Source organism: Brachybacterium sp. AOP25-B2-12 (assembly GCF_052378625.1).
GTDB lineage: Bacteria > Actinomycetota > Actinomycetes > Actinomycetales > Dermabacteraceae > Brachybacterium.
The window spans coordinates 53,744-109,455 of record NZ_JBQSXW010000007.1 but is presented as its reverse complement, the minus strand read 5'-3'; the positions used below and the strand labels follow the sequence as shown (position 1 = coordinate 109,455).

The following is a 55,712-nucleotide window of genomic DNA, read 5'->3' as shown; positions in this document are numbered from 1 at the left end:
GCCCCTCGCGCAGGGCGTTGCGGGAGACGCCGAGATCCAGGGCGAGCGCACGTTCGGGCGGCAGGGCTCGACCGGGGGGCAGGGCACCGGAGACGATGAGCCGCTCGAGATGGCGCGCGATGTCGTCGGCCACGTGCGGGCTGGAACGGGGGAGGGGACCCAGCACGGGATGTGCGGCATCGGCCATGTGCGTCCTCCACCTCTCTGACGGGGACCGGGGTCCCGGCCGCGCGCGGCCACAGTCTCCCACGGCCGCCTCGACGGCAGGGGTCCCGGGCGGCGCGCACCCCGGGGTCGGCCCGAGTTCGGTAACGAACGGGTGACGACGGGCCCTCGGGGGTGACGGCGCGCCCCTGGTCGACCACTTTTGGTCCTACCGCTTCGGCCACACCTCGGTGGACGGCGGCATCCCGACTGGAGGATCCCCATGAACCCCATGAAGAAGGCCTGGAAGAATCCCGCGCTGCTCATCGGAGCGGCTGCGATCCTCGGCATCGCCTTCGGACTCGTCGTCGGCCCGTGGGCGGCCAACCTCAAGTTCGTCGGCGACCTGTTCATCCGTCTCATCCAGATGGCGATCGTCCCGCTCGTGATGGCGTCGGTCATCGTCGCGACGGGGTCGATGACCGGATCGGGCATGGGGCGCATGGCCCTGCGCACCTTCCGCTGGATGATCGGCTTCTCCGCCGTCGCGGCGCTGCTGGGCTGGGTCATCAGCATCCTCGTGCGCCCCGGCGCAGGCATCGACTTCAGCGGCACCGTCGACCCGGCGCTCGAGGCCTCCGCACAGGAGGCGCAGGGATGGCAGGAGACGCTGCTGAACTTCGTCTCGACCAACATCTTCGAGGCCATGTCGACGGCCACGATGGTCCCGATCATCGTGTTCTCGCTGCTGTTCGGCGTCGTGCTGAACGCCTACATCCAGCGCAGCGGCAACCGCATGGTGCTGGACCTGTTCGACCAGATCCAGCAGGTCGTGCTCACGATGATCCGCCTGGTCATGGTCATCGCGCCCATCGGCGTGTTCTGCCTGCTGGGCAACCTCTCGGGCACCGTCGGCTTCGCGGTCGTCGTCGGCGCCGTGAAGTACCTGGGCGCCACGCTCCTGGGCGTGCTGATCCTGCTGGCGCTGTTCGTGGTCGTCACGGCGCTGCGCACGGGCCTGTCGCCCCTGCGGCTCCCGGGCAAGCTCGGGGACCAGACGATGATCGCCGTGACCACCACCAGCTCGGCCGTGACCTTCCCGACGGTCCTGCGCACCGCGGTCGAGAAGCTGGGCGTGAGCCCCCGGGTCGCGAACTTCACCCTGTCGGTGGGCCTGACCATGGGGTCCTACGGCGCGGTGCTCAACTACATGATCGTCATCATGTTCCTCGCCCAGACCGGCGGGGTGCAGCTGGATCCCGGCACGATCGTCCTCGGCATGGCGCTGGCGATCCTGCTCAACATGGGCACCATCACCGTGCCCGGCGGGTTCCCCGTCGTGGCGATGTTCCTGGCCACGTCGTTGGGCCTGCCGTTCGCGGCCGTGGGCCTGCTGATCGCCGTCGACTGGTTCGCGGGGATCTTCCGCACCTTCCTCAACGTCAACGGCGACTCCTTCGTCTCGATGCTCGTGGCCAACGCCTCCGACGAGATCGACCGCGACGTGTACGAGGGCGGCGCGGTGGCCGCGAGCGGACCCGTGGACCTCGGGGCGCTCACCGCCCGGTTCGAGAAGGCCGACGCGCTCGACTGACCTCGCACCGCGCCTCAGCGCACCGCGCCGCACTGCACCGCACCGCACCGCACGCCCGTCGGGGCGGTCACGATGGTTCACACGGCCTTGCCGTCCCTCGTGACCGCCCTCACGATGTGCCCATGTCACAGGATCAGACGCACACCGAGACCTCCCCGCACTTCGAGACGCTCGCCATCCACGCGGGCCAGACCCCGGATCCGGCCACCGGCGCGCGTGCCCTGCCGATCGACCAGACCACGAGCTTCGTCTTCGAGAACACGAAGGTCGCCGCGGACCGCTTCGGCCTCGCGGAGCTGGGCCCCATCTACACCCGGATCACCAACCCCACCCAGGCCGTGGTGGAGGATCGCATCGCGGCGCTCGAGGGCGGCGCGGCAGGGCTGCTCCTGTCCTCGGGCCAGAGCGCCACGACCCTCGCGATCCTCAACGTCGCCGGCGCCGGCGATTCCATCGTCGTGTCCCCGAGCCTGTACGGCGGCACCTTCAACCTGTTCCGGCACACGCTGCCGAGGCTCGGCATCGAGGCCCGCTTCGTCGAGGACCCCGACGACCTCGACTCCTGGCGCGCCGCGATCGCCCCGAACACCACGGCGATCTACGCCGAGACGATCCCCAACCCCCGCCAGGACATCCTGCGGGTGCGGGAGGTCGCCGACGTCGCGCACGAGGCCGGGATCCCGCTGATCGTCGACAACACGGTCGCGACCCCGTACCTGCTGCGACCCATCGAGCACGGCGCCGACGTCGTCGTCCACTCCGCGACGAAGTTCCTGGGCGGGCACGGCACCACCATCGCCGGCGTGATCGTGGACGCGGGCACCTTCGACTACTCGGCAGATCCCGAGAGGTTCCCCGGCTTCAACGAGCCCGACGAGAGCTACCACGGCCTCGTCTACTCCCAGCTCGCGCCGGACCTGCCGCCGTACGCCATCAAGGCCCGCGTGCAGCTGCTGCGCGACCTCGGTCCCGCGATCGCCCCGCACAGCGCCTTCCTCATCGCCCAGGGCCTGGAGACCCTGCCGCTGCGCGTCGAGCGCCACGTCGAGAACGCACAGCGTGTCGCCGAGTACCTGGCCGCCCACCCGCAGGTCGAATCGGTCGCCTACGCGGGTCTGGAGGGCTCGCCGTACCACGACCGCGCCCAGCAGTACCTGCCGCGCGGCGCGGGCTCGGTGCTCGGGTTCGTCGTGCCCGGCGGTGCCGAGACGGGACGTCGTTTCGTCGACGCCCTCGAGCTGCACTCGCTCGTGGCCAACATCGGCGACGTGCGCTCGCTCGTGATCCACCCGGCCACGACCACCCACGCCCAGCTCACCGCGGCCGAGCAGCGCGCCGCGGGCGTCGAGCCCGGCTTCGTGCGGCTGTCGGTGGGCCTCGAGCACATCGACGACATCCTCGCCGACCTCGACCGCGGCTTCGCGGCGCTCGCGAGCGGCGACGCCGGCGAGATCGCACCGAGCACGGCGGGCACAGCGAGCACCGCGGGCACGGAGAGCACCGGGCAGGACGCCTGAGCGACCGGTCGGACCTGAGCGGCAGGGGCCCGGTGGGCCGATACGCTGGAACGACCATGAGCTCTGCGACGCTGACCCCCTGGCCCCTGCCCCTCTGGACCCCCCGCGCCGTCGTCTTCGACTGCGACGGGCTGCTCGTCGACACCGAGGCCGAATGGATCCGCACCCAGGACCACTACCTCGCCTCCCACGGGGCCTCGATCGACGCCGCGACGCGACGCCGCATCACCGGCCGCAGCGCCGAGGTGGTCGTGACCACCATCGCCGCCGCGGTCGACCGCGATCCCCTGACCGTCGCCGACGAGCTCGTGGCGCTGCACCGCGCCGACATGGACGAGGGGCTGCGCCTCATGCCGGGCGCCCAGCGCACCGTGCGTGCGATCGCCGCCAAGGTGCCGGTGGCCGTCGCCTCCAACTCCCCGCGAGATCTCCTGGACCTCAAGCTCGAGGGCATGGAGCTGGCCTCCGTGCTCGACGCGAGCGTGGCCATCGAGGACGTCGCCGAGCCCAAGCCCGCCCCGGACATGTACGCCCACGCGGCGCGGCTGCTCGGCGCGGACCCCTCCGACGCCCTGGCCTTCGAGGACTCCGAGACCGGTGCCGAGGCGGCGCGTGCCGCGGGGCTCACCCTGATCGGCATCCCCTCCCTGCCCGGGCAGGAGCCCGCCGCGGACCTCCTGCTCACCTCGCTGGAGGACCCGGACCTCCACGCCTGGATCGACACCTGGGAGGTCCGTCGATGAGCCGCTGGACCGAGGCGTTCGGCGACTGGACCCCGCGAGCCGTCGTCTTCGACTGCGACGGCCTGATCCTGGACACCGAGACGGTGTGGAACGAGACCCAGGCCGAAATCCTGCGGCGCCACGAGGCGACGCTCACCGCCGAGCAGGACGCCGTGCTCATCGGCGCCACCCTCGAGGTCGCTGCCGAGACGATCGCCGCAGCCGCCGGCGCCCCTTACGACGCCGTGCTCGCGGAGACCCGCGAGCTGTTCGTGCAGAACCTGGGCGAGGACCTGCGTCCGATGCCCGGCGCCGTCGAGGTGGTGCGCGCCGCCGCCGCCCGGGTCCCCATCGCCTGTGCCTCGAACTCCTGGGCCTCGGCGCTGGAGGACAAGCTCACCCGCGCGGGGATCGTGGACCTCTTCACGGTGCTCGAGTCCACCGACACGGTGGCGCGCAGCAAGCCGTTCCCGGACATGTACGCCCAGGGCGCCGCGGCGCTCGGCGCCCTGCCCCAGGACGCCCTGGCGTTCGAGGACTCCGCGACGGGGGCGCGCGCCGCCGTCTCGGCGGGGCTGCGCCTGGTGGGCGTCCCCTCCCACGGCACGCACCTGGAGGGCACGGCCATCGAGGTGCCGACGCTCGCGGACCCCGAGCTGCTCGCGTGGATCGGCACCTGGCCGCGGCGGACGCTCGCCTGAGCGCCTGAGCGCCTGAGCGCCTGAGCGCCTGAGCGCCTGAGCGCCTGAGCGCCTGAGGGCCCGTGGGCCAGGTGCGGCCCGGGGGCGCGGGATGCCCCGGCGGGTGCGGGGCACGGCCGCGCCCCCGATGTCGGAGCGTCCCGGTGTCGCCGTGGGTCCGGCACAGCGTCGACACAGCGGGCAGGGCCCCGGCACCTGGCAGACTGGAACCCATGACCACGACTTCCGATGGCCCCCGTCCGCACGCGAGCGCTCTGCGCGGCCGAGGCTGGCTGAACACCGGCGGGGCGGACCTCACCCTCGAGGACCTCCGCGGCAAGATCGTCGTCCTGGACTTCTGGACCTTCTGCTGCGTCAACTGCCTGCACGTCCTGGACGAGCTGCGCCCCGTCGAGCAGGCCTGGGCCGATGAGCTCGTCGTCGTCGGCGTCCACTCGCCCAAGTTCGAGTTCGAGAAGGACGCGGACGCGCTCGCCGCCAACGTCGCCCGCTACGAGGTCGAGCACCCCGTGATCGACGACCCCGAGCTGCAGACGTGGAGCGAGTACGCGGTGCGGGCCTGGCCCACGCTCGTCGTCCTGGACACCTACGGCCGGATCGCCGGCTCGATGTCGGGGGAGGGGCACGCCGACAACCTCGACGCCCTGATCTCCCGCCTCGTCGCCGAGGCCGAGGCCGACGGCTCGCTGCGCCGGGGGCCCGCCCCCACCGTGATCGCCGAGCGCGTCCCCCAGCCGCTGCGCTTCCCCTCGAAGATCGCCCAGCTCGACGACGGCCGCGTCATCGTCTCGGACACCGGCCAGCACCGCCTGGTCGTCTTCGGCTCCGACGGGGCCCACACCGACGAGGTCATCGGCGCCGGGGTGCGGGGCGATGCCGACGGCGAGGGGCCGGAAGCCACCTTCGCCGAGCCCAACGGCATCGTCGTGCTGCCCCAGGACGTCGCCGAGGAGGTCGGCTACGACCTCGTCGTCGCCGACACCGCCAACAACGTCCTGCGCGGCGTCGCACTCGGCCACGACCGGTTCCTGCGCGGCCGGTCCGCGACCACCGTCTCGACGGTCGCGGGCACGGGACGCCAGTGGATGCAGGGCGAGCCGCTGCCCACGGGTGAGGGCGATCCGCGCACCTTCTCCCTGTCGACCCCGTGGGACCTCACGTGGTCCCCCGAGCTGGGAACCGTCGTGATCACGATGGCCGGCATCCACCAGATGTGGACCTTCGACCCCCGCACGGGGGCGCTCGCCGTCCTCGCGGGCACCACCCACGAGGGCCTCGTCGACGGCGCGCTCGTGCGCTCCTGGTGGGCCCAGCCCTCCGGCGTGGACCGCCTGCCCGACGGCGGGGTCGTCGTCGCGGACTCCGAGACCTCCGCCGTCCGGGTGATCGACCCCGAGGCGCTGACCGTGGGCACGCTCGTGGGCGAGGGCCTGTTCGACTTCGGGCACGTCGACGGCGCCTTCGAGGGCGCCCGGTTCCAGCACCCGCTGGGCGTCACCGCGCTGCCCGAGGGCCGGATCGCCGTGGCCGACACCTACAACGGCGCGATCCGCCTCGTGGATCCCGCCGAACGCACCGTGGTCACCGTCGCGACCGACCTCTCCGAGCCCTCGGACGCGCTGTTCATGGGGCCGATCGACGGGATCGACCAGCTGCTCGTCGTCGAGTCCGGCGCACACCGCCTGACCTGGGTGCCGCTGGCCCGTGCCGCAGAGCAGGTGATCGACGAGGGCGCCCAGCAGTCCGAGCGCCCCGTGACGGAGATCGCCGCGGGCACCCTGGGGGTGCGGGTGCTGTTCACGCCGCCACCCGGCCACAAGCTCGACAACTCCCTGGGTCCCTCGACGCAGGTCTCCATCTCCACGACGCCCAGCGGCATGCTCGCCTCCGGAGGCGGCACGGGGACCGACCTGGACCGCACGGTCACCTTCGACCCGGCGTACACCGAGGGCGTGCTGCACGTCAGCGCGCGCGCCGCCTCCTGCGATGATGACCCGAGCGTCGAGTTCCCGGCGTGCCACATGCATCAGCAGGACTGGGGGGTCCCGATCCGCATCGCCGATGGCGGCGCGTCCTCGTTGGACCTCTCGCTGCTCGGCTGAGCCGCGCTCGGCCCGCCCCACCTGTCACACTCGCACCGCATCATCCGGGCCGTCGTGCCCACCACCACCCGCCCGAGGGACCCCGAGGGCACGAGGAGAACCGCGTGGACTTCATCACCGACTACCCCCTGGGCGACGACATCGCCTGGACCCTGCTCGCGCTCGTCCTGGTGGGCGTCGTGGCGATCGTGCTGGGGGTCGTCGTCCCCGGGCGCCTCGGTCGCACGGCGCCGGTGACGGCGTCCGCGGACGTCGACGACGCCGACGACGAGGGGACCCCGGTGGACCCGGGGCTGGGTGCGCGCCTGGGAGCCCTGCTGTCGGGCTCGACCGCGACCGCCCTCGTGATCGGCATCCCCGCCCTCCTGCTCCTGCTCCTCGTGCCGGGCTCGCTCGACTCCCGACTGCTGAGCTCCGGGATGATGCTCGCCGGCCTCCTCGCCGGCGTCGCCGTCACCTGGCGCACCACCGGCATGCTCGTGCCCGCCCTCGCGCTCGGAGGCGTCGCGCGCCGCCGGGCCGTCGGCCGGGTGGGTGCGCTGATGACGGCCACCTCGATCTCCGTCGCGGCCGTGCCCGTCGGGATCGCGGTCTGGTTCCTGCGGGACGACGCGGGCCGCGCGCTGCTCGGCTTCGCCGCCGGCGCGGCGCTGTTCGCCCTGTCCACCCGCGTCTCGGGTGCCTTCGCCGACGTCACCGCGGATTCCTCGGCCCTCCTCGCCGGGGCCGACGAGAACGAGCTGGACCGCGCGGGCGCCGACAACCCCGGCGCCGTGCACGTCCGCTTCGCCTCGCTGTTCCGCCGCGGCCCGGCCCGCGCGGCCGACATCATGGCCGCGACCTCGGCGCTCCTCGCGCTGGGCCTGTGGATCGGCGTCACGACCTTCACCGTCGAGGGCATGATCGTGCCGCTGCTGGGCGTGGGCATCGCGATCCTCGCCGCGCTCCTCGTGGCGGTCCTGCCTCAGGCACGCACCGTCGACCGCGAGCGGGAGGGCCTGCGCCTGGGCGCGCTCATCCCCTCCGTGCTCGGCGTGGGCGCCTTCGTCGCCGCCGTGCTCGTGTGGCTCCCCGAGCAGTACAAGGCCCTGCGCTTCGGCAAGGTCGGCCTCGACACCTTCACCGATCCCGCCCTGACCGGTGGTCAGGCGGTCAAGCGCAGCGAGCTGGAGCCGCAGATCGAGCAGACCCTCGGCCAGCTCAAGGAGGCCATCCCGCAGCTCAGCGGGGGCGCGGACGGCCGGTCGATCCTGGACACCGTCGGGATCTACGGCGTCCATCCCGGCTTCGTGACCGTCATCGCGATCGCCACCGGCGCGATCCTGGCCCTGCTGGCCCAGGCCCTCGTCTCCTTCGCCGCCGATCGCCGCGGCGGGGCCGTCCTCTCGGCGGCCCGCACCGCCCGCACCGGCGGCCCCCTCGGCGTCCTCACGAGCCTGGGCACCGCGGGTCGCACCACCGCGATCCTCGCGCTGCTGGTCGCGCTGGCCTTCGCGGTGCTCGGCATCACCGGCGCCGGGATCCTCCAGCTCGTGTTCCTGCTCGCGGTCTTCGCGGGCGTCGGCGCCCTCGTCATCGTCGCCGGTCACGCGGCCTTCCACACCGCCCCGCTGCTCGGGGACGTCGACGGCGCCGACCAGGGGCTGCGCGACGCGTCCCGCGGAGCCGATGTCACCAGCGGGGCGGGCCTGCAGGTGGTCACCACCTTCGCGGCCGCCGCGACCCTGGCTCCCGTGGCCAACGCGGTCTTCGCCGCGGGCAACGCCACGACGCTGTGGGAGGACCGTGCGCTCACCGACACCTCCGCGTCCTCGCTGCTCGTGGTCGCGGGTCTCGTCCTGGGCGTCGTCACGGTCCTCGCGGTGGGCGCCAACCTGTTCGAGGGCCTGCGGCGCCTCGGTGCCGCCGCGGTCGTGGACACCCGTGCCGCCCTCCTCGACGGGGGATCCGGGGCCGTCGCGCTCGGCGAGCTCGACCTGGACACCCGTCGCGCCGCCGTCGCGCCCCTGCTGGTGGCCGTGTTCATGCCCGTCGTCGTCGGCTTCGGCCTCGGGGCCGCGGCGGTGCCCGCCTACGTGGCCGGCGCCCTCGTCGCAGGCCTGATCGCCGGTGTCTGGGCCACGCTCGTGGACTCCTCGCAGCGGGGCGCCCTCGACGTCATCGAGACCGGCCGCTACGGCGGGCGCGGCTCGTGGGCGCACTCGGCGGCCCTGTCGGGCGCGACGCTGGGCACCGGACTGCGGGCGGCCTTCGGGCAGCTCGCCCTGCCCGTCGCACTCGTGACGTCGCTGTCCTCGGCGCTGCTGATCGGATCGTTCATCGACCTCTCGACGGGCGACGTCACGTACCACCTGCGCTGGCTGATCGCGGTCGCCGCGATCATCGTGGTCGGCGGGGCCCTCGTGCTCGCGACCGTGACGGTCCCCGAGCCCGACCTCGAGGACATCTCCGATCTCGACGAGCCGCTGTTCGCACGCGGCTCCACGGACCGCGAGGACGATCTCCTCTCCGAGGGCTGGGACGCGTTCACGGACGAGGACGAGGCCGATCGCGAGGAGGTCATCGTGACCTCCCGGCGCACCCGCGGCCGCAAGGGCGCCGCGAAGGCGTCCACGGACGACGAGGACGCCGCCGCACCGCGAGCGAAGCGGACCGCGAAGTCCGCCCTGACGAAGCGGTCCACACCGGACGAGGACATCGACGAGGACCCCTCCGGCGGCCTCGGGGACGACGCGGCCGACGACGGCGACACCTCGACGGATCCGGCCGACCCCGCCGAGTCCGACGACGCGTCCGCCGCCCCGGGGGCGACGTCGTCGACGGGCACCCGTCGCACCCGCAAGCGCACCCGGCGCGGGGGCGCTCGCCGCACCCGCTGATCGCACCCGGCCCCGTGCGGTGCACGGACGACGACGGGCCGGTCCCGGCAGCTGCCGGGACCGGCCCGTCGTCGATCGCGGACGGTGCGCGCGTCCGGAGGCATCGGCCCCCGGGCTCCGCGTGCTCGCCTCAGGCGGGGTCCGCTCCCAGACCCCGCACGACGAAGGCGACGAGCGCGTCGGTCTCGTGCTCGGCCATGACGCTGCGCCCGATGAGCAGCGAGTTGACGATCCGCACCGTCGCGGACACGTCGAGGTCCGCTGCCAGTTCGCCGCTCTCGACGCCGCGCACGAGGATCCCCCGCAGGACGTCCTCGATCATCACCACGTGCTCCCGCATGCGGCGGGCGGTCTCCGGAGCGAGCCCCCCGGCGCCGCCGCGGCTGGTGGGCATGTGGAAGGCGCCGCGCAGGCTCACCTGGGTGCGCACGTACAGCTCGACGGCCTCGACGGTGGTGGCCGCACCGGCGATCCCGCGGCGCAGACGGTCGAGGTAGCTCGCCGTCTCGTGCATCGCGAACTCCACGAGCAGGGTGTCGCGGTCGGGGAAGTGGTTGTACATCGCGGTGCGCCCGACCCCCGCCGCCGTGGCGATGCGGGAGAAGGTGAGGTCCTCGAAGTCCTCGGCCTCCATGAGGTCGCCGAGCGCGTCGAAGATGCGGGCGCGCGTGCGCTCGCGGTGCTCCTCGAGCGATCCACCGATGATCTTGGGCATGAGGTGCATTGTCGCACCGCTCGTACACTGGCGGGATGATCGACATCGACGTCGCCACCCGCCTGCGCGATCAGGGCCTGGAGTGGCAGCCCGCGGACGGGGACCATTTCGTCATCGACATCGAGCCGATGCGCTCCGAGGTCTTCATGCTCTCCTCGATGGTCGTCGAGCGCGGCCGGGGACGGCGCGGCGAGCAGCTGTTCCGCTTCAACGGCACCACGGAATGGGCGCTCGACTCGATCGAGCAGCACGAGGCCGTGTGGATCCCGCGGGAGGACCAGCTGCGCGAGGCGCTGGGGGAGCGCTTCGTCGCCCCGCACCGGGCGACCACGCCGACGACCGGCGCGACCGAGGCCGGAGAGGGTGTGGAGGGCGCCCCGGACGCCGGCGAGCACCGGGTGCACGTGGTCTCCGTCGAGGTCGACGGCACCGTGCGCGAGATCCGCGCCCCCACGGCGGAGGACGCCTACGCCGGAGCCCTGCTGGTGGTCCTGACCGGGAGCTGACCCCCGCCCGTCACCTCTTGGCGCGCAGCGCCTCGGTGGCCGGACGCTCCGGCACCACGGGGTGGGCCCCCGTGTAGCCCTCGCGCTCGCGCGCCACCTCGAGGATCCGCCGTCGCGCGGCGAACCAGCCGATCACCAGCGCCGGGATCAGCACGACGAGCGAGGCCAGGACCCACCGCCCGGTCTCGGAGAAGCCCATCGTCACGAGCACGAAGGCCAGGAACGTGAGCGTCAGGTACGAGGTGAACGGCGCGCCGAACAACCGGAAGGACGGCCGCACGGCCTTGCCCTCGCGGTCCCAGCGCTGCAGCTTGATCTGGCAGAGCATGATCGTGGCCCAGCCGCCGATGATCCCGAGCGCCGAGATCTCCAGGACGATCTCGAAGGCCTGGGAGGGCCAGAGGGCGTTGACGCCCACGCCGCACAGCGTGATGAGCGCGGTCAGCAGGATCCCGCCGTAGGGGACGCCGTTGCGGCTCATCACCGCTGTGAAGCGCGGCGCCGAGCCGTTGACGGACATGGCCCGCAGGATCCGGCCGGTCGAGTAGAGCCCCGCGTTCAGGCTCGACAGCGCCGCCGTGAGGACGACGAAGTTCATGACCGAACCGGCGATCGCCCCGGCCTGCGGGGAGCCGATGTGCGAGAAGAAGGTGACGAACGGCGACTGCCCGGCCTGGTAGGTGTCGAAGGGCAGCAGCAGGGACAGCAGCAGGATCGAGCCGACGTAGAACACGGCGATCCGGATGACGACGGTGTTGATGGCCGTGGGCATGACCGCGGCGGGGTTCTGCGTCTCGCCGGCCGCCGTGCCCACCAGCTCGATCGCGGCGTAGGCGAAGACGACGCCGCTGATCGCGAGGACGGGGGCGATCGAGCCCATCGGGAACACGCCGCCGTGATCGGCGATCACCGAGAAGCCGGTCTCGCCGACGTCGGTCGAACCCTGGAAGACGATGAAGCACGTCCCGACGATGAGGAACACGACCAGCGCCGTGACCTTGATGAGCGCGAACCAGAACTCCATCTCGCCGAACAGCTTGACGCTGACGAGGTTCAGCGAGAGCACCACCACGAGCGCCACCAGCGCGATGACCCACTGCGGGATCTGCTGCAGGGGCTCGAAGTACCGCGCCCAGAACTTCACGTACAGCGCGGCGGCGGTGACGTCGACGATCGAGGTCATCGCCCAGTTCAGGAAGTACATCCAGCCGGCGCCGAAGGCGAGCTTCTCGCCGTAGAACTCCCGGGCGTAGGAGACGAAGGAGCCCGAGGACGGCCGGTGCAGGACCAGCTCCCCGAGCGCCCGGAGGATGAGGAAGGCGAAGAACCCGCACACGGCGTACACGAGGATCAGCGCGGGGCCGCTCGAGGCGAGCCGTCCACCTGCTCCCATGAACAGGCCGGTGCCGATCGCGCCGCCGATCGCGATCATCTGGATCTGCCGGGGACGGAGAGTCTTGTGATACCCGGCGTCCTCGCTCGAGAAGTCCTGGGCGGCGTGCGTGCGGTCGGCGGTGAGCTCCCGGGGGCTCTCGAGGGCTCTCGAGGGCATCGGCGGGATCGGTGCGGGGCAGGGGAGGGATCGTGTCGTTCATGAGGAGGCGGCTTTCCCGAGGAGGGGCGAGCAGGGTCCGGTCACCGTAGGAGCCCGGGATGCCCGATATCGCCTCGGAGTGCCGACTCGTCCGAATCGTGATCTTCGACGGGCCCGGGACGCACGCAGGGCCCCGCACCTCGGTGCGGGGCCCTGCGATCGCGGAGCGGGTGACGGGAATCGAACCCGCGCCATCAGCTTGGGAAGCTGAAGTTCTACCATTGAACTACACCCGCGCGTGCATGCCCGTCGCCTCTCGGCCGGGACGTGCGGCGTTCAGTGTAGCCCGGCCGGGGCCGCGACGAAAATCCGTGACGGCGGTCCCGCGACCCCCTCCGGTCCGAGGCGGCGGCCCGCTACGCTGACGGCGTGCTGCTGAGCGATCGAGACATCCGCGCGGAGCTGGACTCCGGCCGCGTCCGCCTGACCCCGTACGACCCGGCGATGGTCCAGCCCGCATCGGTCGACGTGCGCATCGACCGGTTCTTCCGGGTGTTCGACAACCACAAGTACGCGATGATCGACCCCGCCGAGGAGCAGGCCGAGCTCACCCGGGAGATCGCCGTGGACCCGGACGAGAAGTACATGCTGCACCCGGGGGAGTTCGTGCTCGCCTCGACCTACGAGCAGGTCTCCCTGCCCGACGACGTCGCCGCGCGCCTCGAGGGCAAGAGCTCGCTGGGCCGCCTGGGGCTGCTCACGCACTCGACCGCGGGATTCATCGACCCCGGGTTCACGGGGCACATCACCCTGGAGCTGTCCAACGTGGCCACGCTCCCGGTGGCGCTGTGGCCGGGGATGAAGATCGGCCAGCTCTGCTTCTTCCGGCTCTCCTCGCCGGCGCAGACCCCCTACGGCACGGGCGCCAACAACAACCGCTACCTGGGCCAGCGCGGCCCCACGGCCTCGCGCTCGTACCTGAACTTCCACCGCACCCGCATCGAGGTCGATCCCGAGGGGGACGCGGCGCTCTGAGCGCCGCCGACCTCTCGATCAGGACGCCGCGCGGGCGTCCTCCGTGCCGTCCGCGGGACCAGCGGGTCTGCCAGCCGCCCCCAGACGGATCGGGATGAACGCCAGCAGCCCCAGCGCGAGCACCGCGATGATGCCGAGCATGCCCATCCGGGTGTCGTCGAAGAGCGTCACGCACACCGCGAAGGCCGCCGTCCCCAGGAACCCGAAGGCGCGCCCGGTCATCGCGTAGAGGCCGAAGCTCTCGGTCTCCTGCCCGGGATCCGACAGGCGCGTCAGCAGGTTCCGCGAGGCCGACTGCACCGGCCCCACGAAGAGGCAGATCGCCAGCCCGCACACCCAGAAGACCCCCGCGGGGCTCCAGGCGAGCACGACGATGCCCAGCGCGATGATCCCCGCGCAGCCGATGACGATGACCGCGCGGCTGCCGAAGCGGTCATCGGCCCTGCCGCCCAGGAAGACCCCGAAACCGGCCACGAGGTTCGCGGCGATCCCGAAGACGATCACCTCGGTGGTCGAGAAGCCGTAGGCGTTGGCCGCGAGCACCCCGGCGAGGGAGAAGATCGCGCCGAGGCCGTCGCGGTAGATCGCCGAGGCCACCAGGTAGGCGAGCATGATCGGCTCGTCGCGCACCGCCCGCACGAGGCGTCGTCCGACGTCGAGGTACCCCTGCCAGGGCGTCCACCGCGCGGCGCCCTCGCGCCGCGGCGCGGCGGGCGCGCGCCGCAGCAGCGGCCACGTGCCCACGAGGATCCACACCGCGACGAAGACCGGGATCGCGCGCAGGTGCCAGCCGTCCTCGGCGGGCAGGCCCAGCAGTCCGGTGCCGGGCATGACGAACAGGAACAGGACGAGGACCAGGCAGATGATCGATCCCCAGTACCCCGTGGCCCATGCCGTCCCCGAGATCCGGCCGCGGTCCGCCGGCGTCGAGATCTGCGGCAGCACCGAGTTGGTGAACACCCCCGCCAGCTCGGAGAAGACCACCCCGAGCGCGATGAGGATCGCACCGGCCCACAGGTAGTCCGCATCCAGGCGCACGACGGGCATCACGGCCACGGTGATCACCGCGGCGAGGGTGGTGATGCGCAGCAGCAGGTTGCGACGCCCGCCGGCGTCGGCGAGGTTGCCCAGCAGCGGGGCCAGCAGCGCCACCGCCACGGCCGCCCAGGACTGCGCGGTGGACAGCACCGCCGAGCCGTGGTCGCGGGCGGTCTTGATCGCCGCGTCACCCATCGCCCCCTCGGCCGCTACCGCATTGGTCACGTAGGTCGCGAACACGAAGGTGAGGATCACCGAGGAGAACGCGGACATGCCGCCGTCCCACAGGTTGAAGGCGCGGATCTGACGTCGTCGCACCGGGGAGGGCCCGGAGGAGGCGGTGTGCATGGGGACACTCTAGGGACGGAGCCGCCGTCCAGGGTGACCTCGTAGGATGGACAGGTCCCCGCTGTGCCGCCGGGCCTCGGGATCTCCCGTGGCCTCGCTCCCGGAGTTCTCCGAGTCCTCCCCGGGTGTTCGCGCCGCGGACGGCTCCCGTCCCCCCGACCGCCCCCCGACGTCTGGAGAGCGTGTGATCTGGTTCCTCCTCGCCCACCTGGCTGCTGCCCTCCTGGGGCCGACGCTGGTGCGCGCGTGGGGACGCAACGCCTTCTACGTCCTGGCGCTGGCCCCCGCGGCGACCGCGGCCTGGGTCGCGAGCCACGACCCCACGCAGCTCGCGCACGCGCCCGTGGACCAGTCGATCCCCTGGATCCCGGCGCTCGGCATCGAACTCTCGTTCCGCCTCGACGTGCTGTCGTGGGTGCTGCTGCTCATCGTCTCGGGAGTCGGCGCCCTCGTGCTCGCGTACTGCGCGCGCTACTTCAAGGACACCGAGGTCGGCCTCGGCCGCTTCGCGGGCGTCTTCACCGCCTTCGCGGGGGCGATGACCGGGCTGGTCGCGGCGAACGACGTCATGGTCATGTTCACCTTCTGGGAGCTGACCACGATCTTCTCCTACCTGCTGATCGGCCATTACGTCGAGAAGCAGGCCTCGCGCCGGGCCGCGATGAACGCCCTGATCTCCACCACCGCCGGCGGACTGGCGATGATGGTGGGGCTGCTGATGCTCGCCCACGGCGCCGGGTCGATGCGCCTGAGCACGATCGTGGCCTCCGACCTCTGGCAGCACCCCGATGCCTTCCTCGTCACCGCGATGGTGCTGGTCATCGCGGGCGCGGCGAGCAAGTCCGCGCTCGTGCCCACCCACTTCTGGCTCCCCGGGGCGATGGCCGCCCCCACCCCGGTCTCGGCGTACCTGCACGCCGCCGCGATGGTCAAGGCCGGGATCTACCTGCTGCTGCGGTTCGGGCCGGGCCTCGCCGAGCTCCCGGCGCTCAGCGCCCTCGTGGCGATCCTCGGTGCCGTGACGATGCTCCTGGGCGGATGGCGCGCCCTGCGCCAGACCGACATCAAGCTCCTCCTGGCCTACGGGACCGTCTCCCAGCTCGGCTTCATGGCGGCGATCTCCGCGATCGGCACCCAGGGCGCGGGCCTCGCGGCGCTGGCGCTGCTCATCTCCCACGCGCTGTTCAAGGCGCCGCTGTTCATGGTCGTCGGGATCATCGACAAGAAGTTCGGCACACGGGACCTGCGCCGGCTGCACCGCACGTGGCGCAGCGCGCCCGTCGTCGCCGTGATCGGCATCGTCTCGGCGGCCTCGATGGCGGCCGTCCCGCCGCTGCTGGGCTTCGTCACCAAGGAGGCGGTCTTCACCGCCCTCTGGTACGGCGGCCCCGCCCAGCAGGCGCTCCTGGTGGTGCTCGTCGCGGGCTCCGTGCTGACCGTCGCGTACTCGTGGCGGTTCGTGGCCGGCGCCTTCGGCCCGGGCAGCGACGGCGCCTGCGCCGTGCCGCCGAGCATCCCCGTCGGGTTCTGGCTGCCGCCCGCCCTGATCGGCGTGGGCACGCTCGTCCTGCCCGCCCTCGCAGGGACCCTCGAGGACGTCCTGCACGGCTACTCCGACACGTTGCCCTCCGCGCCCGCCGCGGTCCACCTCGTCGTCGTCCCGCACCTCGGGGTGCCGCTGCTGGCCTCGGTGCTGGCGCTGGGGATCGGCGCGCTCGTGGCCTGGCGCGCGGGCGCCGTCGAGCGCTTCCAGCAGGCCGTCTCCCCGCAGCGCCGCGGCGAGGACTTCGCCTCGTGGTTCGACGCCGAGAAGACGTTCCGGCGGATCATGCGCGGCACCGACCGTCTGGCCGTCGCGGTCACCGGGCTGTTCCAGCGCGGCTCGCTCCCGTACACCCTCGGCACGATGCTCATCGTGCTCATCGCCCTGACGGTGCCCGTGGCCCTGAGCTACGGCCGGATCCCGACGAACATCGTCTGGTTCTTCCACCCCGGGGAGCTGTTCGTGCTGGTCGTCGTCGCGATCGCCGCGATCGGCGCCGCCCGTGCGCGCCGCCGCCTGCGGGCCGTGCTGCTGGTGACCGTGACCGGCTTCGGCGCTGCCCTGCTGTTCCTCATGTGGGGCGCGCCGGACGTCGCGACCACCCAGGTGCTCGTCGAGACCATCCTGACCGTGGTGCTGATCCTCGTCCTGCGCCGCCTGCCGCTGCACTTCTCGCGCCGCCCCCTCAAGGGCGACCAGTGGGTGCGCTGGGCCATCGCCATCGGCACCGCGGCCGTCCTGTGCGGCGTGGCGCTCATCGCCGCCGGCGCCCGGACCGCCGAGCCGCTGGGCCCCGGGCTCATCGAGACCGCGTACACGATCGGCGGCGGGCACAACGTCGTCAACGTGACCCTCGTGGACGCCCGCGTCTGGGACACGATGGGCGAGATCTCGGTGCTGCTGGTGGTCGCCACCGGCGTCGCCTCGCTGATCTTCGTGACGCGCCGCGAGCAGCGGATCCCGCGGGTGCGCGACCTCGAGCACACCCAGCCCATCTGGCGGCGCGGGGCCACCGCCCGGATCCCCCAGAACGTGCTGTCCTTCGACGTGCGCCCCGAGCAGACCGCCGGCAACCGCTGGCGCACGTGGCTCTCCGCGGGCCTGACGCTCGCCCCGGAGCGGCGCCTGGTGATCCTCGAGGTCGTCACCCGCCTGGTGTTCCCGCTGATGATGATGTTCTCCGTGTACCTGCTGATGGCCGGGCACAACCATCCCGGCGGCGGCTTCGCCGGCGGCCTCGTCGCGGGACTCGCCCTGACCCTGCGCTATCTCGCGGGAGGCCGCTACGAGCTGACCGAGGCGGCGCCCGTCCAGGCCGGTCTCGTGCTGGGCGTCGGCATGGCCACCGCGGTGCTCGCGGGGGTGCTGCCCGTGCTGTTCGGCGGCGCGGTGTTCCAGACCGTCACGATCGTCCAGCACCTCCCGATCCTGGGGGAGACCCACTTCCCGTCCGCGATCATCTTCGACATCGGCGTGTACCTCGTCGTGATCGGCGTGGTCCTCGACTTCCTGCGCAGCCTCGGCTCGCAGATCGACCGACAGCAGGAGGCCGATCTCGATGCCCGTTAGCCTCGCCCTGGTCCTGACCGCCGGCGTGCTCATCGCCTGCGGGATCTACCTGTTCCTCGAGCGCACCCTCACCCGCGTCCTGCTCGGGTTCATCCTGGCCGGCAACGGCGTGAACCTGCTGTTCCTCGTGGCCGTGGGCGTGCCCGGCAACCCGCCCTTCGAGGGCGCCGGACCCCCGCAGGACATGAGCGATCCGCTGCCCTTCGCGATGGTGCTCACCGCGATCGTGATCACCCTGGGCATCGGCGCCTTCGTCATCGCCCTGGCCTACCGCGCCTGGCAGCTCTTCGGCCACGACGAGGTGCCCGACGACGTCGAGGACCGCCGCGTGCTGCGCCGCAGCCGCCGACGCCGCACCCCGCGCCGCGAGGCGATCCGGGTCGGCGCCGCCCATGCCGGGCCCGAGGGCGCCGAGCCCGACACCGAGACCGGCGCGCATCCGGTCACCGACGCCGAGACGGGCGCGGTCCCCGCGATCGCCGGGCTCACCGAGGAGCACCGCCACGGGGCTCTGCGCACCGCCCAGGGCGCCGACGGCGGCGGCGACGACGGATCCGAGCACGACGCCCCGACCGGCACCCTCGAGGAGCAGGGGACCGCGCCCCGCGAGCCCCGTGTGGCCGAGGCCGCCGGGTCCCGGGCCGAGGAGCCCTCGGCCCGCGACGAGCACGACGACGACACCGACGAGAGCGAGGACCCGCTGGGTGCCGACCTGTCCTCCGCCGAGGACGCCCCGATGGACCACACGGAATCCGACGAGGACGAGGAGGAGCCCCGATGAGCATCGAGCTCCTGCTGGCCCTGCCGGTGATGCTCCCGCTCGCGGGCGCGGCCGTCACCCTCATCGTGCGGCGCTACACGCGCGTGCAGCTGGGCCTGACCATCGCCACCCTCAGCGCGGTGCTGCTGGTCAGCGCGATCCTCGCGGTCCACGTCGCCGAGCACGGGGCCCTCGTGCTGCAGATCGGCGCCTGGACGCCGCAGCTGGGGATCGTGCTGGTCCTGGACCAGCTCTCGGCACTCATGCTGGTCGTCTCGAGCGTCGTCACGCTCGCCGTGCTCATCTACTCCAGCGCGCAGGCGGTCTCGGAGAACTCCGAGCGCACCCCCGTCGCGATCTACCACCCCACCTACCTCGTGCTCGTCGCGGGCGTGTCCATCGCCTTCCTCGCCGGGGATCTCTTCAACCTCTACGTCGGCTTCGAGGTGCTGCTGTCGGCCTCGTACGTGCTGCTGACGCTCGGCGGATCCGCGAGCCGGATCCGCGCGGCGACCACCTACGTGATCGTCTCCCTGCTGTCCTCGCTGCTGTTCCTGGGCGGGATCGCCGCCGTGTACGCCGCGACCGGCACCGTCAACCTCGCCGAGCTCGCCGTGCGCCTGGACCAGATCGAGCCCGGGCCCCGGCTGGGCCTCGAGCTGATCCTCCTCGTCGCCTTCGCGATCAAGGCCGCGATCTTCCCGCTGTCCGCGTGGCTGCCGGACTCCTACCCGACGGCCCCGGCACCGGTCACCGCGGTCTTCGCGGGACTGCTGACCAAGGTCGGCATCTACGCGATCATCCGCCTGGAGACGCTGCTCTTCCCCGCCTCCCAGCTGACGGACCTGCTGCTGGCGGCCGCGGGGCTCAGCCTCGTGATCGGGATCCTCGGGGCCCTCGCCCAGACCGACCTCAAGCGCGTGCTGTCCTTCACCCTCGTCTCCCACATGGGCTACATGCTGTTCGGCATCGGCCTGTCCACGCGGGTGGCGATGGGCGCGACCATCTACTACGTCGCCCACCACATCACCGTGCAGTCCACGCTCTTCCTCGGCGCCGGCCTCATCGAGCAACGGGGCGGGACCACCAACCTCGCGCGGCTCGGAGGGCTGGCCAAGGTGGCGCCGTGGATCGCGGTGCTCTTCTTCATCCCCGCCATGAACCTGGCCGGGATCCCCCCGCTGTCCGGGTTCATCGGGAAGGTCGGACTCATCGAGGGCGGCATCGCCGTGGGCTCGCCCGCGGCCTGGATCCTCGTGGTCGCCAGCGTCCTGACCAGCCTGCTGACCCTGTATGCGATCGCCAAGATCTGGAACCGCGCCTTCTGGCAGAAGGCCCCCGAGCAGGTGCTGCGCGACGACGAGACCCGCAAGGTGTCGCGGCTCATGCTCGGCGCGACCGGTGCGCTCGTGGCGTTCTCGCTGCTGCTGACCGTGTTCGCGGGCCCGCTGATGTCCTACACCGACGACTCCGCCGTCTCGATCCTGGCCCGCAGCCCGTACGTCGACGCCGTCCTCGGCGACGGCGCCGCCGAGCAGCTGCGCTACCGGATCGACGAGGCCGGCCAGAAGGTGGAGGACGTCGGATGAAGGCCCGTCTGAAGCAGGTACCCGGTCATTGGCTCGAGATCCTCGGCGCGACCGTGTTCTGGTGCCTCCTGTGGGGTGGCTTCGAGCCCTCCGACGTGCTCGGGGGGATCCTCGTGGCCGTGATCGTCGTGGTCCTGTTCCCGTTGCCGCGGGTGGGCCGCGAGCTCGCACTGCGTCCGATCGCCTTCGTCGTGCTGGTGGCGCGCTTCGCCTTCGACGTCGTGGTGTCCTCGACGCAGGTGGCCTGGTTCGCGGTCCGTCCGGCGCCCTCGCCGCCCACGAGCGTGATCGCCGTGCGTCTGCGCTCGCGCTCGGATCTCTTCCTCACCGGCACGGCGATGCTGTGCACCCTCATCCCCGGCAGCGTGGTCGTCGAGGCCCAGCGCTCGACCGGCACCCTGTTCCTGCACGTCATCGGCGCGGGCGACGAGGCCGAGGTCGAGGAGGCGCGGCGCCGGGCCCTCGAGCAGGAGGGGCGCCTGCTGCGCGCCCTCGCCGCCCGGCCCGTGCTCGAGGGGGCGAAGCTGTCATGACCTTCGAGCTCGGGATCCTCGTGGTCGCGGCGATCCTCGCGGTCGCCGCGGTCCCCGTCGTCTACCGCATCATCGTGGGCCCCACCATCCTGGACCGGGCCGTGGCCTCGGACATGCTGGTGGTCATCACCGTGATGTGCTTCGGGCTGTACTCGGCCTTCCACCGCACCACCTACGCCGGCACCGCGATGCTGTCCCTGACCGCGCTGGCGTTCCTGGCCACCGTCGCCGTCGCGCGCTTCGTCTCCCGCGAGGACCCGGGCGCGGGCGGCGCCTCCCGCCCCTCGCGGCAGGAGTCCGAGGGGCACTCGGCCGTGCACGCCGAGGGCCCGGCGGTCGGGGACGACGCCGCGGCCGCGGACGTCCCCGGATCGACCGCCGAGGAGCGGACATCCGGGACCCAGAAGCCCGCCGAGCCCGGAGGTGGCCGTGGAGATCACTGACCTCATCGCCCTGGTCCTCATGGTCCTGGGCGCCCTGCTGACCCTCGTCGCCTCGGTGGGCCTGCAGCGGTTCCCGGACGTGCTGACGCGCATGCACGCCGCCTCCAAGCCGCAGACCTTGGGCCTCGTGCTCATCCTGGCCGGGGTCGCCCTGGCGATCGGCTCCTTCGCCGGCGCGGCGATCATGGTCCTCGTCGTGCTCGCGCAGATGGTCACGGTGCCGGTCTCGAGCACCCTGCTGGCGCGGGCCGCGTTCCGCCGCGGCTTCGTCTCGGGCGGCTCCTACGCCGTCGACGAGCTCTCCCCGCGCCTGGCACGCTCCCTCGACGAGGACGACGACGAGGACGGGTTCATCGACGAGGTGGACATGGGGGCCGACGACCACGGCTTCGGCGCCGAGCACGACCGCTTCCCGACCAACGTCGTCCAGAGCCCGCCCAGCGGGGCCGACCTCTCACAGTTCCCCAACTGGGACGAGCCGGAGACCACGCCGCTGGTCGAGCCCGAGGAGCTCGACATCGACGAGGAGGACCTCGTCGAGGCCGAGGACGTCCCGGATCGCGAGGCCCATGCCCGACGCGAGGCCATCGGGTCCGCGCGCGGCGACGGACCGGACGAGGGATCGGCAGGACCGCAGGGGCACTGAGCGGTCGATGCCTCGGGGACGGTCGACATGCCCGTCCCTGCCGCGAGAGCTGCGGGCCTCAGGAGTGGCAGGTCTCCGGTGCGGAAGGACTCAGGAATCGGCGGTCGTCGAGGCCACCGAGGACACGGCGATCGCCGCGCCCGCCGAGGCGATCGCCATGGCGGTCCGCTGGACCGCGGCGTCGGCGGCCGCGGCGCCCCAATCACCCGCCGCCAGCGCCGTTCCCCGACGGTGCACGGCGCCCGACCAGGGGATCTCACGGTGCAGCACGGGCAGGCTGCCGCTCGCGAAGACGAGCGCCCCGAGCGCCGCGGCGCGGACATCGGGCTCCGCGCCGTCCACGAGGACGGCCCGCAGCTCGTCGACGAGCTCGGCACGACGTGAGGTCTCCCCGAGCCGCAGCGTCGTGCGGGGGATGAGGCCCAGCACCCGGCCGGACTCCCGCACGAGGTGTCCGCGGCCGACGAGGCGGTCCAGGACAGGCTCGCGCAGGCGCGGGCCGACCTCCGCGAGGAAGGTCTGGGTGCCGCGGGGTCTGGCGGCCACGAGTTCCCAGGCGCCCCGGAGCAGGGGATCCTCGGGGCCGAGGTCGCCGACGGCGGCGACGCGCCGCCCCGTGAGCCCGGGCTTCGGGTCCACGGTCACGAGGTCCTGATCGGCGAGATCGGCGAGCACGGCGCCGGCGAGGGAGTAGAACAGGGTGCCCTCGCCCGCGATGGTCCCGGATGCCGGGTCGAACAGCACCAGCAGGAGGTCCTCGGCGAGCGTCGTGCGGGCCAGCGGTGCCGGCGCGTCCCCGCCGGGCGTGGTGGCCGGGCCCGTGCCCGCTTCCGGAGCCGCGTCCGGGTCGGGTGCCGGGGCTGCGTCGTGCTCGGTCATCGTCGGCCTTCCGTGGGAGGTGGGGTTCCGCGGAGCACGCGCCCCCCGGGGTCTCCTCCGAGCATGACGGCTGGGGGGCGCGGCGTCGACCCGACGATCGTCGGGCGGGCCGGTCCGATCGGCTCCCGGAGGCATCGGGGCTCTGATGGTCGGACGCTCGGACGCTCGGACGCTCGGACGCTCGGACGCTCGGGTGCGTGGGTGCGGCGGTGGGGTGGCCGGAGCGGCTCAGAGGCTGTCGTAGTCCGGGAGGCGCGGCACGGTGCCGGTGCGCAGGAGGTGCCGGGAGCGGCGGATGCCCCGCAGATGCGCCCGCAGGGGCGCATGGGAGAACGGCGCCAGACCGATCCGGAGGCACAGGGCGGCACCGATCAGCCGGTCCGCACGTCGGCGCGGGATCCCCAGCAGCAGGAGGTACTCGCGGGCGGAGTGCACGATCACCGGCAGGACGCTCTCGATGTGACGGCGGGTCGAGGCCGAGCGCTCGCCCCGAACGTCCAGGGCGCGCACGCGCGGCAGGAGACCCGAGGCAGCGGTGTATCGCCGCACGAAGTCCGCGTCCTCGTAGCAGAACACGAGCCGCGGATCGAGGCCGCCCACGAGCTCCCAGGCCTCGCGCGAGATCGCGACGAGGTTGAAGGCCTTGTAGAAGGGGGCGGCGCCCCGGGCCGGGGTGTCGCCCGTGCCGCGTGACCGATCCCGTCGCCCGAGGAGTCGTCCGGGCATCTGACGCGCGAGGGTCTCGCCCACGTTCGACACCAGCGAGAGCATGCCCAGGACGGCGCGGACGTCGGGGATCCTGCGCGGGGGCTCGGGGTCGAACAGCACCACGGAGGGTCCGTCCACCGGGGCGTGCCCGGAGAGCGTGTCCCACAGCGCGTCGATGTCCGCCGCACCCACCTGCAGATCGTCGTTGGCGATGACGAGCCACGACCAGTCCGACTCGTCGCGGACCGCCCGCAGGATCGAGGCGGAGAACCCGGGGTTCTCGCCGGTGTCCACGAGGTGCACGTCGACGTCGGAGGTGGCCAGGGACCGCGAGTTGGCCACCACGCGCACGCGGAGGCCGAGGTCCTCGAGCTCCCGGATCCAGGGCAGGGAGGACCGCACCTGCGATGCGCTGATGGACGGGATCACGACGAGGACGTCGTGCGGCACGACGGGCCGTGCGGTTACGGCGATCCCGGGATCGTCGGTCGTTCCACGGGGCTGCACTCCCATCGTCGGGACCCGCGGGCGCGGCGCACCGCGGCCCCGCCGCGCGCGCACGTCGCCGGTGGGTCCGGGTCGTCGTCGGATGGTCCTCCGAGCGACGCCGTGGCGTCGTCGGTCGTGCGGACACGAACGGGAGAATACCGGCACCCGGAACGGCCGTTCTCAGCATCGGCCCCGGTGTCGCCCCAGAAGCAGGCCCGGGTTCCCCGGACCCAGCCTCGCAGGTGCCCCGGCCGTCGGAATCAGCGCCGCGCCGCTCCCCAGGCCCCGTCGAGCAGCGGTACGGACACGGGCACCTCGCGGCGCAGCGCCGGGGCCCTCGCGTCGACGCGCACGGAGACGATGCCCCGGTGCCGCGCGAGGAGGTCGCCGAGCCCCTCGGCGTGGCCGTCCCCGACCAGGGTGAGCGCACGCAGGCTCGCGACCTCGACGAGCGGACGCAGGTCGAGCCCGAACGCCCGTGGCGGAAGATGGATGCGGACCGCGTCGGGCTGCAGGGCGATCAGCGGGTCGGCCACGAACGGACGCCCCGGCACGAACTGGACCCGCGCGCGCAGACCCCAGCCCGCCGGGACCCGCACCGCGCGCGCACCGCCGACCCAGCGGACGCCCCCGACGTCGTCCGGCGCGACGAGCTCGGCGTGCACCGCGCTCGATCGCGGCGGGGTGGCCCGTCGCGGGATCTCCGCCCGCAGCTGCGGGAGGGGATCCGGGGTGGCCTCGGGGGACTCGCGCCACGCGGCCTCGATGCGTGCGGCGAGCACCTCGGGATCGTCGTGCGCCCCGAGCTCGAACCGCCATCGGGGCAGACCCTCGTCGATCCCGAAGATCACCGGCGGGGTGTCCGAGAGCGCGAGATGCCTGATGAGCGCGGCGTCCCGGTGGACGCTGACGGCGATCGCGGGTCGCGCGCCGCGTGCCACGACCGCGTCCCAGAGGGGTCCCACGTCGCTTCCCCCGGGGTGCTGGGGGCTGACCAGCGTGACGAACCGGCCGCCGCGCGCGCACAGGGACAGCAGCTGGTCGGGGGGACGCCATCCTCCCGCCGGAGGACGGGGTGCGCCGACGGCGGGCACCGCGCCCGTGCCCAGAGCCCCGTTGACGCGGATCCCCGGGAGCATCGCCCGGACGGCCTCGGTGCCCATCGGCGCCGAGAGCCGCAGGGACGTCGGCGCGATGCTCCCGATGGCCCGCAGCGCCTCGACCGACAGGGGCTCGGACACGGACACGTGCAGCTCGCGGATCTGCAGGCCGATCAGCGGACCGAAGGTGCGCAGCGCCATCGAACGTCCTGTGAGGGCCACCCTGGTCCAGGGGACTTCCCGGGGCAGCGACCGCATCCAGGCGGTGGGCGGCTCCGGGTCCTGCAGCAGGTCCGCGACGGCCGTGAGAGTGCGCCGCCGGCCCGGGATCGCGGCGATCAGGTCACCGCGGCGAGCACGGCGCTCGGTCCCGTCGGATCCCTGCGCGTCGATGGTGCAGCCGCGCGGCAGGCGGGGGACGGTGAACGAGGGGATGCCGGCGCCCGCCGCCGCGGGCTCACCGGGGCCTGCGGCGGGTGCCGGGTCGCCGACGGCCTCACGGGTCTCGCGGCGTCCCGAGGTCGGTCCGGTCCGCCCCGGGGCGGGAGCCGTGTGCCGGGCGGGGAAGGCGCCCGCGTCCTCGGAGAGCCCGGCGCACACCCGGTCGAGCGTCGTGGCGAGGTCCTCGGCGCCCAGGGGCTGCTCCCACAGCCAGGCGACGGTGCCGTTACGGATCACGAGCGTCGTGGGGTAGGCGCCCACCTCGAACTGCTCGAGCACGGCCACGGCGGCGTCGCCGTCGACGTGGTAGGTGCTCAGGCTCGGGCGGGAACGGGCGTAGGCGTGGACGAGGGGGGTGTACGGGGCGCACGACGGGTTCTTCGCGGTCGAGACGTAGAGGACGACGGGGGCCGTCCGGCTCTCGGCGAGGATTCGGGGGAGGAGGTCGTCGGCGGCCTCGACGAGGGAAGTGGGGAGGGTGGCGGTGTCGGCCATGGCGGGAACCTACCGCCAGTTTCCGACATATGACAACACTTCGGACATGGTGCGTCGTGTGCGGAGCATGGCGATCGCGGTTCCCGTGGCCGCGTGGTCCTGGGGCCACACGGTCCTGGGGTCACGGGGTCTTGTGGTCCCGTGGTCTTCGGTCCCGGGGTCCCGGAGCAGGGCTCAGCGACCGGGCGTGGAGGCGGGCAGGGTGACGCGGACCCGGGTCCCCCGGCCGTGCACGGAGCCGAGCTCCACGTCGCCGCCGTGGCGCACGGCGATGACCCGCACGAGGTTGAGCCCCAGCCCCGTCCCGTCGACGGTGCGGGCGTCCGTCGAGCGCCACAGCTCTTCCCAGACGTGGGGGAGGTCCTCGGCGCGGATCCCCCAGCCGGTGTCGGCGACCTCGAGCTCCACGCGCCCGCGGGCCTCGGATCCCCGGACCTCCACCGCGGAGCCGTCGTCCGCGTACTTCACCGCGTTGACCAGGAGGTTCCGGAGCATGACACGCAGCAGGTCGCCGTCCCCGAGGACCGGTGGGAGGGGCCAGGGGACCGTGGGCAGGACGGTGCGCAGCTCGCGGCGGGCGCCGCGTGCGGCGAGCTCCTCCCGCAGCGCGGCCACCTCCTCCTCGACCAAGGGGCCGAGTTCGACCGGCAGGCGCTCGAGCTCACGGGTCTCGAGCGAGGAGAGCGCGCGCAGCTGCCCGACGAGGTCCCCGACCCGCCGGGCCTGTCCGGCGGCGATCCGGACGTTCCGGGCCGGGACCGGGTCTCCCGCGGCCAGCGCGGAACGGATCGCGGTCACCGGGTTCTTCAGCTCGTGGTCCAGGCGCTGCAGGAACCGCCGGTGCGCGGACCGCTCGCGCGCGGTCGCCACCTCGGCGGCCTCGTCCCGCTCTCGTCGTCGCCGCGCTCGCGCCCGGGGGCGCACCACGGCCACGGCGAGCACCGCCGCGGTGCCCACGGCCCCGACCGTGGCCAGCAGCGTGGGCACGGGGATGGTCAGCAGCACCGATCCCTCGAAGCCCGTCACGGCGAGCACCAGGGCCGCGGTGCCCAGGACCAGCAGGGGTGCCGCGACCGCGGCGGCCCGGGTCGCCGCGCGCACGGTCATGCCCCGCGGACCTGGGGCACGAAGCGATAGCCCAGGCCCTGCACGGTCTCGACGTGCCGGGGTGCCGAGGCGTCGTCGCCGAGCGCGCGGCGCAGCTCCGCGATGCGGTGGTCGACGGCACGCGTGGGGATCGCGAGGTCGAAGCCCCAGACGGTCTCGAGCAGCGATTCCCGGCTGTGCGCCTCCTGCGGCACCAGCATGAGGTGTTCGAGAAGGGCGAAGGCCTTGGGCGTCAGGTCGACGGGGACGCCGTCGAGGTGGACCGTGCGCGCCAGACGGGAGAGGGTGACGCCTCCGCCGGTGAGCTCGGCCATCGCCGCCAGCGGGCGCGCCTGCCCGGCGCTGCGGCGCAGCACGGCACGGATCCGGGCCACGAGCTCGGGCGGCTCGAAGGGCTTGCCCAGATAGTCGTCGGCCCCCTCCTCCAGGGCGGCGGTCCGCTCGAAGGACTCGGCGATCCGCGTCAGCAGGATCACCGGGGTCCACTCCTGGGCGGTGCGCAGGCGGCGCACCAGCTCCCGGCCGTCGAGCAGGGGCATCATCACGTCGGTCACCACGATGTCCGGGCGGCGTGCGGCGTGGGCGGCGAGCGCCCGGGCGCCGTCGGCCGCGACCTCGACCTCGAAACCGCAGCGTTCGAGGAAAGGGGCCAGGGTCGCGGTGATCGCCTCCTCGTCGTCGACGAGGAGGACGCGGGGCCGGTCGCTCGCGGTCATGACGTCATGATGCGGGATGCACGGTGTTGCCCACGCCGCGGTCCGCGACCTGGGGGTTCCCGCCGGCCCACTCGACGACGTTGGCCGCGCCCCCGACGTCGATCCGGCCCGTCGCGACGACCGAGACGACGTTGCCCTGGCCCAGGACCGTGACGGTCTCCGCAGAGTCGATGAGGACCACGGAGGCATCGGCGGAGATCGATACCTCGATGCACGAGTCCGCCACGTGGATCACGGTGCCGGTCTCGGCGACGTCCAGGGTGCCGCCGGGGCACGTCACCGTCGAGGCCGTGTCGGCGTACTCGGCCCACGACGCAGGGGTGGCCCCCTGCGCGGGCTGAGGCGTGGTGATCCCCGCCGAGTCCTGCGGGTCCCGGCGCTCGCCCTGGTTGGGGGGCTGGGTGGCGGTCGATCCCGGCGCGGGATCGCTGTCGGTCCCGTCCGTCGTCGTGGGGCCCGTGCTCGGGGTGCCGGTCGGGCCCGGAGAGGAGCTTCCGGGCCCGGACCCGGTCGGAGTGCTGGAGGTGGACGTGTCCTCGCCGTCGTCGGACGAGCCCTGGTAGCCGATCGCGCATCCGCCCAGGAGCAGCGGTGTCGCCGCCGCGAGGGCCAGGGCGCGCAGCACCGAGGTGCGCGGGCGGGCCGGCGCGGGCGGTGGGGCGGAGGTGGACGTGGCGGTGTGCAGGTGCGGGGCCATGGGAATCTCCTGGGTCAGAAGGTGGGGACGAAGATCTCGACACGACGGTTCTGCTGACGACCCGCGGGGTTGTCGACACCGCCCAGGTCGTTGGGTGCCACCGGCACGGATTCGCCGTAGCCGACGGGCGTCAGGGCGGCGCCGACGCCCCGCTGCTGCAGGGCCGCGACCACGGAGGCCGCCCGGCGCTCGGAGAGGTCCTGGTTGAACTCGTCGCTGCCGATCGCGTCGGTGTGCCCGCCGATCTCCGCCGCGGGCACGGCGAGCTGCGTGAGGGCCGCGGCCAGGGAGTCGAGCACGCCGGCGGCATCGGGGCGGATCGTGTCCAGGCCGAAGTCGAACAGCACCCCGTCCTGCAGCGTGATGGTGGTCCCGCAGGACTCCATCGGCGCGAGCGCCTGCATCGGGGGGAAGCTGCCGACGGTCGGGATCGGGGGGAGAGCCTCGGCCTCGACCCGCGTGCCGTTGACGACGCCCGTGCCGTCTCCGTAGTTGCTGATCTGCAGGCCGCGCGCGGAGTCTGTGTAGGCGCCGGAGCCGTCGCCGTAGTTGGTGATGGAGACGCCGGCGGCGGTGTCGGTGCAGACGCCGGAGCCGTCCCCGTAGTTGCTGTGGTCGATCCCGCCGCCGCTGCGGGAGGCGGAGCCGTCGCCGTAGACGCTCGTGGTGACATCGCCGATCCGGATCATGCCGGAGCCGTCGCCGTAGTTGCGGATCGACACGTCGCCGTTCTCGTAGCTGCCGGAGCCGTCCCCGTACACGGTGACCTCGACGCCGTCGATGGTGAACGTGCCCGAGCCGTCCCCGTAGTTGGTGACGGTGCCCTCGGAGGAGGTGACGGTCCCGGAGCCGTCGCCGTACAGGAGCATGCTGCGGGACCCGTCGGTGCGCTCCGTGCGCTCGCCGCACCCGGCGGGGTGCACCGCGATGCCGGGCGTCGCGGGGATCGCGGTGCGCACCGTGGAGGTGAAAGGGGAGAGCGAGTCGTCCAGGAGGGAGATGTCGGGCAGCTCGAACAGGGGGATCTCGGGGAAGACCCCCACGTCGTAGCCCGGGACCACCGGGACGGCGGGTGCGCTCGGCGTGGCCGGTGCGCTGCTGGACGGGACCGCGGTCGAGGCGGCGGTGGGGGAGGGGGCAGTGGTGGCGGAGGGGGTGCGGACCGATCCGGTGGTGCCGCACGCGGCAAGGGCTCCGGTCCCGGTGACGACCCCGGCGGTCAGGACCGCACGGCGGCTGAAGGTGCTCATGGGGATGAGATTAGGGGAGCCTCGCCGCGAGGTGGTGGCCGTCGTGTCGCAGTGCTGTCGCAGCTCTGCGACATGGGGCTCGCAGGGGGATCGATGCCGCCCGGGATGCACGAAGCCCCCTGGGTGACCAGGGGGCTTCGTTGTGGTGGCTCCGACCGGCGTCGATCCGGTGACCTTTCGATTTTCAGTCGAACGCTCTACCAACTGAGCTACAGAGCCGTGATCGCAGAAGCGATCGAGAGGAGACGCTATCAGGCGCGGGGAGGGTCCCTCCACTCGGGACGGGGCACTGAGAGCGAGACCACGCGAGGGGCGACTCCGGGTCGTCGGGCGATGTCCAGCACCCACGTCGGGCCGATCGCGGCTCCGGGATTCAGGTGTGAATCGGTTGACACCTCAGGGGTCCGATAAGACCGTGGTCACATTCCTCGGCGAGGATTCCCGCGCAACGGGGGCGACGGCATCGTCGCCCGACCTCCTCTTCGCGCCCTCGCGGACGCGGCGAGGTTCCCCCTCCCCTCGACCGGCGCCGTCGCGTCGGCCTCTCCATCACTCCCTCAGAGGTGACCGCATGCCCGACATCCCCACGCCTTCCCGCCGCACTCTGCTCGGAGGTGCGGGCCTCGCAGGGCTCACGGTCGCGGCCGCCGCTGGCGCCACCGGAGCGGCGGCCGCGGGATCCGCTCCGCTGACCGGCGGCTCGCCGCTCCCGGGTCCCGCATCGATGCTCGGCGTGCCCTTCGCCCAGCGCGACACCGTCCGGATCGGGCTGATCGGCCTCGGGCAGCGCGGCGGGTCGATGGCCTCGGGATGGGCGACGATCCCCGGCGCCACCGTCGACGCCGTCTGCGACATCCGCGCCGATCGCGCCACGCGCGTCGCCGACAGCCTCGCCGGGGCGGGCCACGCGCGTCCGCGGGAGTACCGCGGCGACGACACGGCGTTCCAGCGCATGCTCGACGAGGTCGAGCTCGACCTCGTCTACGTCGCCACTCCCTGGGAGTTCCACCACGCCCAGGGCAAGGCCGCCCTGCTGGCCGGTGCCAACGCGATCGTGGAGCTGCCCGTGGCGACCGAGATCGACGAGCTGTGGGACCTGGTCAGGACGGTCGAGGACACCCGCAACCACCTGCTGCTGTCGGAGAACACCTGCTACGGGCGCAACGAGCTGGCGATGGCGCGTGCCTCCCACGCGGGCCTGTTCGGCGACGTCACCAACGGTCACGGCGGCTATCTCCACGATCTGCGGAAGCTGCTGTTCGACGAGAGCGCCTACACGGACCACTGGCGCCGACGCTGGCACACCACCCACAACCGGTCGTTCTACGCTATGCACGGTCTGGGGCCGATCGCCAACGCCCTCGACATCAACCGCGGCGACCGGATCACGACGATCCGCGCCACGGCCACGGCTCCCAAGGCTCTCGCGGACTACCGCGAGCGATTCGTGCCCCGCGGGCACCCGTCCTGGTCCGAGACCTACGTGTGCGGCGACCTCGTCACCTGTCTGCACGACACCGAGAGGGGACGGGTGGTCCGGACCGAGCACGACGTGTCCTCGCCGCGACCCTACAGTCGGATCAACTCCCTCAGCGGCACCCGTGGGCTCTTCGAGGACTACGTCCCGGTCCGGTCGAGCGGTGCGCGGGTCTACGTCGAGCCCGACCACTCGGACGACCAGTGGCGTCCCTTCGACGCGTTCGGCTCCGAGTTCGACCACTGGCTGTGGACGACCGCCGGGGAGGAGGCGGTGGCCAGCGGCGGGCACGGCGGCATCGACTACCTGCTCCAGTGGCGGACCGTGCAGGCGATCCGCCTGGGGCTCGTCCCGGACATCGACGTGTACGACTCCGCGACATGGTGCGCCCCGGTGCCCCTCAGCGAGGAGTCGCTCAGGCAGGGCGGGGCGGTCCTGGAGTTCCCGGACTTCACCCGCGGCCGCTGGCGCGAGCTGCGCCAGGGGATCGATTCGAAGCAGGAAGAGATGCCGTGATGACTCACCTCCGGCCCGCCGGCCCCACCGCAGCCGCATCGCACCGTACGGCCCGGGGAGCTCCGGCGATCGTTCTCCGTCTTTCCGGCGCGATGGCACTGGCCCTCGCGGTCGTCCTGTCGATGGCGGTCCCGGGCCTCGCCGCGACGACCGGGCCCCGTCAGATCTCCGCGCAGGTGTCCCTGCTGGACCTGGACGACCAGGACTCGATCCAGACGTTGTCGGTGACCGTCACCAACTCCTCCCGCGAGCCCATGACCGGCACGAGCATCGCGCTCAAGGGCCCGGCCGGGTGGACGACGAGTCCCGAGCGGATCGCCCTCGATGCGGTGATCGCGCCGGGGGAGGGGGTGACCAGCACGTTCGACGTCCGTGTGCCCACGCTGCGCGCCGGCTTCCGCTCGTACGTCTTCACCGCGGACATCACCTACGGCGGCGGTGACGGGCAGGGAGCGCTCACGGGACAGCGCGTGCTCACCTCGGGCGAGCCCCTGGCGTCGTTCGCCGCCGCGCGCAACAACGTCGGCACCACGACGCTCGCCGAGCGCGCCGCAGGCGACTTCGACGGAGCACGCAACTCGTTCTCCGACGAGGCGCTCGGGCGTGCCGGCGTGATCCGCGGCGGGACGCTGACCGGGGCCGGGGCGACGTTCACCTGGCCCGATCTCGGCCCCACCGAGAAGGACAACGTGCGAGCCGAGGGCCAGGCGTTCGCCTTCTCGGGCACCGGGTCCTCGCTGGCGCTGCTCGTCTCGGGCTCGAGCCAGAGCGCGTCCGGGACGGTCACGGTGTTCTACACCGACGGCACGACCAGCTCGGCGACGGTGACGGTGCCCAACTGGACCGGCACGCCGCCCGCAGGGGTCCAGATCGTCGCCGAGACCTCCGGCCGCAACACCCCGGGCGGCTTCGCCAACCAGCAGTCGACCTACCGGCTGTTCGCCATCGGCATCCCCCTGGATGCGGGCAAGCGGGTCAAGGTGGTCCAGCTGCCCGGGAACGCCGGGATCCACGTCTTCGACGTGCAGGCGGTCCGCTGACAGGAGGGACGTCCGGGTCGAACCCGACGCACGACGAAGGCCCCGGAGCAACTGCTCCGGGGCCTTCGTGAGGGGCGACCCTGACCGGGCTTGAACCGGCGACCTCCGCCGTGACAGGGCGGCACTCTAACCAACTGAGCTACAGGGCCATCTCTCGTGCCGTTCCCGCTCGCGCGTTTCCGACCTCCGAAACTCTACAGGATGTCCGCCGTGCTCCCGACCGGTTCCGCTGTGAGAGACCTCGCACAGGCGCCTGCGGCGTCCATCGGGTCGCGGACGGTCCGGGGCTGGGGGTGGACGCCGGGTCGGCGCGGAGGATCCGGCACGAGGGGGCGGTGCCATGCGTTCCCGCACTGCGGACGGCCCCGCCGCGGGTCACGAGCCGCCGGGTGCCGTCGAGATGCCGACCGATCGCCTCGCGTGGGGGGTGACGGGGACGAGGCGCTTCCAGGACAGGGCGGGTCTCTCGACGAGGCGCCACGACAGGGCTGCCAGAGGGATCGTGCAGGCCAGGCAGGCGAGCCCCGTGACCGCCCACCCCCAGCGGGTGATGCCTGCCAGGACGAGGAGCTGCTGGACGGGGAAGGCATAGATGTACAGGCCGTAGGAGAGGTCCCCGTGGCGGTCCAGGCGCCAGGGTGCGACCGCCCCGGTCCACAGGACCGTGATGGTCAGGGCCGGCACGACGATCAGCCGAGAGAGCTCCCCCGGCAGCACCGTCAGGTGCACCGTCACGAGCAGGACCGCTGCGGCTGCGATCGCGACGACGGGCCCGGGGCGCAGCCGATCGGCCAGCAGGCACAGGAGCATGCCGCACGCGAAGAAGGTCCACAGCCGCAGCCCGTTGCCGGCGATCGTGCCCAGAGGCTCGGGGAGCGCCGTGGTGACCACGTCCGATGGCACGAGGACGTAGGCGGCCACGAGGAGGGCGGTCACCGGGGGCGCGATCCGGGGGAGCCGGCGCCGCACGGGGCCGATCGCGCACAGCGCGGCGATTCCCGCGTAGGCCGCGACCTCGTAGAACAGGGTCCACAGCGAACCGTTCCAGGTGCTGGGCCACGGCACCTGGAGCAGGGTCTCCTCGACGCCCTCCTGGGAGGGCTTGAGGTCCAGGGCGCCGACGACGTACTGCACGGCCGACCCCGCCTGCCAGTGCGCGCCCGGTTCCAGCAGGGCACCCAGGGGTGCCGCCGCGAAGGCGGTGACGAGGATCGCCACGAGGTAGCCGGGATAGATGCGCAGCGCGCGTCGCCACAGGAAGGGCCCGGTGCGCATGCGTCGACCGGAGGCGAGGATCAGGTATCCGGAGATCACGAAGAAGCCGTCGACGGCCAGTCCGTGCAGGCCGGAGTGTGTGAAGGGTCCCCAGGTCAGCGGGGCGAACCCGCCCAGTGGGAAGGCGTGGCCCAGCACGACCAGGGCCGCGAGGAGCACCCGCAGGGTCCCCAGGGCGTTGTCCTCGGTCGAGAGGCGTTCGGCCAGGGTGGGGGCCGGTCCGCGGGGCGGGTCTGCCGCCATCGTGTCTCCTGGGCGCGGGACGCGTGTGCGCCCCTGCGTCGTACCCCCAACGGGATTCGAACCCGTGTCGCCGGCGTGAAAGGCCAGTGTCCTGGGCCGCTAGACGATGGGGGCCCGCCCGGACCTGCCGGGCGATGGAAGCATACCGATCACCCCGCCGGTCGAGCCACCGCGTTCCCGGCGGGTGCGGCGCATCCGACACCCGGGGACGCCCGGCGGGCGGTGCTGCGGATCGGGGAGCGGGGCGCCAGCGGGCGGCGCTGTGCGTCCGAGACCGGAGGGTCCGGCGGATCGCGCGATGCACCCGGATTCGGGGGCGTCCGGCAGACGGCGCGATGCAACCTGGATCGGGGGCGTCCGGCGGATGGCGGGCCCGGATCCCACGCGTCGCCGGTGCGTGGCGCGCCGATCCACCGTGGCCTCAGGCGGGCCTGCTTCGATGGGCCGATGATCCACATGAGCGCGGCGGAGTTCGGTGAGGCCGTCGACGACGCCCTCGACTCCCTGCCCGAGGAGATCGCCCGATCGATCGCCGAGGCCAACGTCGCGATCCTCGTCGAGGAGGAGCCGCCCCCGGGCGAGCACCTGCTCGGCCTGTACGTGGGGATCCCGCTGGATCGCCGCAGCGTCTTCGACGGCTACGCCGAGCCGGATCGGATCTTCGTGTTCCGCGGACCTCTGCAGCGCCTGGCGCTCTCGCGGGCCCACCTGGTCCAGCAGATCCGCGTGACCGTCCTGCACGAGCTGGGCCACCTGTTCGGCATGTCCGAGGAGCGCCTGCACGAGCTCGGCTGGGGCTGAGCCGGCGCCCTGACGGGGCACCGACGCTGGCCAGGACCGGGCCACGGTGCCACGATGTGGTGATGCCCGTACCGCACTGGAGCCTCACGTCCCGCTTCCGATCGCCCTGGACGGCCGCGGCCGTCCACGCCGCGATCGCAGGCGTTCTCTACACCGTCGTCATGACGCTGCTCGACGGCGGCCTCTCCGCGCACCCGCTGATCGGCACCGGGATCTTCGTCGTGTTCTCGGGGATCGCCGCAGGCGGCCGCGTCCGGCGCGGGCGTGACGAGCACGGGGGGCTTCCCAGGGCATAGGTGCTCTGCACGACCGCTCGGGCCACGGTCCCTGACGGCGACCCGTCCTCCGTGGCGGCGCGCCCACCGGGACGAGGACGTGACCCGTCGGACGTGGTTCGGAGAACCTGAACGCGCCCCTCTGGGCCTGTTTCGGCGATCCCGGATGCGGCCGTCGGGACCTGTTTCGGTGACCCTGGACGCGCCCCTCGGGGCATGGCTCGGCGAATCCGGACCCGCCCCTGGGAACCTGGCTCGGCGAATCCGGATGCGCCCGTGAAACGGTGGCCGGCACCCGCCCGCACGGCCGTCAGCCCGACGGGCTGTCGGTCCCCGTCAGCCCGGCCTCATGGGCGATGATCGCGATCTGCACGCGGTTCGAGCAGTCGAGCTTGGCGAAGATCTTCGAGACGTGCGCCTTGACGGTCGCCTCGCTCATGAACAGGCGCGCCCCGATCTGCGCGTTGGACAGGCCCGCGCCGACGGCCGCGAGCACCTCCGTCTCCCGCTCCGTCAGGCTGCCCAGACCGGGGTGCGCCTCGGGCGCGTGACCGGGGTTGGCCTGCGAGAAGTGCGAGAGCATCCGCTTGGTCACCGCGGGGGACAGCGTCGCATCGCCGCGGGCGACGACGTGCACGGCCTCGATGAGCTGCTGGGGTGGGGTGTCCTTGAGCAGGAACCCGCTGGCGCCGGCCTCGAGCGCGGTGAACACGTACTCGTCCATGTCGAACGTCGTCAGCATGATGATCGAGGGCTTCTCCGCGAGGGCCGTCACCGCGCGCGTCGCGGTGATCCCGTCCATCGTCGGCATGCGCACGTCCATCAGCAGCACGTCGGGGCGATGCCGGTGCACGAGCTCGACGGCGCGGGAGCCGTCGTCGGCCTCGCCCACCACGTCGATCGTGGGATCGGCTCCCAGGATCATCGAGAGTCCTGTGCGCACGAGGGAGTCGTCGTCCACGAGGCCCACGCGGATCGTGCCGCCGGGACCTCGTCCCGTCACGTCACCGGGCTCGGCCATGGGATCACCGCCTTCACTGCGAAGCGTCCGTCATCGGTCGGGCCGGAGGTGATCGTCCCCCCGGCATGGGTCACACGGGTCTCGATGCCGGACAGTCCCATGCGGGCACCGGGCAGATCGGTCTCGAAACCCCTGGGGAGCACGTTACTCACCTCGACCACGAGGTCCGCACCGGGCTCGCCGATCAGCGCCACCCGCGCGGCGGTGTGCCGGGCGTGCTTGTGGATGTTGGTCAGGCCCTCCTGGACCACCCGGTACGCGGTGCGCGCCAGCTGGTCGGGCACCTTGTCGTCGACGAAGTCGAAGAGGTCCACCTGCACCCCCGCCTCCTGCGAGGTGGTCACCAGGCGCCGGACGTCGTCCCAGGTGGGCTGGGGCGCCAGCGGCGCGCCCTCCCCGTCGCCCCGCAGCACGCCGAGCACCTCGCGCAGCTCGTTGAGGGCATCGGTGGCGGTGGACCGGATCAGCGCGGCGGACTCGACGACCTTCTCGCGGTCGAGGTTCGGGTTCACCTCGAGGGCGCCCGCCTGCAGGGCCACCAGCGAGATCTTGTGGGCGACGATGTCGTGCATCTCCCGGGCGATCCGGGTGCGCTCGGCCCGGCGGGCCTCCTCCTGGGCGTCGGCGCGCCGCGCCTCGGCCTCCTCGGCGCGGTCCCACAGGCCCTGCAGCAGCAGGTGGCGGGCTCGGACGTACATGCCGAGCACCGCGGTGGTGCCGATCACGAGGGTCACGACGACCGACCACAGCAGCACGTCGGGACGGCCGTCGGCCAGGACCGGGACCAGCGCGCACGCCGCGGCGACGAGCGTCGCCACGATGGTCACCCAGCGGCGCGGGGTACGCACGGCGAGCCCATAGGTGGGGACGAGCAGGCTCACGATGGAGCCGCTGAACGCCGAGCTGAGGAGGATGACCGGCAGCAGCCAGCGCCAGTGCCGGTGGCGCAGCAGCAGCGCGAGGCCGGTGACCAGACCCACCACGCCCTGGGCCACCTGCAGGCCATCGCGGGCGAAGACGAAGGAGAGGGTCGACTCCGCGGCGACGGCGAGGATCAGGACGACTTCCAGCCATACCCGCCTGCTCGGCTCCGCCCGCTGCTCCACGGCGCCAGCCTATCGAGACGGGTCTCGGGCCGAGCGTCGGGTCGGCGGCGCCCGGGCCGCGGGATCCCTGCACGAGGTCGGGCGAGGACGGGTCGCCGGCACCGGGTGGGGAAGGGTGGCAGGGCCGGATACGGGGCGGCGACGGGACCGGGCGCGAGGTGGCGCCGAGCCTCGCGTACACGTACCGGTGCCCTGTGACATCGCGGCCGCACCGGTGCGCTCGTGTTGGCACAGGACGCCGGTGAGTGCACAGCCACGTCCGGCACCCCGTACGAACGTGCTGCTCGGGGTCCGGCGAGCCGAGCGAACGTGCGGCCTGGAAGCTGGGGGCCGAGCCGACGACTCCTCGGCCGACCGGAATGGGCTCGCGGACGTCCCGGGCCAAGGGCATCCCTGTCAGGCGGAAGGCAGCCCCTCGTGTGCACTCACCGGCGTCCCGTGACCTCACCCCTGCACCGGTGCGCTCCTGTTGGCACAGGACGCCGGTGAGTGCACGCCGCGCCGCCGCACGCCACGCCGACGCAAGCAACGAGACGACACGACACGGCCGGGACGGGAAGGAGGGCAACGGCAGGCGGCGAAGAACTGGTCGCCTACCGGCACAGAGGCACAACAGGGCATGAGCGGCGAGGTGCGGCAGGACATCGCCGGGCCTACCGGCGGGCGGGATGACACGGCAGGGCATGAGAGGCGAGGTGCGGCAGGACATCGCCGGGAAGGTCGCCGCGCGCCATGACCCTGCCGGGCACATCAGCGCACACCCCGGGGTTGTCGCGAAGGCGCGCGAACCGGCGCCCGACCACCGGAACCACCCCGGGGCGCACCGGTGACCAGGCGTGTCCGGATCGTCCCGATGCTGCGCACTCCCGTCCATCCAGGCACCACAGCCTCCGCACACGCGCCCGCAACCCGGGCCTGACCCCGCCGCGTCCACCTGCGCCGCCTAGGATGGGCGGCTCAGTCCGGTCGCCCCGTGCGTCACGGTCCCCCGACCTCAGGAGCGTCCATGCGCATGTCCCGACCGTCCCGGAGCCGACCTCCCCGTACGCGGGCCGCACGTATCGCGGTGGTCGTCGCCGCCGTGTCGCTGATCGCCTCGGGGTGCTCCCTGTTCGGCGGCCCGGGCGGCAGCACGGCGGATCCGACGTCGTCGGGGTCCGCCGCATCGGATGGTGGGGCGAGCGCGGGTACCGCATCGGGGGGTGCGCTGCCCAAGATCGGCACGTCCGGAGCCGCGCTCGACGGCGACCCGGCGACCCTGCCCGCCTACGCGCAGTACTACTCCCAGAAGCTCGACTGGAAGGACTGCGGGGACTACCACGGGGCGGACTGCGCGACCCTCACGGTCCCCAGAGTCTGGAACGATCCGGGCCAGGGCGACGTCTCGCTCGCGCTGCTGAAGCTGCCGGCCACCGGCCGCTCCGAGGGCACCCTGTTCATGAACCCCGGCGGCCCCGGGGGCAGCGGCGTGGAGTTCGTCGGGGACGGCGGAGCGATGACCGTGGGCAAGGACGTGCGCGCCAAGTACGACCTCGTGGGCTTCGACCCGCGGGGCGTGGCCGGGTCGGACGGGATCCGCTGCCTGGACGACGCGCAGACCGATCAGTACGTCTCGGCGACGTTCGATCTGAACACGACGCAGGGCCTGGCCGACGGCAAGGAGTGGCTGCAGCGGGTCGCCGACTCCTGCCAGCAGAACTCCGCGGACCTCCTGCCCTACATGGACACCGAGTCCGCGGTGCGCGACCTGGACGTCATGCGCGCGGCGGTCGGCTCCGAGAAGCTCGACTACCTCGGCTTCAGCTACGGCACCTACCTCGGTGCGACCTACGCCGAGCTGTACCCCGAGCGCACCGGCCGCTTCGTGCTCGACGGAGCGCTGGACCCCAAGATCACCGGCGACGAGCTCAGCGCCGGGCAGGCGGCGGGCTTCGAGGACGCCGTCCACCGGTTCTCCCAGTGGTGCATCGACCAGGGCGCGAGCACTTGCCCGCTCAAGGGGGACGCGGACCAGGGCGTCCAGCAGATCCGCGACTTCTTCGCCTCGGTCGACGCGACACCCCTGGGCAGCGGGGATCAGGCCCGCCCGCTCACCGGTGCGATGGCACGCTCCGGGGTGCTGATGGCCATGTACAACGACGAGTCCTGGTCGTTCCTGGCCCGTGCCCTGACGGCAGGCATGAACGGCGACGGCTCGCAGCTGCTCTACATGAACGATCTCGCCAACGACCGCGACGACTCCGGGCACTACAAGGGCAACGGGCTGTTCTCGATCACGGCCGTCAACTGCCTGGACCACCCGGCCGTCGAGGACGAGGCCTGGATGCGGACGGAGTCCGAGCGTCTGGCCGAGGAGTACCCGACCTTCGGCCCCTCGATGGGCTATTCGGGCCTGTCGTGCGGCATCTGGCCGGACGGGCCGGTGCGGAAGCCCGGCCCGATCGCCGCCAAGGGCAGCGGCCTGATCGTCGTGATCGGGACGACGCACGATCCAGCCACCCCGTACGTCTGGGCCCAGTCGCTCGCCGAGCAGCTCGACAACTCGACGCTCATCACCTTCGACGGCGACGGGCACACCGCATACGGCCGGTCGGGTGGGTGCGTCGAGAGCGCGGTGGAGGCGTACCTCGTGGACGGGACGCCGCCTCCTGCGGACCTGAAGTGCACGTGATCAGGCACTCACCCGCGCGTTTTGCGCTCGGGGCGGATGCTCTCGTAGAGTGATCCGGTCCGTCCGGGCCTCGCCCCGGATGAGGGCGCGCCGCCTTAGCTCAGTCGGTAGAGCGATTCACTCGTAATGAATAGGTCGCCGGTTCGATTCCGGCAGGCGGCTCCGCACGAAAACTGCCCCTCACCTCGATGAACGAGGCGAGGGGCGGTTTGGGTTTCACGGCGTGGTGACCGGCATGCACACATCTGGACCTGCATGATCGCCCGGCCTCCTTGGGGAGGCGATCTGATGATTCGTCTGTCGGCCCACCCCCGCACACTCCCGGCATGGACATCGGAGACACCTGGTTCGCCCTGCAGCGTGAGCTCGACCAGCGGACTGCTGCCGCGATCGCGCGCGGGCACCTCACGCCTGCGGACCGTGCTGTGGAGACCCGCTGGGTCGACGGCGCCCGCATCCAGGTGTCCGTCGTCGCGGCGTTCGAGGACCGGCACCTGCAGGACTTCGACGAAGGCTCGCAGGACCACGGGCAGTGGCCTCGTGACTGACGACGAGCTCCGTTTCATCGTCTTCGCCCGCCTCGAGAACGTGGTGTCCACCGAGGTGGTCCGATACCAGGTGTCCGTCAGCGTGGCGACCCCGGTGGTGTTCACGCCGGCACGCCGCGACCCGGACATGGCCGCAGACACGGTACGGCTTGACACCCCGGACGCCCGTCTGGTCCTGGTCCTCGAGGAGTGGCTGGACCGGGAGGTGCGGCTTCAGCAGCACGTCCGCGAGTGGATGCTCGGCCACGTCCAGCTTCGGGGCGCGAAGGTGCAGGACCGGGCCTCGGACCGGGATTGGGTGGGCGAGATGATCCGGGTCGACGGGCGGTGAGGTGCTAGGTTCCGGTCATGACTCAAGTCGGCCACACCATCTTCGACACGTTCATGATCTGGCTGCCGATCTGGCTGCCGTTCACGCTCATCGGGCTGGGCGTGCAGTGGCTGGTGGTGCGATCAGCGACGATCTCGGCACTGCGCCGACACGAGGCAGACCGCGCTCAGAAGGTGGACGAGCGTCCGTAGACGCACGAATGCGCCCCCCACCCTCCCGGAGGGGAGTGGGGCGCTTCGCTGTGCGCTGAGAGGCGCGGGCCCGGCGGTCGTCGGGGTGCGGTCGGGCCTCAGCGTGAGCAGGCCGAGAACGTGGGAGTGATCCGCCAGTCGTCGTTGTTCCCTCGGGTCGCCGGAAGGACCGTGAAAACGATCTGCAGGGTCATCGCTCCCGTGACCGTCGGGGTCACCGAGCCCGACTGAGTCGTGGTCTCGTTGACAGCTTCCTGGCTGCCGAAGTTCGAAGTGGCGCTCCCGAAGGGCGTGCACTGCTCTGGCGGTGCGACGATGACGCGGCTCCCACTGCCCGCCTTGTTGCTCGTTGCTGACAGCAGATTCGTGGTCTTGCCCCCGTTGGTCGCGGTCACGTCGAGGTTGGTCGTGACGTGCCCGCAGTCCGTGACAGTCGAGGTGTTGTACCCCGGCGCGGCCTGCAGGAGGAAGCTCAGTGTGTAGGTGGTGCCCGCGACGACCTGCACTGTTGTCGTGTACGTGACGGTGTGTGTGCCCGTGCTCTGATTGGCGTCGGTGAAGAAAACCAGCCGACCGTTCTCCCACCGTTCATTCGCAGTCAACAGGGTCCCCGACTGAGAGCGTACCCAGGCGCTCCCCGTCGGCATGGCCGGGCACGCAACAGGGGACACCGCAAACGCCGGTACGGCAGCCGACGCGATGACTGAATCGCCCCGGGTTTGTTAGAGGCTCGCAAGGGCCGCGTCGGCGGGTGCCGGTGCGGGGTGGTTGTGATGGTAGGTGTCCTCGAGCTCGACGGGCGGGATCATGCCGATCTCACCGTGCATTCGCCGGTGGTCGAACCAGTCGATGTATTCGGCGGCCGCGATCTCGAGGTCGTCAATGTTCTTCCAGGGTCCGTGGTGGCGGACCAGTTCGGCTGTGCACGGTGCGTGGAAAGCCTCGGCCAGGGCGTCGTCGTACGGGTCGCCGGTGGAGCCGACCGCCGCGATCGTCCCGGCCTCGGCACGGCGCTCGGTGTAGCTGATGGCGACGTCTTGAACGCCCTTGTCGCCGTGGTGCGTGAGACCGGTGACGGCCTGGCCTGCGTGATCGCGGGTCCAGATGCCCATCTCGAGCGCGTCCAGCGTGAGGCCGGTCCACAGCGACGTCGAGAGCTGCCAGCCGACCACGCGGCGGGAGACCACGTCGATGACCGACGCGGCATACCGCCAGCCGGCGAACGTGCGGCAGGAGGGGATGCCTGCGACCCGCAGCTGGTTCGGAGCGGGTGCAGTGACGTCGCGCTCGACCAGGTCAAGATGGGATTCCGGGCCGCGGCGGGGGATCGTGGTGCGCGGGCCTTCGGGCCGGCTGATCCCGCGCAGCCCTGCGACGCGCAGGAGCCGCTCGACCGTGCGGCGCGCGACGACGGCGCCCTCGCGGCGCAGCTGGGCGTGGACCGTCTTCGCCCCGTCGATGCCGACGTTCGCCGAGTGGACCCGGCCGATCTCGGCCAGCAGTTCTTCATCGCGAAGTGATCGCTTCGAGGGCGGACGTGTCGTGAAGGCGTCGTACATGCTCGGCGCGATCTGCGTGCCCGCTGCTGTCAGCATCCGACAGATCGGCTCGACGCCGAACTCGTGTTCGTGCTGGTCGATGTACTCCACGATCACCGCTGTGGGCGGTCGAGCTCCGCCGCGAGAAGAGCCGAGGCCGATCTCAGGATCGAGTTCGCGCGGCGCGGCTCACGCACGTCCTTCTCCAGCTCATGGATTCAGGTCCTCCACCAGACCCGGGGCGATCCAGGCCCCTCGACGGCCGCCCCGACGCGACGCCGGCTCATGCGCGCGGTCGCCTGGGCCATGCCGACGGTGATCGTCGCGACGGCAGCTCCGGCGTTCGCCGCCTCGTCCGTGGTGTGCCCCGTGATGCCTCCAGCATCCGCCGGGACCGCGGCGACCACGGGGTCGGTGACGATGCAGCTCACCTTCGCGGTCTCCCCGAGGTCCAGGGACGCGAACGACGACGTCCTCATCACCGCCCCCGCCTTCACGCGATGCGTGCGCTGACGCTGGTCCGCGACGCGCGTGGGCAAGGCCGGGACCCCAGGTCCGTCGCGATGGATCTGCCGTGCGGCCGCTGGCTCCTCGGCCTGTCGGCAGGTCGAGTGCCCCGTCGCGCTGTCGGCGACAACTCGTCCCCGGTTCCTCGTCCCGGCGCGGTCGACCGGACAGGCGGGCTGCGTCTCCCATGCGGCGAGAGGGTCCGACGTTCGCGCGTCCACCTGGTCCGCGAGCGCCCGGAACCCCGCGCCGATCCCCGCCGAGGATCCGAGCAGCACCAGCCAGATGATCGCCCCGTTGACGATGTCGGACGCCTGCGTGGCGCCGCAGACGGTGGGCACCAGCAGGGCGGTGAAGTACCACGCACCGATCAGGGCGACGACGCGCGCCGAGCTGCGCGCCGCGCACGCCGCGAGTGCGATCGGTGCGGCGAACACGCCGAGCCCGGGGTCGACGGCGGACCCGAGGACGGCGATCGTGAGGATCCCGCCCACCACGACCGCGGACGGGGCAGGGCGCAGCAGTGCGGCGCCGCCGGACCCGCTGAGCAGCAGCCAGAGGACGACGCTGAGGGGATCGGGCGAGGCGAGGGCCTCGGGGGCCGAGGCGAGCAGCAGGGCCGTCGCGACGACCACCGCGGAGACGGGCAGGAGCGCCGAGGCGCGGCTCGGGTCGGACTCCCCGGAGTCGGCGGGCGGGCGGCGCATCCGCTCAGGGTAGTCAGCGGTGTGGTTAGCATCGACCTGGAAGCACCCTCCGAGAAGGACCATCCCGAGAGAGGCACCACTCCCATGCCGCGATCCTCCCGACCTCATGACTTGCGGGTTCGTGCACCCCGACGAGCGCACGTCCTCCTCGCACTCGCCGCCACGGCCGCCTTCGGCCTGCTGGGCGCGGCACCGGCCTTCGCCGACGTGTCGCCGCAGGTGCCGGAGCACGTCGCCGTGACCCCGGTCGCCGCGCAGCCCGCGGGCGGTGCCGCCTACATCTGCGACGTCGCACCCCGCCTGCCCTACCTCTGCACGTAGGGGCGCGCCGCAGGAGCGATCCCGGGCAAGCTTTCGCAGCCGGCGCCCGATGGCTCCGACGCAGCTCTCCTGACCCTTTCCTGGACCAAGTCCAGAACAGTGCGCTACGGTAGTCGGCATGATGACACCGCGTCAGGATGCTGCGACCCCGGACCCCGAGGGGTTCGAGGCAGCCCTGCGCGCGGCGGATCTGCGGGTGACTGCACCGCGCCTCGCAGTGCTCGCAGCGGTCGCCGAGAACCCGCACGGCGATGCCGACACCGTGGCCGCCACGGCCCGTGGCCGCCTCGGCGCGGTCTCCAAGCAGGCCGTGTACGACGTGCTCCACGCGCTGACGGCCGCAGGCCTCGTGCGACGCATCTCCCTGGACGAGCGCCGCGCGCGCTTCGAGCTGCATCGTCACGACAACCACCACCACGTGATCTGCCGCGACTGCGGACTCATCGTGGACGTCCCGTGCGCGACCGGCGAGGCGCCCTGCCTGGACGCCCCGGACGATCTCGGCTTCGAGATCGAGCAGGCCGACGTGATCTTCCGCGGCCTCTGCCCCGCCTGCCAGGCCGCCCCGCGAGGCGACCGCGACGCCGACGACCCGACGCCGGCCCCCGCGGGCCCGCGGATCAGCCCCGCGCCCGCGCCGGTCCCGGCCGCCCCCTGAGCCCCGGGCGGCCGATGCCGCCCGTGCACGACCCGCACCACTCGCCCCGACCCGCACGATCCGCCCCGACCACGGTGCCAGCCCCACCAGAGCCACCGCCGCACGACCATCGCCCCACCCAAGCACCGTTCCTACCGCCCCAGAAGGAGCACCTCATGGCACAGCACCAGGACCACGCCTACGCCGGCTTCGAGCCGACCAAGCCCTCCACCACCGAGTCCGGCGCACAGCGCGCATCGGACGCCAACTCCCTGAGCGTGGGCCCCAACGGCCCGCTGCTCCTGCACGACGTCGCCCTCGTCGAGAAGCTCGCCCGCTTCGACCGCGAGCGCGTCCCGGAGCGCAGCCCCCACGCCAAGGGCTCCGGCGCCTTCGGCGAGTTCGTCGTCACCCACGACGTCTCGCAGCACACCAAGGCCGCGTTCCTCCAGCCCGGCACCACCACGCCGATGCTGGCCCGCTTCTCGACCGTCGCCGGTGAGCTGGGCTCGCCCGACACCTGGCGCGACGTGCGCGGCTTCTCGCTGAAGTTCTACACGTCCGAGGGCAACTTCGACATGGTCGGCAACAACACCCCGGTGTTCTTCGTCCGCGACCCCATGAAGTTCCCCGACTTCATCCACTCCCAGAAGCGCCTCCCGGACTCCGGGCTGCGCAGCAACAACATGCAGTGGGACTTCTGGACGCTCTCCCCGGAGTCCGCCCACCAGGTCTCCTACCTCATGGGCGACCGCGGGCTGCCCGCGTCCTGGCGCCACATGAACGGCTACTCGTCGCACACCTACCTCTGGGTCAACGAGGCCGGCGAGAAGTCGTGGGTCAAGTACCACTTCCTCACCGACCAGGGCGTGGAGAACATGTCCAACGAGGAGGCCGGCAAGCTCGCGGGCGAGGACGCGGACTACCACCGTCGCGACCTGTTCGACGCGATCGAGGGCGGCGACTTCCCGTCCTGGACCCTCAAGGTGCAGGTCATGCCGTACGAGGACGCCAAGACGTATCGCGTGAACCCCTTCGACCTCACCAAGGTCTGGTCCCACAGGGACTACCCGCTCATCGAGGTCGGGCGCTTCACGCTGAACCAGAACCCGTCCAACCACTTCGCGCAGATCGAGCAGGCCGCGTTCAGCCCGGCCAACACGGTGCCCGGCACCGGCGTCTCGCCCGACAAGATGCTGCTGGGCCGCGTCTTCTCCTACCCGGACGCCCAGCGCAACCGGGTGGGCGTGAACTACCAGCAGCTGCCCGTCAACGCCCCGCTGGTGCCCACCAACTCCTACGACAAGGAGGGGCACATGCAGTTCCACCACACCGGCAACGCGCCGGTGTACGCGCCCAACTCCTACGGCCGCGCCTACCAGGACGCCCAGGGCCCGGTGGACAACGGCTGGGAGGCCGACGGCGAGCTCGTCCGCGCCGCCTACACGCTCCACCCCGAGGACGACGACTTCGGCCAGGCGCACGCCCTGGTCCGCGAGGTCTTCTCCGAGGAGGAGCGCGAGCGCCTGGTCGAGACGGTCGCCGGGACCCTGATCCCCGCGGTCGAGGAGCCGGTCCTGTCCAACGTCTTCACCTACTGGCGCAACATCGACGCCGAGGTCGGGGACCGCATCGAGAAGGCGTACCGCGCCGCGATCGGCGACCAGGTCCCCGGCGGGGACCCGCAGGACGGGCAGCCGTCCGCGACGCTCGACGAGCAGCGCACGAACGCCGGTCGCTGAGACCGCTGTGAGCCCGCGCGCGCGGCGCGGAGACGTCCTGCGAGCCCGGGCGCACACGGCGCCGAGGCGGCGCGTGAGCCTCAGCGCGCGCGACGCATGAGACGGCTGCGGAGCACGGCCCGTCCCCGGATCGGGGGCGGGCCGTCCGTCTGCCGACGGCGCGAGGTGCGGGCGAGGTCCGCGGCACCGATGAAGCCAGCGTCGTTGCCCAGCTGGGCCACGACGATCCGCGGCGAGGGGCGGTAGCCGCGCCCCGTGAGCGTGTGGTCGAAGGTCCCGCGGGCGGGCTCCATGAGGGCCTCGCCCGCACCGCTGACGCCGCCTCCGACGACGAGCACCGCGGGATCCAGGGCCGCCGCGAGATTGGCCAGGCCGATCCCGAGCCATTCGCCGGTCTCGCGCAGGAGCCCCTGGGCGGCGGCGTCGCCGTCCTCGGCGCATGCCCCGACCACGCGGCCCGTGATCTGCTCGACGTCGCCGCCGGCGGCGTCCAGCAGGCGTCCGGCCAGCGGTGTCCCGCTCGCGGCGAACCCGCGGGCGTCCCGCGCCAGGGCGCTGCCGCCCGCGTACTGCTCCCAGCAGCCGCGGTTGCCGCATTCGCAGCGCCGGCCGCCGGGCACCATCAGCATGTGGCCGAACTCCCCGGCGACCCCGTGGCGGCCGCGTTCGAGGACGCCGTGGCGGACGATCCCGCCGCCGATCCCGGTGCCGAGCGTCACCAGGACCACGGAGCCCTCGCCGCGCGCCGCGCCGAAGCGGTGCTCGGCCCACGCGGCGGCGTTGGCGTCGTTCTCGACCACGACCCGCAGGCGCAGGCGTTCGACCAGCCGGGCGCGCAGGGGCTCGTTGCGCCACGCGAGGTGGGGTGCGAACAGCACCGTCGCGCGGTTCTCGTCGATGAATCCCGCCGCCCCGACGCCGACCGCCCGCACGTGGTGGCGGTGGCGCAGCTCGGTGACGATCTCGACGATCGTCTCCTCGGTCGCCGCGGGGGAGTGCGTCGGGGTGGCGCGGTCCAGGCGCTCGAGGACGCGGCCGTGCACGTCGACGACCCCGGCCTTGACGCGGGTGCCGCCGATGTCGATGCCGATCGCGGCACCGCGGGCCAGCACCGATCGCCGTTCGGGGTCGCGGCGGCGCAGCGCCCCGCGGTCTGTCGAGTAGGGGGACATGTCAGACGACGAGGACCTCGCAGCGCGATGCCAGCAGGAGCTTCTGCGCGGTGGTGCCCAGCAGGTGGCGGGCGAACTCGCGCTCGCGACGGATCCCGATGACCAGGAGCTCGGCCTTCTCGTCCTCGACGACCTTCAGGAGGGCGTCGGCGATGTCGTGCTCGGCGGAGATCTGGCGGACGTCCACGCGGACGGAGGCGCGGTGGGTGCGCTCGTGGGCCTGGTCGATCTGGCCGGGGCCCGCGTGGCGCGGGTCCTCGGCGTCGCCCTCGCGGACCACGTTGACGATGATGAGCGGACCCCCGCGGAGCTCCGCCTCCTCGCGCGCCGCATCGAGCGCGGCGAAGCCGACGCTCGTGGGGATGAAGCCGACCACGACGGTCATGCGGGTCCTCCTGACATCGGATGCGGCCGATCCTACGTGGGACCGCCCGTGCGCAGGACCTGTGAGCGATCCCTGAGGTGGCACGGAGGGTGGACGGGCTCACGATAGCCTCTCGGGACACGGCCGAGGACACCCGACCGCGGCGCGGAGAGATGGCGAGGAGTGATGGCGAGATGACGAGCGAGCCGCTCGGGGACGCCCCCGCGGGCACCGCGGACCCCTTGGCCATGCGCGCCTCCTGGATCGCGGCCCCCGGTGCCCGGAGCGGTGCGTGGCTGCTGCGCCGCGACGTGGACCTCGGCTCCCTGCTGGTCGACGAGGTCACCCGGGACGCGCTGACCCTGCTCTCGGCCGAGCTGGTCGTCGCCACGACCGGGGACGTCACGGTCCAGCTCGGGGACGAGCTGCTGGCCGATGTCCGCTCGGTGGGTCCCGGAGTCGCCACCGGCACCCGCATCGACCTCACAGCGCATCTGCTGGAGCTGCGGCGCTCGCTCGTCGACCACGTGTCGATCGGCCTGCGGCACGTCGAGGACGGCTCGACCACCGGCGGCGCTCCCGCCTCGGTGATCGGGGCGCTCGTGCTGCACGTCGCGTTGCCAGCCGGCAGCTGGACCGACGAGGAGCAGCGCGTCGCCGTCGTCCCGACCGACTCCACGTGGTGGTCCAGCCCCGAGCCCGTCTCCTTCGTGCCGCGCGACGAGCCCGGCCGGCGTCCGCTGGAGGTCCACGAGGTCGCCGACACCTGGACCGACGACGAGGGCGACGAGCTGGACTGGATGCGCTTCGGCGTCATGCACACCGACGACAGCCGCGCCTGGAGCCCTGCCACGGACCTCGGCGGCCACCCCTCCCTCGTGCACCCCGAGATCCTGTATCCGCCGCCACTCGTCGAGGAGGAGCTGGTCGTCGTGCGCGATCACGTCCTGGCCACCGGCGGCGTGCAGTGCTTCGACCTCGGCGGCCCGGTCCGCTCCCGCCCGCTGCTGGCCCTGCCCGAGGGTGCGCGCCGCGCCATCACCCTGTGGTCCGGCCCGACCCCGGGCACGTCGCCGCGCGGCGGGGACGTGCAGGTCACCACCCATGGGAGGGCCACCACCCTCGAGGCGCACGGGACGTCGGCGGGACGCTGGCTGCACGTCCACGGCGCCCCGGATCTCGAGCTCGGGGACTTCGCGCTCCCGGTGCGCCGAGGGGTCCTGCCCCGGCCGATCGCCCTGGACCTGCCGGACGACCTCCTGGTCCAGCTGCTGTCCGACGGCCTGACGACCCTGGGGATGCTCAGCCAGGAGCACTACGTCGGCACCGACGAGGTGCCGCTGCTGGCCGACATCGCGCGCACCGCCCGCACCGCCCTGCTGGTGGGGCACGACACCTGGCGCTCGGGACGTGCGCTCGAGGAATTCGTGGCCACGGCCCACGAGGCGACCGACGGCGCCGAGGGCGTCGTGGTCGACGCCATCGCTCCCGGTGACCTCCACGCCGACCTCGACGAGCACACCTTCGCGCTGCCCGGGTGGGTGCGCGAGCACCGCGACGCGGCCGCCCCGCCCCGCGGCGCCGAGCACGTCGCCCAGGGCGTCCTCGCCCGGATCGTCGCCCGCACCCGGCACGGTGCGACCCCGGCCGACAGGATCTCGACGCTGGCCGCCGCGCTCGACGCCCTGGGGCCGTCAGAGCGCCTGGATGCCGAGCGCGAGGACCACCGCGTGATCGCCCAGGCCCGGGACGCCCTCGTGCGGTGCGGCCGGGAGCGCCTGCGCGTCCGACCCGGTCAGGGCCGCCGCGCCGCGTGGCTCGAGACCCGCGACGACACGGAGACCTCGGCACGGGCGACGGCGCTGGCGCTGCTGTCGGGCCTGGTGCGCCCCGCGGAGCTCGCGGGGACCGTGCACGTCCTGCGCGGCGGCCTCGAGGAGCCCGATGAGCAGGGCCTCGTGCGCGCCGCCCTCGTGCGGGCGGGGGAGGGGCACCTGGTCGTCGCGGGCCACGAGCCCGGCACCGCGGTCCCGCCCGTCGTCACCGGGGAGCTGGTCCGTGCGATCAGCGGGATCCGCATCGAGGGCGACCGGATCCACGTCCACGTGCCGATCCAGCCCCTCGAAACGCTCGACCTCGTGCTCCCGCACCGGCGCGGAGCCATCCACCTCGTGTGGGACGGCACCACCGGGACCGCCGAGTCGCCCGAGGGAACCCACCTCCTCGTCCATCCCGAGGGGGCGTCCGAGCCCATGTGGTACAACAGCGGCACCGCGCCGCTGACCCGCCCCGCGCCCGCCGTCCGGGCGCGCTGACCAGCAGTCCATCGACCTCCAGGAGCTCTTCGCATGCCCAGCGCACTGCACATCGCCGTCGTCGGCGCCGGGACCATGGCACAGGCCGTGCACCTGCCCGTCCTGCGCCGACGATGGGACCGCTTCACGGTCGCCGCGATCGTCGACATCTCGCCGCGCCGGCTGCGCGAGGCGAGCGACGTGTGGGGCGTCGCCGAGGACCGCCGCTACGAGACCGTCCCGGATCTCGTGACGGCCATCCGCGCCAAGGAGGTCCAGGTGGACGCCGTGGTCGTCGCCACCGACGGCCTGCACGTCCAGGACGTCCTGGCGATCGTCCGCCGCGGCATCCCCGTGCTCGTCGAGCCCCCGCTGGGGTTCTCCGAGGCCGAGATCCGCGAGGTCGCGGACTTCGAGCGGATGACCGGACGCCGGCTCGTGATGGTGGCCCACCCCCAGCAGCACGATCCGATGGTCTCCGAGCTCGCCGAGCGGATCCCGCGCCGCGATCTGCGTCTGCTGGACCACGAGGTGCGGATGCCGGCGGCCCAGGCCCTGTTCGGTCAGGCCCATGTGACGGTCTCCGCCTACGACCTGCCGAGCGAGCTGCGGGCCGAGCGCCGCAAGGCCCTGGAGGCCGCCGTCATCGCGGGCACGGGCACGGCCGCCGTCCAGCGGGACCGCGACCTGTACGTCAAGGGGCTCCTGACCGGCGTGTCCCACCAGCTGGCCGTGCTCGAGAAGGCCTACGGGCCGATCGAGCGCATCGAGGCCGTGCGCCAGTGGCCCTCGGGCGTGATCCCCGGTTCCATCGAGGTGCTCGCCCGCTTCGAGGGCGCCGCGGCTGTGCGCCTGGTCTGGCACTACCTGCCGTTCGCTCCCGAGTACACCGAGACGATCACCGCGATCTCCGCCCGGCGACGCCTGCGGATCGACCTGCCCGCGCCCTCCCACGGGGACGAGCGCTCGACCCTGTCCCTGCGCGAGCGGGAGAGCGGCACGGTGCAGGAGAAGGTGGTGCGTTCTGCCACCGGGTCCGCTGAGGCGATGTGGGAGGCCTTCCACGCCTTCGTGGTCGGGGGAGGGGAGGACGTCTTCGGTCCCGAGGACGCCGCCCGTCAGGCCGCTCGGCTGCGCGAGATCCTCGAGGCGATCCTCGTGGCCGACGGGCGCACGCTGGATCCCGAGCCCGAGCCCGAGCCCGAGCCCGAGCCCGAGCCCGAGCCCGAGCCCGAGCCCGAGCCCGGCACAGCGGCCGCACCCGAGCCCGATGCCGAACCGACGACGGACGCGGATGTGGCCGAGGCGGTCGGTCCGTCCGCCGATGCCGGCGACGCCGCGTCGCCGGACGCGGACGCGTCGGAGCGGGCGGAGACGGCATCCGCCTCTGCCGCTGCCGACCCGGACCGGGTCACCAACGCCTGGGTGTCGGTCGAGGACGAGGTCGGCCCCGCGGCGTCTCCCGACGAGCCGGCAGACCGTCCCGCGCCGCGCACCGAGTGACGCACGACGCGCCGCCCGGCCGGGCGGCGCGCGCGACACGCCGAGGGCGACACGCCGGATGAACGAATCCGACGCATCCTGAGGCACGTCGAGGACCCCGCGAGGGCCGCTCCATCCACCGGACGGAGCGGCCCTCGCGGCCTGTCCACAGGGTTGTCCACGGCGCTGACGTGCGGTCGCGCACGAGCGGTGCGCTCCGTCCCCCGTCGTCCACATCGTCACCCACACCCGTTGTGGACAACACTCGTGTAATTCAGTACATCTAGTGGTGGTGTCGTCCGTCGGACACCAGGTGTAGTGTTGGCAGGGTCGAGATGGCACGGACGGATCGCGCCAACGGACCGCACGTCAGGACCGCACGAATGCACCGCACGATCCCTCGCGGGACATGTGGCCGCACCGGGCGCGGACACGGGTCCCGGAACCCTCCCCGGAGGGTTCGGGCGGCCACGGCCCGTCCTCGCTCCTCGACCCCCGCAGACCGCATCATCTCCGGGCGCCGCGAGGCTCCCGCTCCTCCGCTCGTGAAAGGCACCTCTCCCGATGGACATCACCGTGTACTCGAAGCCCCTGTGCGTGCAGTGCGATGCGACCAAGCGCGCCTTGAACAAGGCCGGCATCGCGTACTCCGTCGTCGACATCACCGAGGACGCCGAGGCGCTCGCGACCATCAAGGGCATGGGCTACCTCCAGGCGCCCGTGGTCATCACGGGCGAGGACCACTGGTCGGGCTTCCGTCCCGACAAGATCAAGGCCCTCGTCGGCTCCGCCGCCACGGCCCGCACCCGCGCCGCCGTCTGATCCGCCCCGGCCGCCCTCCGCGGCCACGACCCTCGCCGTCCAGGAGGCTCCGACGTGGGAACCCTCGTCTACTTCTCCTCGGTCTCCGAGAACACGCACCGGTTCATCCAGAAGCTGGAGGCCCCGGCGCACCGCATCCCCCTGCGCAGCTCGGACGACCCCCTCGTCATGGACGAGGAGTTCGTCCTGGTGGTCCCGACCTACGGGGGCGGCAACGGCCACGGGGCCGTGCCCAAGCAGGTCATCCGGTTCCTCAACGACGAACGCAACCGCTCGCGACTGCGCGGTGTGATCAGCGGGGGGAACACCAACTTCGGCGACGCGTACTGCCTGGCGGGGGACATCATCTCCGCCAAGTGCCACGTGCCCCACATGTACAGATTCGAGCTGCTCGGCACCCCCGGTGACGTGCGGCGAGTGAACGAGGGATTGGACGAGTTTTGGCGACGTTGACCGAGCTGCCCGGGCACGAGCACACGAAGGCGCTGGACTACCACGCGCTGAACGCGATGCTGAACCTCTACGGCACCGACGGGAAGATCCAGTTCGACAAGGACCGCCTCGCGGCCCGCGAGTACTTCCTGCAGCACGTGAACCCCAACACGGTGTTCTTCCACTCGCTCGAGGAGAAGCTCGAGTACCTCGTGGAGAAGGGCTACTACGAGGCCGAGGTGCTGGACCAGTACTCCACGTCCTTCGTGAAGTCGCTGTCGGAGCAGGCGTACGCCAAGAAGTTCCGCTTCCCCACCTTCCTGGGCGCCTTCAAGTACTACACGAGCTACACGCTGAAGACCTTCGACGGCAAGCGGTACCTCGAGCGCTTCGAGGACCGCGTCGTGATGGTCGCCCTCACGCTCGCCCAGGGCGACGAGACGATCGCCCGCAACCTCGTCGACGAGATCCTCGACGGGCGCTTCCAGCCCGCGACCCCCACGTTCCTCAACGCAGGCAAGGCCCAGCGCGGCGAGCTCGTCTCGTGCTTCCTGCTGCGCATCGAGGACAACATGGAGTCGATCGGCCGCTCCATCAACTCCGCGCTGCAGCTGTCCAAGCGCGGCGGCGGCGTGGCCCTGCTGCTGAGCAACCTGCGGGAGTACGGCGCCCCGATCAAGCAGATCGAGAACCAGTCCAGCGGCGTCATCCCCGTGATGAAGCTGCTCGAGGACTCCTTCTCCTACGCCAACCAGCTCGGGGCCCGCCAGGGCGCCGGCGCCGTGTACCTCCACGCGCACCACCCCGACATCCTGCGGTTCCTCGACACCAAGCGCGAGAACGCCGACGAGAAGATCCGCATCAAGACGCTGAGCCTGGGCGTCGTGATCCCGGACATCACCTTCGAGCTCGCCAAGAACAACGAGCCGATGTACCTGTTCTCCCCGTACGACGTCGAGCGCGTGTACGGCAAGCCGTTCGCGGACATCAACGTCTCCGAGCTGTACCGCGAGATGGTCGACGACCCGCGGATCGCCAAGAAGAAGATCAAGGCCCGCGACTTCTTCCAGGTCCTCGCCGAGATCCAGTTCGAGTCCGGCTACCCATACATCATGTTCGAGGACACGGTGAACAAGGCCAACCCCATCCCGGGCAAGGTCACCCACTCCAACCTGTGCTCGGAGATCCTGCAGATCGCCACGCCGAGCGAGATGGGCGTGGACCTGTCCTACTCCGAGATGGGCCGGGACATCTCCTGCAACCTGGGCTCGCTGAACATCGCCAAGGCGATGGAGTCCCCGGACTTCGCCCGCACCATCGAGACGTCGATCCGGGCGCTCACGAGCGTCTCGGACCACTCCGACATCGAGTCGGTGCCCACGATCGCCGAGGGCAACCGCAAGTCCCACGCGATCGGCCTGGGGCAGATGAACCTGCACGGGTTCCTGGCCCGCGAGCACATCTACTACGGCTCCGACGAGGGCCTGGACTTCACCAACATGTACTTCTACGCGGTGGTGTACCAGTGCATCCGTGCGTCGATGCAGATCGCCAAGGAGCGGGGGGAGACCTTCGCGAACTTCGAGGCGTCCGACTACGGCACCGGCGTGTACTTCGACAAGTACATCGACGGCACGTGGGAGCCGCGCACCGAGCGGGTGCGCGAGCTGTTCGCGCACTCGACCGTGCACCTGCCCACCCGTGAGGACTGGGTCGAGCTGCGCGATCAGGTCACGCAGCACGGCATGTACAACGCGTACCTGCAGGCGGTGCCGCCCACCGGCTCGATCTCGTACATCAACAACTCCACGAGCTCGATCCACCCCATCGTCTCGAAGATCGAGATCCGCAAGGAGGGCAAGATCGGGCGCGTCTACTACCCGGCGCCCTACATGGACAACGACAACCTGGAGTACTACCAGGACGCGTACGAGATCGGCTACGAGAAGATCGTCGACACGTACGCCGAGGCCACGCAGCACGTGGACCAGGGCCTGTCGCTGACCCTGTTCTTCCCGGACACGGCCACCACGCGCGACATCAACAAGGCGCAGATCTATGCCTGGCGCAAGGGCATCAAGACGCTGTACTACATCCGTCTGCGCCAGATGGCGATCGAGGGCACGGAGGTCGAGGGCTGCGTCAGCTGCATGCTGTGAGCATGTGCTGAGCGCCCCGACCGGGTGCAGAGCGACGGCCCGTTCCGCGGAGTGATCCGCGGGGCGGGCCGTCGTCGTGCGTCCCTGTCATGGTGCCTGGCGCCCGTCGCTCACCGCTCCGCCGGCCCGTCCGGATCCCGCCGGGACCTCGCGAGCACACCGGCGCCGCTCCACAGCGCGCCGTACAGCACGCCGGCGATCGGCCAGATGACCCAGCTCGAGCCCCAGGCGTCGCCGATG

50 protein-coding genes, 5 tRNA genes and 1 other annotated feature (2 of these 56 running past the window's edge) are annotated in these 55,712 nt (G+C 72.3%); of the genes, 31 read left to right on the top strand and 24 right to left on the bottom strand.

Going from position 1 to position 55,712, the window contains the following annotated elements; translation table 11 throughout:
- Window positions 1–187 carry the 5' end (the start) of a FadR/GntR family transcriptional regulator gene (locus ACT3TZ_RS07315; protein ID WP_444582742.1) on the bottom strand. 542 nt of this gene lie to the left of the window's left edge, so the window shows 187 of its 729 coding nt (coding positions 1–187); its start codon is at window positions 185–187; the stop codon falls past the left edge of the window.
- 240 nt (window positions 188–427) lie between these two features.
- Between ACT3TZ_RS07315 and ACT3TZ_RS07310 the strand changes: the two genes are divergently transcribed.
- The 6 genes from ACT3TZ_RS07310 (at window position 428) to ACT3TZ_RS07285 (ending at window position 9,659) form a co-directional block, all read left to right on the top strand.
- Window positions 428–1,738, top strand: a complete 1,311-nt coding sequence (locus ACT3TZ_RS07310) for a dicarboxylate/amino acid:cation symporter (protein ID WP_444582741.1) — start codon at window positions 428–430, stop codon at window positions 1,736–1,738.
- 122 nt (window positions 1,739–1,860) lie between these two features.
- On the top strand, window positions 1,861–3,255 hold the full coding sequence (locus ACT3TZ_RS07305; protein WP_444582740.1) for a bifunctional o-acetylhomoserine/o-acetylserine sulfhydrylase: 1,395 nt from the start codon (window positions 1,861–1,863) through the stop codon (window positions 3,253–3,255).
- A 56-nt stretch (window positions 3,256–3,311) separates the two neighbouring features.
- The gene (locus tag ACT3TZ_RS07300) at window positions 3,312–3,998 is read left to right on the top strand and encodes an HAD family hydrolase (protein WP_444582739.1); all 687 of its coding nucleotides are present in this window, start codon (window positions 3,312–3,314) and stop codon (window positions 3,996–3,998) included.
- Window positions 3,995–4,678, top strand: coding sequence for an HAD family hydrolase (locus tag ACT3TZ_RS07295; protein WP_444582738.1), 684 nt, complete (start codon window positions 3,995–3,997; stop codon window positions 4,676–4,678). The genes ACT3TZ_RS07300 and ACT3TZ_RS07295 overlap by 4 nt, the downstream gene beginning before the upstream one ends.
- A gap of 212 nt (window positions 4,679–4,890) precedes the next feature.
- Window positions 4,891–6,780 carry a thioredoxin-like domain-containing protein gene (locus ACT3TZ_RS07290; RefSeq protein ID WP_444582737.1) on the top strand — a complete coding sequence of 630 codons (1,890 nt, stop codon included), beginning with the start codon at window positions 4,891–4,893 and terminating at the stop codon, window positions 6,778–6,780.
- A 104-nt stretch (window positions 6,781–6,884) separates the two neighbouring features.
- A complete protein-coding gene (locus tag ACT3TZ_RS07285; protein ID WP_444582736.1) occupies window positions 6,885–9,659 on the top strand; it encodes a pyrophosphatase in 2,775 nt (924 codons plus the stop codon).
- Window positions 9,660–9,789: 130 nt separating this feature from the next.
- Here ACT3TZ_RS07285 and ACT3TZ_RS07280 read toward each other — a convergent pair whose 3' ends face one another.
- Complete coding sequence (locus ACT3TZ_RS07280; protein ID WP_444582735.1) at window positions 9,790–10,374, bottom strand: TetR/AcrR family transcriptional regulator; 585 nt, start codon at window positions 10,372–10,374, stop codon at window positions 9,790–9,792.
- A 35-nt stretch (window positions 10,375–10,409) separates the two neighbouring features.
- Here ACT3TZ_RS07280 and ACT3TZ_RS07275 point away from each other — a divergent pair, with 35 nt between their 5' ends.
- Window positions 10,410–10,880, top strand: coding sequence for a hypothetical protein (locus ACT3TZ_RS07275; protein WP_444582734.1), 471 nt, complete (start codon window positions 10,410–10,412; stop codon window positions 10,878–10,880).
- A 10-nt stretch (window positions 10,881–10,890) separates the two neighbouring features.
- Here ACT3TZ_RS07275 and ACT3TZ_RS07270 read toward each other — a convergent pair whose 3' ends face one another.
- Together ACT3TZ_RS07270 and ACT3TZ_RS07265 are read right to left on the bottom strand one after the other, a co-directional pair.
- The gene (locus tag ACT3TZ_RS07270; protein ID WP_444582733.1) at window positions 10,891–12,432 is read right to left on the bottom strand and encodes an amino acid permease; all 1,542 of its coding nucleotides are present in this window, start codon (window positions 12,430–12,432) and stop codon (window positions 10,891–10,893) included.
- Between the two features lie 207 nt (window positions 12,433–12,639).
- A tRNA-Gly gene (locus tag ACT3TZ_RS07265) sits at window positions 12,640–12,710 on the bottom strand.
- Between the two features lie 133 nt (window positions 12,711–12,843).
- Here ACT3TZ_RS07265 and dcd point away from each other — a divergent pair.
- Window positions 12,844–13,449 (top strand): dCTP deaminase, encoded by a 606-nt coding sequence (gene dcd, locus ACT3TZ_RS07260; RefSeq protein WP_444582732.1) that lies wholly within the window; start codon window positions 12,844–12,846, stop codon window positions 13,447–13,449.
- Between the two features lie 18 nt (window positions 13,450–13,467).
- Here dcd and ACT3TZ_RS07255 read toward each other — a convergent pair whose 3' ends face one another.
- The gene (locus tag ACT3TZ_RS07255; protein ID WP_444582731.1) at window positions 13,468–14,835 is read right to left on the bottom strand and encodes an MFS transporter; all 1,368 of its coding nucleotides are present in this window, start codon (window positions 14,833–14,835) and stop codon (window positions 13,468–13,470) included.
- A 184-nt stretch (window positions 14,836–15,019) separates the two neighbouring features.
- Between ACT3TZ_RS07255 and ACT3TZ_RS07250 the strand changes: the two genes are divergently transcribed.
- Genes ACT3TZ_RS07250 through mnhG form a run of 6 tightly spaced genes read left to right on the top strand, consistent with a single transcriptional unit; the run spans window position 15,020 to window position 21,918 of the window.
- A complete protein-coding gene (locus ACT3TZ_RS07250; protein WP_444582730.1) occupies window positions 15,020–17,947 on the top strand; it encodes a Na+/H+ antiporter subunit A in 2,928 nt (975 codons plus the stop codon).
- A complete protein-coding gene (locus ACT3TZ_RS07245) occupies window positions 17,937–18,728 on the top strand; it encodes a Na(+)/H(+) antiporter subunit C (protein WP_444582729.1) in 792 nt (263 codons plus the stop codon). The genes ACT3TZ_RS07250 and ACT3TZ_RS07245 overlap by 11 nt, the downstream gene beginning before the upstream one ends.
- Window positions 18,725–20,296, top strand: coding sequence for a Na+/H+ antiporter subunit D (locus ACT3TZ_RS07240; RefSeq protein ID WP_444582728.1), 1,572 nt, complete (start codon window positions 18,725–18,727; stop codon window positions 20,294–20,296). The genes ACT3TZ_RS07245 and ACT3TZ_RS07240 overlap by 4 nt, the downstream gene beginning before the upstream one ends.
- Window positions 20,293–20,829, top strand: coding sequence for a Na+/H+ antiporter subunit E (locus ACT3TZ_RS07235; protein WP_444582727.1), 537 nt, complete (start codon window positions 20,293–20,295; stop codon window positions 20,827–20,829). Before ACT3TZ_RS07240 ends, ACT3TZ_RS07235 begins: the two co-directional genes overlap by 4 nt.
- The gene (locus ACT3TZ_RS07230; protein ID WP_444582726.1) at window positions 20,826–21,272 is read left to right on the top strand and encodes a monovalent cation/H+ antiporter complex subunit F; all 447 of its coding nucleotides are present in this window, start codon (window positions 20,826–20,828) and stop codon (window positions 21,270–21,272) included. Before ACT3TZ_RS07235 ends, ACT3TZ_RS07230 begins: the two co-directional genes overlap by 4 nt.
- Window positions 21,259–21,918, top strand: coding sequence for a monovalent cation/H(+) antiporter subunit G (gene mnhG, locus ACT3TZ_RS07225; protein WP_444582725.1), 660 nt, complete (start codon window positions 21,259–21,261; stop codon window positions 21,916–21,918). Before ACT3TZ_RS07230 ends, mnhG begins: the two co-directional genes overlap by 14 nt.
- Window positions 21,919–22,008: 90 nt before the next feature.
- Here the strand turns inward: mnhG and ACT3TZ_RS07220 are convergent, their stop codons facing one another.
- From ACT3TZ_RS07220 to ACT3TZ_RS07185, 8 genes are all read right to left on the bottom strand, one after another.
- Window positions 22,009–22,797, bottom strand: coding sequence for a GOLPH3/VPS74 family protein (locus ACT3TZ_RS07220; protein WP_444582724.1), 789 nt, complete (start codon window positions 22,795–22,797; stop codon window positions 22,009–22,011).
- A gap of 228 nt (window positions 22,798–23,025) precedes the next feature.
- Entirely contained in the window at window positions 23,026–23,955 is a 930-nt protein-coding gene (locus ACT3TZ_RS07215) for a glycosyltransferase family 2 protein (RefSeq protein ID WP_444582723.1), read from the bottom strand.
- 299 nt (window positions 23,956–24,254) lie between these two features.
- The gene (locus tag ACT3TZ_RS07210) at window positions 24,255–26,030 is read right to left on the bottom strand and encodes a hypothetical protein (RefSeq protein WP_444582722.1); all 1,776 of its coding nucleotides are present in this window, start codon (window positions 26,028–26,030) and stop codon (window positions 24,255–24,257) included.
- A gap of 174 nt (window positions 26,031–26,204) precedes the next feature.
- A complete protein-coding gene (locus tag ACT3TZ_RS07205; RefSeq protein ID WP_444582721.1) occupies window positions 26,205–27,137 on the bottom strand; it encodes a sensor histidine kinase in 933 nt (310 codons plus the stop codon).
- Window positions 27,134–27,853 carry a response regulator gene (locus ACT3TZ_RS07200; protein ID WP_444582720.1) on the bottom strand — a complete coding sequence of 240 codons (720 nt, stop codon included), beginning with the start codon at window positions 27,851–27,853 and terminating at the stop codon, window positions 27,134–27,136. Before ACT3TZ_RS07200 ends, ACT3TZ_RS07205 begins: the two co-directional genes overlap by 4 nt.
- A gap of 4 nt (window positions 27,854–27,857) precedes the next feature.
- Entirely contained in the window at window positions 27,858–28,550 is a 693-nt protein-coding gene (locus tag ACT3TZ_RS07195; RefSeq protein WP_444582719.1) for a DUF3060 domain-containing protein, read from the bottom strand.
- A gap of 14 nt (window positions 28,551–28,564) precedes the next feature.
- Window positions 28,565–29,800, bottom strand: a complete 1,236-nt coding sequence (locus tag ACT3TZ_RS07190) for an OmpA family protein (RefSeq protein WP_444582718.1) — start codon at window positions 29,798–29,800, stop codon at window positions 28,565–28,567.
- Between the two features lie 143 nt (window positions 29,801–29,943).
- Window positions 29,944–30,019, bottom strand: a tRNA-Phe gene (locus ACT3TZ_RS07185).
- Between the two features lie 352 nt (window positions 30,020–30,371).
- On the opposite strand from ACT3TZ_RS07185, the gene ACT3TZ_RS07180 reads away from it, so the two are divergent.
- Window positions 30,372–31,793 (top strand): Gfo/Idh/MocA family protein, encoded by a 1,422-nt coding sequence (locus ACT3TZ_RS07180; RefSeq protein WP_444582717.1) that lies wholly within the window; start codon window positions 30,372–30,374, stop codon window positions 31,791–31,793.
- Window positions 31,794–31,885: 92 nt separating this feature from the next.
- The gene (locus tag ACT3TZ_RS07175; RefSeq protein WP_444582716.1) at window positions 31,886–32,833 is read left to right on the top strand and encodes an NEW3 domain-containing protein; all 948 of its coding nucleotides are present in this window, start codon (window positions 31,886–31,888) and stop codon (window positions 32,831–32,833) included.
- A 75-nt stretch (window positions 32,834–32,908) separates the two neighbouring features.
- Here ACT3TZ_RS07175 and ACT3TZ_RS07170 read toward each other — a convergent pair.
- The 3 genes from ACT3TZ_RS07170 to ACT3TZ_RS07160 form a co-directional block, all read right to left on the bottom strand.
- Window positions 32,909–32,982, bottom strand: a tRNA-Asp gene (locus ACT3TZ_RS07170).
- A 226-nt stretch (window positions 32,983–33,208) separates the two neighbouring features.
- On the bottom strand, window positions 33,209–34,351 hold the full coding sequence (locus ACT3TZ_RS07165) for an acyltransferase family protein (protein ID WP_444582715.1): 1,143 nt from the start codon (window positions 34,349–34,351) through the stop codon (window positions 33,209–33,211).
- Between the two features lie 41 nt (window positions 34,352–34,392).
- Window positions 34,393–34,465: transfer RNA gene (locus ACT3TZ_RS07160), tRNA-Glu, on the bottom strand.
- 333 nt (window positions 34,466–34,798) lie between these two features.
- On the opposite strand from ACT3TZ_RS07160, the gene ACT3TZ_RS07155 reads away from it, so the two are divergent.
- Together ACT3TZ_RS07155 and ACT3TZ_RS07150 are read left to right on the top strand one after the other, a co-directional pair.
- Window positions 34,799–35,152, top strand: coding sequence for a metallopeptidase family protein (locus ACT3TZ_RS07155; protein ID WP_444582714.1), 354 nt, complete (start codon window positions 34,799–34,801; stop codon window positions 35,150–35,152).
- Between the two features lie 62 nt (window positions 35,153–35,214).
- Window positions 35,215–35,448 carry a hypothetical protein gene (locus ACT3TZ_RS07150; protein WP_444582713.1) on the top strand — a complete coding sequence of 78 codons (234 nt, stop codon included), beginning with the start codon at window positions 35,215–35,217 and terminating at the stop codon, window positions 35,446–35,448.
- Window positions 35,449–35,737: 289 nt separating this feature from the next.
- Here the strand turns inward: ACT3TZ_RS07150 and ACT3TZ_RS07145 are convergent, their stop codons facing one another.
- Window positions 35,738–36,448, bottom strand: a complete 711-nt coding sequence (locus ACT3TZ_RS07145) for a response regulator (protein ID WP_444582712.1) — start codon at window positions 36,446–36,448, stop codon at window positions 35,738–35,740.
- Entirely contained in the window at window positions 36,427–37,554 is a 1,128-nt protein-coding gene (locus tag ACT3TZ_RS07140) for a histidine kinase (RefSeq protein WP_444582711.1), read from the bottom strand. Before ACT3TZ_RS07140 ends, ACT3TZ_RS07145 begins: the two co-directional genes overlap by 22 nt.
- Before the next feature lie 1,012 nt (window positions 37,555–38,566).
- On the opposite strand from ACT3TZ_RS07140, the gene ACT3TZ_RS07135 reads away from it, so the two are divergent.
- From ACT3TZ_RS07135 to ACT3TZ_RS07115, 5 genes are all read left to right on the top strand, one after another.
- Window positions 38,567–40,225: an alpha/beta hydrolase gene (locus ACT3TZ_RS07135; RefSeq protein WP_444582710.1), complete on the top strand. Its 1,659-nt coding sequence runs from the start codon at window positions 38,567–38,569 to the stop codon at window positions 40,223–40,225.
- An 89-nt stretch (window positions 40,226–40,314) separates the two neighbouring features.
- A tRNA-Thr gene (locus tag ACT3TZ_RS07130) sits at window positions 40,315–40,387 on the top strand.
- A gap of 164 nt (window positions 40,388–40,551) precedes the next feature.
- The gene (locus tag ACT3TZ_RS07125) at window positions 40,552–40,773 is read left to right on the top strand and encodes a hypothetical protein (RefSeq protein ID WP_444582709.1); all 222 of its coding nucleotides are present in this window, start codon (window positions 40,552–40,554) and stop codon (window positions 40,771–40,773) included.
- Entirely contained in the window at window positions 40,766–41,104 is a 339-nt protein-coding gene (locus tag ACT3TZ_RS07120) for a hypothetical protein (protein ID WP_444582708.1), read from the top strand. The genes ACT3TZ_RS07125 and ACT3TZ_RS07120 overlap by 8 nt, the downstream gene beginning before the upstream one ends.
- 17 nt (window positions 41,105–41,121) lie before the next feature.
- Complete coding sequence (locus ACT3TZ_RS07115) at window positions 41,122–41,295, top strand: hypothetical protein (RefSeq protein ID WP_444582707.1); 174 nt, start codon at window positions 41,122–41,124, stop codon at window positions 41,293–41,295.
- Window positions 41,296–41,393: 98 nt separating this feature from the next.
- On the opposite strand, the gene ACT3TZ_RS07110 is transcribed toward ACT3TZ_RS07115, so the two are convergent.
- The 3 genes from ACT3TZ_RS07110 to ACT3TZ_RS07100 form a co-directional block, all read right to left on the bottom strand.
- Window positions 41,394–41,897 (bottom strand): hypothetical protein, encoded by a 504-nt coding sequence (locus ACT3TZ_RS07110; protein WP_444582706.1) that lies wholly within the window; start codon window positions 41,895–41,897, stop codon window positions 41,394–41,396.
- A gap of 120 nt (window positions 41,898–42,017) precedes the next feature.
- On the bottom strand, window positions 42,018–42,944 hold the full coding sequence (locus tag ACT3TZ_RS07105) for an IS3 family transposase (RefSeq protein WP_444582705.1): 927 nt from the start codon (window positions 42,942–42,944) through the stop codon (window positions 42,018–42,020).
- Window positions 42,858–42,986, bottom strand: a sequence feature (AL1L pseudoknot). Its footprint overlaps the gene before it by 87 nt.
- A 65-nt stretch (window positions 42,987–43,051) precedes the next feature.
- Window positions 43,052–44,047, bottom strand: coding sequence for a hypothetical protein (locus ACT3TZ_RS07100; RefSeq protein WP_444582704.1), 996 nt, complete (start codon window positions 44,045–44,047; stop codon window positions 43,052–43,054).
- 111 nt (window positions 44,048–44,158) lie between these two features.
- Here ACT3TZ_RS07100 and ACT3TZ_RS07095 point away from each other — a divergent pair, with 111 nt between their 5' ends.
- The 3 genes from ACT3TZ_RS07095 to ACT3TZ_RS07085 all read left to right on the top strand — a co-directional run bounded on the left by ACT3TZ_RS07095 (window position 44,159) and on the right by ACT3TZ_RS07085 (window position 46,747).
- Window positions 44,159–44,368 carry a hypothetical protein gene (locus ACT3TZ_RS07095; RefSeq protein WP_444582703.1) on the top strand — a complete coding sequence of 70 codons (210 nt, stop codon included), beginning with the start codon at window positions 44,159–44,161 and terminating at the stop codon, window positions 44,366–44,368.
- A gap of 118 nt (window positions 44,369–44,486) precedes the next feature.
- Window positions 44,487–45,026 (top strand): Fur family transcriptional regulator, encoded by a 540-nt coding sequence (locus tag ACT3TZ_RS07090; protein ID WP_444582702.1) that lies wholly within the window; start codon window positions 44,487–44,489, stop codon window positions 45,024–45,026.
- Between the two features lie 155 nt (window positions 45,027–45,181).
- Window positions 45,182–46,747, top strand: coding sequence for a catalase (locus ACT3TZ_RS07085; protein WP_444582701.1), 1,566 nt, complete (start codon window positions 45,182–45,184; stop codon window positions 46,745–46,747).
- Window positions 46,748–46,827: 80 nt separating this feature from the next.
- Here the strand turns inward: ACT3TZ_RS07085 and ACT3TZ_RS07080 are convergent, their stop codons facing one another.
- Entirely contained in the window at window positions 46,828–47,919 is a 1,092-nt protein-coding gene (locus ACT3TZ_RS07080; RefSeq protein ID WP_444582700.1) for an ROK family glucokinase, read from the bottom strand.
- Window position 47,920: 1 nt separating this feature from the next.
- Window positions 47,921–48,304: a universal stress protein gene (locus ACT3TZ_RS07075; RefSeq protein ID WP_444582699.1), complete on the bottom strand. Its 384-nt coding sequence runs from the start codon at window positions 48,302–48,304 to the stop codon at window positions 47,921–47,923.
- A 173-nt stretch (window positions 48,305–48,477) separates the two neighbouring features.
- On the opposite strand from ACT3TZ_RS07075, the gene ACT3TZ_RS07070 reads away from it, so the two are divergent.
- From ACT3TZ_RS07070 to nrdE, 5 genes are all read left to right on the top strand, one after another.
- Window positions 48,478–50,598: a hypothetical protein gene (locus tag ACT3TZ_RS07070; protein WP_444582698.1), complete on the top strand. Its 2,121-nt coding sequence runs from the start codon at window positions 48,478–48,480 to the stop codon at window positions 50,596–50,598.
- Between the two features lie 33 nt (window positions 50,599–50,631).
- A complete protein-coding gene (locus tag ACT3TZ_RS07065) occupies window positions 50,632–52,080 on the top strand; it encodes a Gfo/Idh/MocA family oxidoreductase (RefSeq protein ID WP_444582697.1) in 1,449 nt (482 codons plus the stop codon).
- A 543-nt stretch (window positions 52,081–52,623) separates the two neighbouring features.
- Window positions 52,624–52,881 carry a glutaredoxin-like protein NrdH gene (gene nrdH / locus ACT3TZ_RS07060; RefSeq protein WP_444582696.1) on the top strand — a complete coding sequence of 86 codons (258 nt, stop codon included), beginning with the start codon at window positions 52,624–52,626 and terminating at the stop codon, window positions 52,879–52,881.
- A gap of 54 nt (window positions 52,882–52,935) precedes the next feature.
- Window positions 52,936–53,334, top strand: a complete 399-nt coding sequence (gene nrdI / locus ACT3TZ_RS07055) for a class Ib ribonucleoside-diphosphate reductase assembly flavoprotein NrdI (RefSeq protein ID WP_444582695.1) — start codon at window positions 52,936–52,938, stop codon at window positions 53,332–53,334.
- Window positions 53,331–55,472: a class 1b ribonucleoside-diphosphate reductase subunit alpha gene (gene nrdE / locus ACT3TZ_RS07050; protein WP_444582694.1), complete on the top strand. Its 2,142-nt coding sequence runs from the start codon at window positions 53,331–53,333 to the stop codon at window positions 55,470–55,472. The genes nrdI and nrdE overlap by 4 nt, the downstream gene beginning before the upstream one ends.
- Window positions 55,473–55,582: 110 nt before the next feature.
- Here the strand turns inward: nrdE and ACT3TZ_RS07045 are convergent, their stop codons facing one another.
- Window positions 55,583–55,712 carry the final stretch of a permease prefix domain 1-containing protein gene (locus ACT3TZ_RS07045; RefSeq protein ID WP_444582693.1) on the bottom strand. The gene runs 938 nt beyond the window's last position, so the window shows 130 of its 1,068 coding nt (coding positions 939–1,068); its start codon lies off the right edge, out of view; its stop codon occupies window positions 55,583–55,585.

Coding starts and splice junctions, on each gene's coding strand:
- ACT3TZ_RS07245 (WP_444582729.1), top strand. CDS start 17,937: ATGCCCGTTAGCCTCGCCCTGGTCCTGACCGCCGGCGTGCTCATCGCC.
- ACT3TZ_RS07305 (WP_444582740.1), top strand. CDS start 1,861: ATGTCACAGGATCAGACGCACACCGAGACCTCCCCGCACTTCGAGACG.
- ACT3TZ_RS07085 (WP_444582701.1), top strand. CDS start 45,182: ATGGCACAGCACCAGGACCACGCCTACGCCGGCTTCGAGCCGACCAAG.
- ACT3TZ_RS07220 (WP_444582724.1), bottom strand. CDS start 22,797: ATGACCGAGCACGACGCAGCCCCGGCACCCGACCCGGACGCGGCTCCG.
- ACT3TZ_RS07075 (WP_444582699.1), bottom strand. CDS start 48,304: ATGACCGTCGTGGTCGGCTTCATCCCCACGAGCGTCGGCTTCGCCGCG.
- ACT3TZ_RS07190 (WP_444582718.1), bottom strand. CDS start 29,800: ATGAGCACCTTCAGCCGCCGTGCGGTCCTGACCGCCGGGGTCGTCACC.
- ACT3TZ_RS07145 (WP_444582712.1), bottom strand. CDS start 36,448: ATGGCCGAGCCCGGTGACGTGACGGGACGAGGTCCCGGCGGCACGATC.
- ACT3TZ_RS07090 (WP_444582702.1), top strand. CDS start 44,487: ATGATGACACCGCGTCAGGATGCTGCGACCCCGGACCCCGAGGGGTTC.
- ACT3TZ_RS07175 (WP_444582716.1), top strand. CDS start 31,886: ATGGCACTGGCCCTCGCGGTCGTCCTGTCGATGGCGGTCCCGGGCCTC.
- ACT3TZ_RS07180 (WP_444582717.1), top strand. CDS start 30,372: ATGCCCGACATCCCCACGCCTTCCCGCCGCACTCTGCTCGGAGGTGCG.
- ACT3TZ_RS07080 (WP_444582700.1), bottom strand. CDS start 47,919: ATGTCCCCCTACTCGACAGACCGCGGGGCGCTGCGCCGCCGCGACCCC.
- ACT3TZ_RS07150 (WP_444582713.1), top strand. CDS start 35,215: ATGCCCGTACCGCACTGGAGCCTCACGTCCCGCTTCCGATCGCCCTGG.
- ACT3TZ_RS07135 (WP_444582710.1), top strand. CDS start 38,567: ATGTCCCGACCGTCCCGGAGCCGACCTCCCCGTACGCGGGCCGCACGT.
- ACT3TZ_RS07205 (WP_444582721.1), bottom strand. CDS start 27,137: ATGACCGTGCGCGCGGCGACCCGGGCCGCCGCGGTCGCGGCACCCCTG.
- ACT3TZ_RS07200 (WP_444582720.1), bottom strand. CDS start 27,853: ATGACCGCGAGCGACCGGCCCCGCGTCCTCCTCGTCGACGACGAGGAG.
- ACT3TZ_RS07270 (WP_444582733.1), bottom strand. CDS start 12,432: ATGCCCTCGAGAGCCCTCGAGAGCCCCCGGGAGCTCACCGCCGACCGC.
- ACT3TZ_RS07255 (WP_444582731.1), bottom strand. CDS start 14,835: ATGCACACCGCCTCCTCCGGGCCCTCCCCGGTGCGACGACGTCAGATC.
- ACT3TZ_RS07210 (WP_444582722.1), bottom strand. CDS start 26,030: ATGGCCGACACCGCCACCCTCCCCACTTCCCTCGTCGAGGCCGCCGAC.
- nrdH (WP_444582696.1), top strand. CDS start 52,624: ATGGACATCACCGTGTACTCGAAGCCCCTGTGCGTGCAGTGCGATGCG.
- ACT3TZ_RS07115 (WP_444582707.1), top strand. CDS start 41,122: ATGACTCAAGTCGGCCACACCATCTTCGACACGTTCATGATCTGGCTG.
- ACT3TZ_RS07100 (WP_444582704.1), bottom strand. CDS start 44,047: ATGCGCCGCCCGCCCGCCGACTCCGGGGAGTCCGACCCGAGCCGCGCC.
- ACT3TZ_RS07230 (WP_444582726.1), top strand. CDS start 20,826: ATGACCTTCGAGCTCGGGATCCTCGTGGTCGCGGCGATCCTCGCGGTC.
- ACT3TZ_RS07290 (WP_444582737.1), top strand. CDS start 4,891: ATGACCACGACTTCCGATGGCCCCCGTCCGCACGCGAGCGCTCTGCGC.
- ACT3TZ_RS07235 (WP_444582727.1), top strand. CDS start 20,293: ATGAAGGCCCGTCTGAAGCAGGTACCCGGTCATTGGCTCGAGATCCTC.
- ACT3TZ_RS07155 (WP_444582714.1), top strand. CDS start 34,799: ATGATCCACATGAGCGCGGCGGAGTTCGGTGAGGCCGTCGACGACGCC.
- ACT3TZ_RS07240 (WP_444582728.1), top strand. CDS start 18,725: ATGAGCATCGAGCTCCTGCTGGCCCTGCCGGTGATGCTCCCGCTCGCG.
- ACT3TZ_RS07310 (WP_444582741.1), top strand. CDS start 428: ATGAACCCCATGAAGAAGGCCTGGAAGAATCCCGCGCTGCTCATCGGA.
- ACT3TZ_RS07165 (WP_444582715.1), bottom strand. CDS start 34,351: ATGGCGGCAGACCCGCCCCGCGGACCGGCCCCCACCCTGGCCGAACGC.
- ACT3TZ_RS07125 (WP_444582709.1), top strand. CDS start 40,552: ATGGACATCGGAGACACCTGGTTCGCCCTGCAGCGTGAGCTCGACCAG.
- ACT3TZ_RS07295 (WP_444582738.1), top strand. CDS start 3,995: ATGAGCCGCTGGACCGAGGCGTTCGGCGACTGGACCCCGCGAGCCGTC.
- ACT3TZ_RS07070 (WP_444582698.1), top strand. CDS start 48,478: ATGACGAGCGAGCCGCTCGGGGACGCCCCCGCGGGCACCGCGGACCCC.
- ACT3TZ_RS07280 (WP_444582735.1), bottom strand. CDS start 10,374: ATGCCCAAGATCATCGGTGGATCGCTCGAGGAGCACCGCGAGCGCACG.
- ACT3TZ_RS07300 (WP_444582739.1), top strand. CDS start 3,312: ATGAGCTCTGCGACGCTGACCCCCTGGCCCCTGCCCCTCTGGACCCCC.
- ACT3TZ_RS07275 (WP_444582734.1), top strand. CDS start 10,410: ATGATCGACATCGACGTCGCCACCCGCCTGCGCGATCAGGGCCTGGAG.
- ACT3TZ_RS07065 (WP_444582697.1), top strand. CDS start 50,632: ATGCCCAGCGCACTGCACATCGCCGTCGTCGGCGCCGGGACCATGGCA.
- ACT3TZ_RS07195 (WP_444582719.1), bottom strand. CDS start 28,550: ATGGCCCCGCACCTGCACACCGCCACGTCCACCTCCGCCCCACCGCCC.